At 62.1% G+C, this 57671-nt stretch carries 46 protein-coding genes; 25 read left to right on the top strand and 21 right to left on the bottom strand.

The features are described 5' to 3' along the window. Positions 1 to 136: 136 nt before the first annotated feature. Positions 137 to 577 (bottom strand): hotdog fold domain-containing protein, encoded by a 441-nt coding sequence (locus tag HX815_RS10640; RefSeq protein WP_008435232.1) that lies wholly within the window; start codon positions 575 to 577, stop codon positions 137 to 139. Between the two features lie 145 nt (positions 578 to 722). On the opposite strand from HX815_RS10640, the gene HX815_RS10645 reads away from it, so the two are divergent. Next, the gene (locus tag HX815_RS10645) at positions 723 to 1340 is read left to right on the top strand and encodes a TetR/AcrR family transcriptional regulator (RefSeq protein WP_087692405.1); all 618 of its coding nucleotides are present in this window, start codon (positions 723 to 725) and stop codon (positions 1338 to 1340) included. Between the two features lie 13 nt (positions 1341 to 1353). On the opposite strand, the gene HX815_RS10650 is transcribed toward HX815_RS10645, so the two are convergent. Then, the gene (locus tag HX815_RS10650; protein WP_087692404.1) at positions 1354 to 1803 is read right to left on the bottom strand and encodes an Rrf2 family transcriptional regulator; all 450 of its coding nucleotides are present in this window, start codon (positions 1801 to 1803) and stop codon (positions 1354 to 1356) included. Positions 1804 to 1947: 144 nt separating this feature from the next. On the opposite strand from HX815_RS10650, the gene HX815_RS10655 reads away from it, so the two are divergent. Next, entirely contained in the window at positions 1948 to 2835 is an 888-nt protein-coding gene (locus HX815_RS10655; protein WP_177028177.1) for an NAD(P)/FAD-dependent oxidoreductase, read from the top strand. Between the two features lie 2 nt (positions 2836 to 2837). Here the strand turns inward: HX815_RS10655 and gudD are convergent, their stop codons facing one another. After that, positions 2838 to 4187 carry a glucarate dehydratase gene (gene gudD / locus HX815_RS10660; RefSeq protein WP_003207434.1) on the bottom strand — a complete coding sequence of 450 codons (1350 nt, stop codon included), beginning with the start codon at positions 4185 to 4187 and terminating at the stop codon, positions 2838 to 2840. Between the two features lie 10 nt (positions 4188 to 4197). Next, positions 4198 to 5547, bottom strand: coding sequence for an MFS transporter (locus tag HX815_RS10665; protein ID WP_008435222.1), 1350 nt, complete (start codon positions 5545 to 5547; stop codon positions 4198 to 4200). A gap of 288 nt (positions 5548 to 5835) precedes the next feature. Between HX815_RS10665 and HX815_RS10670 the strand changes: the two genes are divergently transcribed. Beyond that, a complete protein-coding gene (locus tag HX815_RS10670) occupies positions 5836 to 6546 on the top strand; it encodes a FadR/GntR family transcriptional regulator (RefSeq protein WP_003207438.1) in 711 nt (236 codons plus the stop codon). Positions 6547 to 6552: 6 nt separating this feature from the next. Here the strand turns inward: HX815_RS10670 and HX815_RS10675 are convergent, their stop codons facing one another. Then, positions 6553 to 7395 carry an alpha/beta fold hydrolase gene (locus HX815_RS10675; protein ID WP_003207440.1) on the bottom strand — a complete coding sequence of 281 codons (843 nt, stop codon included), beginning with the start codon at positions 7393 to 7395 and terminating at the stop codon, positions 6553 to 6555. 288 nt (positions 7396 to 7683) lie between these two features. On the opposite strand from HX815_RS10675, the gene HX815_RS10680 reads away from it, so the two are divergent. Then, complete coding sequence (locus HX815_RS10680; protein ID WP_003207442.1) at positions 7684 to 8271, top strand: LysE family translocator; 588 nt, start codon at positions 7684 to 7686, stop codon at positions 8269 to 8271. A gap of 1 nt (position 8272) precedes the next feature. On the opposite strand, the gene HX815_RS10685 is transcribed toward HX815_RS10680, so the two are convergent. The 6 genes from HX815_RS10685 to HX815_RS10710 all read right to left on the bottom strand — a co-directional run bounded on the left by HX815_RS10685 (position 8273) and on the right by HX815_RS10710 (position 17820). Then, positions 8273 to 9097, bottom strand: coding sequence for an AraC family transcriptional regulator (locus HX815_RS10685; protein ID WP_177028290.1), 825 nt, complete (start codon positions 9095 to 9097; stop codon positions 8273 to 8275). Positions 9098 to 9160: 63 nt separating this feature from the next. Next, entirely contained in the window at positions 9161 to 12604 is a 3444-nt protein-coding gene (locus HX815_RS10690; RefSeq protein WP_177028178.1) for a hypothetical protein, read from the bottom strand. Between the two features lie 156 nt (positions 12605 to 12760). Then, positions 12761 to 15229 carry a TonB-dependent siderophore receptor gene (locus tag HX815_RS10695; RefSeq protein WP_371135991.1) on the bottom strand — a complete coding sequence of 823 codons (2469 nt, stop codon included), beginning with the start codon at positions 15227 to 15229 and terminating at the stop codon, positions 12761 to 12763. Positions 15230 to 15325: 96 nt separating this feature from the next. Next, the gene (locus HX815_RS10700; RefSeq protein WP_177028180.1) at positions 15326 to 16285 is read right to left on the bottom strand and encodes a FecR domain-containing protein; all 960 of its coding nucleotides are present in this window, start codon (positions 16283 to 16285) and stop codon (positions 15326 to 15328) included. After that, positions 16282 to 16812: a sigma-70 family RNA polymerase sigma factor gene (locus tag HX815_RS10705; protein ID WP_177008577.1), complete on the bottom strand. Its 531-nt coding sequence runs from the start codon at positions 16810 to 16812 to the stop codon at positions 16282 to 16284. The genes HX815_RS10700 and HX815_RS10705 overlap by 4 nt, the downstream gene beginning before the upstream one ends. 96 nt (positions 16813 to 16908) lie before the next feature. Next, on the bottom strand, positions 16909 to 17820 hold the full coding sequence (locus HX815_RS10710; RefSeq protein ID WP_003207454.1) for a LysR family transcriptional regulator: 912 nt from the start codon (positions 17818 to 17820) through the stop codon (positions 16909 to 16911). Between the two features lie 110 nt (positions 17821 to 17930). Between HX815_RS10710 and HX815_RS10715 the strand changes: the two genes are divergently transcribed. After that, positions 17931 to 18776, top strand: coding sequence for an oxidoreductase (locus HX815_RS10715; RefSeq protein ID WP_008435212.1), 846 nt, complete (start codon positions 17931 to 17933; stop codon positions 18774 to 18776). Between the two features lie 38 nt (positions 18777 to 18814). On the opposite strand, the gene HX815_RS10720 is transcribed toward HX815_RS10715, so the two are convergent. The 7 genes from HX815_RS10720 to gloB all read right to left on the bottom strand — a co-directional run bounded on the left by HX815_RS10720 (position 18815) and on the right by gloB (position 28628). Then, complete coding sequence (locus tag HX815_RS10720) at positions 18815 to 20419, bottom strand: ABC transporter ATP-binding protein (protein ID WP_087692395.1); 1605 nt, start codon at positions 20417 to 20419, stop codon at positions 18815 to 18817. Position 20420: 1 nt separating this feature from the next. Further along, positions 20421 to 21440, bottom strand: a complete 1020-nt coding sequence (locus HX815_RS10725) for an ABC transporter permease (protein WP_008435209.1) — start codon at positions 21438 to 21440, stop codon at positions 20421 to 20423. Position 21441: 1 nt separating this feature from the next. Beyond that, positions 21442 to 22515, bottom strand: a complete 1074-nt coding sequence (locus tag HX815_RS10730; RefSeq protein ID WP_008435207.1) for a microcin C ABC transporter permease YejB — start codon at positions 22513 to 22515, stop codon at positions 21442 to 21444. A gap of 1 nt (position 22516) precedes the next feature. Further along, entirely contained in the window at positions 22517 to 24355 is a 1839-nt protein-coding gene (locus tag HX815_RS10735; protein ID WP_134326414.1) for an extracellular solute-binding protein, read from the bottom strand. Then, positions 24352 to 26181 carry an extracellular solute-binding protein gene (locus HX815_RS10740; protein WP_008435204.1) on the bottom strand — a complete coding sequence of 610 codons (1830 nt, stop codon included), beginning with the start codon at positions 26179 to 26181 and terminating at the stop codon, positions 24352 to 24354. Before HX815_RS10740 ends, HX815_RS10735 begins: the two co-directional genes overlap by 4 nt. A gap of 168 nt (positions 26182 to 26349) precedes the next feature. After that, entirely contained in the window at positions 26350 to 27762 is a 1413-nt protein-coding gene (locus HX815_RS10745) for a lytic transglycosylase domain-containing protein (RefSeq protein WP_008435202.1), read from the bottom strand. Between the two features lie 98 nt (positions 27763 to 27860). Further along, on the bottom strand, positions 27861 to 28628 hold the full coding sequence (gene gloB, locus HX815_RS10750; protein ID WP_177019987.1) for a hydroxyacylglutathione hydrolase: 768 nt from the start codon (positions 28626 to 28628) through the stop codon (positions 27861 to 27863). Positions 28629 to 28693: 65 nt separating this feature from the next. Between gloB and HX815_RS10755 the strand changes: the two genes are divergently transcribed. The 3 genes from HX815_RS10755 (at position 28694) to dnaQ (ending at position 30817) form a co-directional block, all read left to right on the top strand. Beyond that, the gene (locus HX815_RS10755) at positions 28694 to 29452 is read left to right on the top strand and encodes a class I SAM-dependent methyltransferase (protein ID WP_003207473.1); all 759 of its coding nucleotides are present in this window, start codon (positions 28694 to 28696) and stop codon (positions 29450 to 29452) included. A gap of 101 nt (positions 29453 to 29553) precedes the next feature. After that, the gene (rnhA, locus tag HX815_RS10760) at positions 29554 to 30006 is read left to right on the top strand and encodes a ribonuclease HI (protein WP_003207474.1); all 453 of its coding nucleotides are present in this window, start codon (positions 29554 to 29556) and stop codon (positions 30004 to 30006) included. A gap of 70 nt (positions 30007 to 30076) precedes the next feature. Further along, positions 30077 to 30817 (top strand): DNA polymerase III subunit epsilon, encoded by a 741-nt coding sequence (dnaQ, locus tag HX815_RS10765; RefSeq protein ID WP_162835175.1) that lies wholly within the window; start codon positions 30077 to 30079, stop codon positions 30815 to 30817. A gap of 3 nt (positions 30818 to 30820) precedes the next feature. Here the strand turns inward: dnaQ and HX815_RS10770 are convergent, their stop codons facing one another. Continuing rightward, positions 30821 to 31681, bottom strand: a complete 861-nt coding sequence (locus tag HX815_RS10770; protein WP_003207477.1) for a LysR substrate-binding domain-containing protein — start codon at positions 31679 to 31681, stop codon at positions 30821 to 30823. A 239-nt stretch (positions 31682 to 31920) separates the two neighbouring features. Here HX815_RS10770 and HX815_RS10775 point away from each other — a divergent pair, with 239 nt between their 5' ends. The 17 genes from HX815_RS10775 (at position 31921) to HX815_RS10855 (ending at position 55564) form a co-directional block, all read left to right on the top strand. After that, positions 31921 to 32757 carry a transporter substrate-binding domain-containing protein gene (locus HX815_RS10775; protein ID WP_177028181.1) on the top strand — a complete coding sequence of 279 codons (837 nt, stop codon included), beginning with the start codon at positions 31921 to 31923 and terminating at the stop codon, positions 32755 to 32757. Positions 32758 to 32760: 3 nt separating this feature from the next. Further along, positions 32761 to 33567, top strand: a complete 807-nt coding sequence (locus HX815_RS10780; RefSeq protein WP_177028182.1) for a transporter substrate-binding domain-containing protein — start codon at positions 32761 to 32763, stop codon at positions 33565 to 33567. Then, positions 33560 to 34981 carry an FAD-binding oxidoreductase gene (locus HX815_RS10785; RefSeq protein WP_177021967.1) on the top strand — a complete coding sequence of 474 codons (1422 nt, stop codon included), beginning with the start codon at positions 33560 to 33562 and terminating at the stop codon, positions 34979 to 34981. The genes HX815_RS10780 and HX815_RS10785 overlap by 8 nt, the downstream gene beginning before the upstream one ends. Next, positions 34978 to 36189: an aminotransferase class I/II-fold pyridoxal phosphate-dependent enzyme gene (locus HX815_RS10790; RefSeq protein ID WP_177028183.1), complete on the top strand. Its 1212-nt coding sequence runs from the start codon at positions 34978 to 34980 to the stop codon at positions 36187 to 36189. Before HX815_RS10785 ends, HX815_RS10790 begins: the two co-directional genes overlap by 4 nt. Then, the gene (locus HX815_RS10795) at positions 36186 to 36920 is read left to right on the top strand and encodes an amino acid ABC transporter permease (protein ID WP_003207485.1); all 735 of its coding nucleotides are present in this window, start codon (positions 36186 to 36188) and stop codon (positions 36918 to 36920) included. Before HX815_RS10790 ends, HX815_RS10795 begins: the two co-directional genes overlap by 4 nt. Beyond that, positions 36910 to 37602, top strand: coding sequence for an amino acid ABC transporter permease (locus HX815_RS10800; protein WP_003207487.1), 693 nt, complete (start codon positions 36910 to 36912; stop codon positions 37600 to 37602). Before HX815_RS10795 ends, HX815_RS10800 begins: the two co-directional genes overlap by 11 nt. After that, a complete protein-coding gene (locus HX815_RS10805) occupies positions 37589 to 38413 on the top strand; it encodes an amino acid ABC transporter ATP-binding protein (RefSeq protein WP_003207489.1) in 825 nt (274 codons plus the stop codon). The genes HX815_RS10800 and HX815_RS10805 overlap by 14 nt, the downstream gene beginning before the upstream one ends. Before the next feature lie 16 nt (positions 38414 to 38429). Then, positions 38430 to 39026, top strand: coding sequence for a cysteine dioxygenase (locus tag HX815_RS10810; protein WP_008435185.1), 597 nt, complete (start codon positions 38430 to 38432; stop codon positions 39024 to 39026). A gap of 136 nt (positions 39027 to 39162) precedes the next feature. Then, positions 39163 to 39810, top strand: a complete 648-nt coding sequence (locus HX815_RS10815) for a glutathione S-transferase family protein (protein ID WP_167665003.1) — start codon at positions 39163 to 39165, stop codon at positions 39808 to 39810. A 25-nt stretch (positions 39811 to 39835) separates the two neighbouring features. Beyond that, positions 39836 to 42550 (top strand): cystathionine beta-lyase, encoded by a 2715-nt coding sequence (metC, locus tag HX815_RS10820; protein ID WP_177028184.1) that lies wholly within the window; start codon positions 39836 to 39838, stop codon positions 42548 to 42550. Positions 42551 to 42658: 108 nt separating this feature from the next. Continuing rightward, the gene (gene tpx / locus HX815_RS10825) at positions 42659 to 43159 is read left to right on the top strand and encodes a thiol peroxidase (RefSeq protein WP_134326424.1); all 501 of its coding nucleotides are present in this window, start codon (positions 42659 to 42661) and stop codon (positions 43157 to 43159) included. A 230-nt stretch (positions 43160 to 43389) separates the two neighbouring features. Continuing rightward, on the top strand, positions 43390 to 44700 hold the full coding sequence (locus tag HX815_RS10830; RefSeq protein WP_003207498.1) for an MdtA/MuxA family multidrug efflux RND transporter periplasmic adaptor subunit: 1311 nt from the start codon (positions 43390 to 43392) through the stop codon (positions 44698 to 44700). Further along, the gene (locus tag HX815_RS10835) at positions 44697 to 47798 is read left to right on the top strand and encodes an MdtB/MuxB family multidrug efflux RND transporter permease subunit (protein WP_177028185.1); all 3102 of its coding nucleotides are present in this window, start codon (positions 44697 to 44699) and stop codon (positions 47796 to 47798) included. Before HX815_RS10830 ends, HX815_RS10835 begins: the two co-directional genes overlap by 4 nt. Beyond that, complete coding sequence (locus HX815_RS10840; protein WP_003207502.1) at positions 47795 to 50902, top strand: efflux RND transporter permease subunit; 3108 nt, start codon at positions 47795 to 47797, stop codon at positions 50900 to 50902. Before HX815_RS10835 ends, HX815_RS10840 begins: the two co-directional genes overlap by 4 nt. Next, the gene (locus HX815_RS10845) at positions 50899 to 52377 is read left to right on the top strand and encodes an efflux transporter outer membrane subunit (RefSeq protein ID WP_003207503.1); all 1479 of its coding nucleotides are present in this window, start codon (positions 50899 to 50901) and stop codon (positions 52375 to 52377) included. The genes HX815_RS10840 and HX815_RS10845 overlap by 4 nt, the downstream gene beginning before the upstream one ends. A gap of 274 nt (positions 52378 to 52651) precedes the next feature. Continuing rightward, a complete protein-coding gene (locus HX815_RS10850; protein ID WP_003207505.1) occupies positions 52652 to 54745 on the top strand; it encodes a bifunctional diguanylate cyclase/phosphodiesterase in 2094 nt (697 codons plus the stop codon). Positions 54746 to 54817: 72 nt separating this feature from the next. Beyond that, positions 54818 to 55564, top strand: a complete 747-nt coding sequence (locus HX815_RS10855) for an SDR family oxidoreductase (protein WP_008435175.1) — start codon at positions 54818 to 54820, stop codon at positions 55562 to 55564. 49 nt (positions 55565 to 55613) lie between these two features. Here the strand turns inward: HX815_RS10855 and HX815_RS10860 are convergent, their stop codons facing one another. Both HX815_RS10860 and mapR read right to left on the bottom strand, forming a co-directional pair. Further along, entirely contained in the window at positions 55614 to 55985 is a 372-nt protein-coding gene (locus HX815_RS10860; RefSeq protein ID WP_177028186.1) for a hypothetical protein, read from the bottom strand. Between the two features lie 188 nt (positions 55986 to 56173). Continuing rightward, complete coding sequence (mapR, locus tag HX815_RS10865; RefSeq protein ID WP_003207510.1) at positions 56174 to 57583, bottom strand: GntR family transcriptional regulator MpaR; 1410 nt, start codon at positions 57581 to 57583, stop codon at positions 56174 to 56176. Between the last annotated feature and the right edge of the window lie 88 nt (positions 57584 to 57671).

Genomic DNA, 57671 nt, shown 5'->3' on the forward strand with positions numbered 1-57671 from the left:
CCCGCTCCCACATTTGGACCGTGTCCGCCTTTGATTTTGCGGTTGCTTCACCCCACTCAAGCCAGCTGGTAGGCCGCTGTGAGAGCGCAACCCAATAGCGGCCATAACCGCAGCAACGGATATGCCCCCAACCCCATCACCCCAATTTCACATTCATGATAATCCGCGCGGTAAACACCAATTTCCCCTCCGCATCCAGCATCTCCACCGGTACCACCTTGTCACCCGCCGTTTGCCAGTCGATACCTTCGCCATTGGCCGTCGCCGTCACGCTGCTCTTGGCCTTGGCCAGATACTCCACCGTCATCCCCTTGGGAATCCACCGCGCACCCGCCGGCACGGAAACGTCCGTCATGGTACCCGCCGCCAACTCCGCAGCGTTGCACATGGCAATGGCGTGCACCGTGCCCAGGTGGTTGGTGATGGCCTTGCTGAACGGCACTTCCACCGAGGCAAACCCCGGACGCAACTGGGTCATCAACGGATTGATGGTGCTGAAGTAGGGCGCCATCTGGCACGCCAGTTTGCTGAACGCTTCGGGGCCAACGCTGTTGAACATGCTCAGGGCCTGACTCATGGTGCTGCCTCGCTGATTAAATGAATTTTACGGAATATTGTTCCGTTACAGAATAAAGCTCTGTAACGGAACAGTATTCTGCCCATGGGAAATCTGTCAAGCTGCCCGGGCTTGTTCTTCTTCACTGACTGAGTTCCTGTTCAGCATGCAAACCCCGGATCTGCTTCAGCGTTGCTTCCCTGGCCGAAGGGCCGAATTGAAGCGCGATATCTTCAAGGCAGCCCTGGACCTGTTCAACGAGCAGGGCCTTGAAGCCACCACCATCGAGATGATCCGCGCGCGCTGCGATACCAGCGTCGGCGCCATTTATCATCACTTCGGCAACAAGGAAGGCCTGGTCGCCGCGCTGTTTTTTACCGCGCTGGAGGATCAGGCCGAATTGCGTGGGCGCTACCTTGAATCGGCCAAAACGGCGAAGGAGGGGGTGTACGCACTGGTCCACAGCTATGTCGATTGGGTGGACAGCGAACCGCAGTGGGCGCGCTTCCAGTACCACGCGCATTTCGCGGTGACCAAGGGCCCGTTCGCCGCTGAACTGGAAAGCCGCAATCAGGCGCGCAACGCGATGCTGAAGGAGTGGATGGTGCTGCCTGGACGGGGTGATCAGCTCAGCCAGGTGCCCGCCGAACTCTTGCCATCACTGATCATCGGCCAGGCCGACAGCTACTGCCGTGCCTGGCTGGCCGGGCGCTCGGCCAGCAGCCCTCGGGTGTACCGGGAAACCCTGGCCGAGGCAGCGTGGCGCTCGGTGGGCGGCGCCTAGGGCGTCGCGTGCATCACGCACAGGGTGCGGGCGTTATCCCCACCCGATAGCGCTCGTCAAAATCATCCGCCAACTGTGCCAGCGTCACCTCTCCCAAACGCTGCAGCAGCAACGCCTGGGCATCGTCAAACGCCTGGTTCAGCGCCGCATTGACGGCCTGTTCCACCAGGCATTGCGGATGATCGGTGGACAGGCCGACGGCAAAGATCGACGACGTGCCAAGGGCATTGTGGATGTCCAGCAGGGTGATTTCACTCAGCGGCTTGCCCAGCATCCAGCCGCCCTGATGGCCTTTTTCCGAACGCACATAACCTTTCTCCTTGAGCAGGCCCAGGGTGCGGCGTACCACCACCGCGTTGGTACCAAGCATCTGCGCGATGGTCTCCGAGGTGGCGCGTTCCTCGTGGCGGCCCATGTGGATCAGCACATGGAGCATGCGCGAAAGCCGGGTGTCGTTTCTCATCTGCAAGCCTCTGGAGTTCCTGCCCGAAAGTATCGTTCGTAACGATTGGAGTTGCGAGACACTTGACGAGGTATTTTTATGTAACTTATGGTGTGTCGTGAGTGCCCGGCAACCGATGCAAGGGCCACCAGAGAGGTCATCTTCATGGTTTACGACGTTATTATCGTCGGCGGCAGCTACGCCGGAATGTCTGCCGGGCTGCAACTGGCGCGGGCTCGGCGCAAGGTGCTGGTGGTTGACGCCGGGCAGCGGCGCAACCGGTTTGCGGCCACGTCCCACGGTTTCCTCAGCCAGGATGGCCAGCCGCCGGAGCTGATCGCTGCCGAAGGGCGAGGGCAGTTGATGGAATATCCGACGGTGACCTGGGTGCAGGACACCGCCGTTGAAGCGACTCGAAACCAGGATGGCTTCGTGGTGCGAACCCGTTGCAAGGGTGAGTTCAACGCTAAACGCTTGATTCTCGCTACCGGCGTGGTGGATGAGTTACCCGAGGTCGAGGGGTTGAAGGAGCGCTGGGGCAAGCATGTGTTCCATTGCCCGTATTGCCACGGCTATGAACTGGATCAAGGCCGCATCGGCGTGCTGGCGACGTCGCCGCTGGCCATGCATCACGCGATGCTGCTGCCGGACTGGGGCACCACCACGCTGTTTACCAACGGCGCATTTGTGCCGGATGCCGAGCAGCAGGCGCAACTGGATCGGCGTGGGGTCAGCGTCGAAAGCTCTGCGGTGCGGCGGATTGTCGGTGAGCGGGCGGATGTGGAATTGACAGACGGGCGGATGATCGCGCTGGACGGTATTTTCACCCTGTCCCGTACGCGCATGGCCAGCCCATTGGCTGAGCAGTTGGGCTGTGAGTTTGTCGAAGGGCCGACCGGGCCCTACCTGCTGACCAACGAGACGCGCCAGACCACCGTGCCCGGTGTGTTTGCCTGCGGCGATGCCAACCTGGCCGGCGGCTCGGTGGCGCTGGCGGTCGGCGAGGGTGTGCGCGCCGGGGTGGGCGCGCACTTTTCGATGATCTTCAACTGAGGTCAGCGCACCAGGCACGGCCGCTTGTTATCGAACGTCCAGCCCGGAATCATGAACTGCATCGCCACGCTGTCATTGCGCGCACCCAGGCCCATGCCTTTGTACAGTTCATGGGCGTGGGCCACGGCGTCCATGTCGATGTCCACGCCCAGGCCCGGTTTGGCCGGCACCTTGATGTGGCCGTCGACAATCTTCAGCGGAGCCTTGGTCAACCGCTGGCCGTCCTGCCAGATCCAGTGGGTGTCGATGGCCGTGATTTCCCCCGGCGCGGCGGCGGCCACCTGGGTGAACATCGCCAGGGAAATGTCGAAGTGATTATTGGAGTGCGAGCCCCAGGTCAGGCCCCATTCGTGGCACATCTGCGCCACGCGCACCGAGCCCTGCATGGTCCAGAAGTGCGGGTCGGCCAGGGGAATATCCACGGATTGCAACTGGATCGCATGCCCCATTTCACGCCAGTCGGTGGCGATCATGTTGGTGGCGGTGGGCAGCCCGGTGGCACGGCGGAATTCGGCCATGACTTCGCGCCCGGAGTAACCGTTTTCCGCGCCGCAAGGGTCTTCAGCATAGGCCAGCACATGATGCTGGTCGCGGCACAGGGCGATGGCTTCTTTCAGTGACCAGGCGCCGTTGGGGTCCAGGGTGATGCGCGCATCGGGGAAGCGTTCGGCCAGTGCAGTCACCGCCTCGATTTCGTCGCCGCCGCGCAGTACGCCGCCTTTGAGCTTGAAGTCATTGAAGCCGTATTGCGCCTTGGCCGCCTCTGCCAGACGCACGATGGCTTCGGGCGTCATGGCCTGTTCATGACGCAGGCGGAACCAGTCTTCGGCATCGTCTTCACTGCGATAGGCCAGGTCGGTTTGCTGGCGATCACCGATGTAGAACAGGTAGCCGAGCATCTTCACCGCGTCGCGCTGCTGGCCTTCGCCGAGAAGGGCCGCCACCGGGACTTCGAGGAATTGGCCGAGCAAATCCAGGAGTGCCGCTTCCATCGCCGTGACGGCATGGATGGTGATGCGCAGGTCAAACGTCTGCAAACCCCGGCCCGCCGAATCCCGCGCGGCGAAGGTCTGGCGCATGGCATTGAGAATGCTCTGGTACTGGCCGATGGGCTTACCGATCACCAGGCTGCGGGCGTCTTCCAGGGTCTCGCGGATGCGTTCGCCGCCGGGTACCTCACCGACGCCGGTACGGCCGGCGCTGTCGGTAAGGATCACGATATTGCGCGTAAAAAATGGCCCGTGGGCGCCGCTGAGGTTGAGCAGCATGCTGTCGTGGCCGGCCACCGGGATGACTTGCAGGCCGGTAACGACCGGGGCGCTGTTGGCGTGGTGCTGGTGTTCTGTGTTCATCGTGTAGTCCTTATTTGCTCAAGACGGGTGCGGGTTGCAGCACGCTGCTGGTGGTCGGGCCGGGCAGTGTCCTGGCGAAAAACACCAGGATGGCCGCAAGGATCGAAGTGCCCGCCAGGCCATACAAACCGCCCTGGATCGAGCCGGTGGTCTGTTCCAGGAAACCAAAGGTGGTGGGCGCGACAAACCCGCCGAGGTTGCCGATGGAGTTGATCAATGCGATCACCGCCGCGGCGATGCGTGCATCCAGGTAACCCTGGGGAATCGGCCAGAACAGCGAGGACGCCGACTTGAAGCCGATCGCCGCGAAGCAGATGGCGATAAAGGCAAAGATCGGCCCGCCGGTAGTGGAGAGGAACATGCCGACGGCGGCGATCAACAGCGCCGCAGCGACCCATGCTTGCTGGAACTTGAATTTGCCCGCCAGTGCCGCGAAGGCGTACATCGCGATGATCGAGATCAACCACGGGATGGAGTTGTAGAAACCCACCTGGATGTCGCTCAGGTCGCCCATCTTTTTAATGATGCTCGGCAACCAGAAAGTGGCGGCATAGATCGTCAGTTGGATGCAGAAATACAGGGCGCAGAACAGCATGATCTGACGGTCCTTGAGCAGCTTGCCCAGGGTCGGCTTGACCGTGGTGGCGGCGTCACGCTCGCGCTGTTCGCGGTCGATCTCGCCCACCAGTGCATCTTTTTCTTCAAGGCTGAGCCACTTGGCGTCGTGGGGTTTGGAGTCCAGCCAGAACCACACGAAAAAGCACAGCAGCACCGACGCCATGCCTTCGATGATGTACATCCACTGCCAGCCATGCAGGCCCAGCCCGGTGATTTGCAGCAGCACGCCGGACAAGGGGCCGGAGATCAGCGAGGCGAGGGCCGAGCCGCTGAGGAAGATTGCAATCGCCTTGCCGCGTTCGACGCCGGGCAACCAGCGAGTGAAGTAGTAGATCACCCCGGGAAAGAAGCCCGCTTCGGCCACGCCCAGCAGGAAGCGCAGGATGTAGAAGTGGGTTTCGTTCTGGATGAAGGCCATCAATGTGGCGGTGATGCCCCAGGTGAACATGATGCGGGTCAGCCAGATGCGCGCGCCGACTTTTTGCAGGAGCATGTTGGACGGCACTTCGAACAGCGCGTAGCCGATGAAAAACAATCCGGCACCGAAGCCATAGGCGGCCGCACCGATGCCCAGGTCGTGCTCCATATGGGTACGCACAAAGCCGATGTTGACGCGGTCGATGTAGTTGACGATGAACATGATCACGAACAGTGGGAGCACATGGCTCTTCACCTTCTTGATCGCGCGGGCCAGGACCGGGTCGGTGGCAGGCGCAGCTGTCGCAGGGCTGGAAGGGGTCACGAGGTCAAACTCCCACTGATTATTGTTGTGCGGGGACGTATTTGGGTTGCCAGAGATGTCAGACAACTTGATAGACATCATACAACTGCATTTTCAAAGATGGCAACCCTCTGTAGGAGCGAGCTTGCTCGCGAAAATCGTCAACGATTGCGCGGTTTTGTGCAATGTTTGCGCTGCGACGGGGTTTTTCGCGGGCAGGTTCGCTCCTACAGGTATTTGTTTGTTGTCATACAAGTTGGCTCGTCTAAGAATGCTAGTATTGCCAGGCGCCCCAGAACGGAATTCCTGATGCAAAACCCCAGCTCGGCACCTCATCGCAAGCGCTCCCCGGGCCTTGCCCACGACATCGTCACCGCATTGACCCAGCAAATTCTCCTGGGACAGATGGCGCCGGGTGAGAAGCTGCCATCCGAGTCCGCTATCGTGGGCGAGTACGGCGTCAGTCGCACGGTGGTGCGCGAAGCGCTTTCCAAATTGCAGGCCGCCGGGCTGGTCGAAACCCGCCACGGTGTCGGCACCTTTGTGCTGGAGCGCGACGAGCGCCACGGCCTGCACCTGACCCACGACACCGCGGCCAGCGTGCGCGGCATTCTTGAACTGCGCATGGGCCTGGAAACCCAGGCAGCCGCCCTGGCAGCCTTGCGCCGTACCGATGAACAACTGCAGCAGATGCGCCAGGCACTGGATGATTACCAGGATTCACTCGCCAATAACGACAGTGCCGTTGAGCCTGACGTGCGCTTCCATCGCCTGATCGCCCAGGCCACCGGCAACACCTATTTCACCGACGTGATTTATCACCTGGGCCACTCGGTAATCCCACGCACCCGGATCAATGCCGAGGAACGCGGCGACGCGGACCTGATGGCGCTGGGGCGCCTGGCGAACCTTGAGCACGAGGCGATCCTGAAAGCCATCCGCCGCCAGGACCCGGACGCGGCCCGGGCCGCCATGCTGTTGCACTTGAGCAACAGCCTGGAGCGGATGACAGGAGAGTAGGCGGGGCTATTTGCTGTCCAGGAAGTCCAGCAGCGCGGCATTGAACAGCGTCGGGTCCTGCAGGAATGCGAAGTGGCTGGTGTTCGGCAGAATCAGCAGGCCCGCTCCCGGAATGGTCGCCGCGATGTATTCGGTGTGTTCTCGCTTGATCGCCTCATCGTGGTCGCCGTCGACAATCAGGATCGGAGTCTTGATGGACGCCAGTTGCGCGTCGGTCCAGTTGGGTTGGCTGGCCCACATATGGCTGATCTGCTCGACGAAGGCGTCGTACTCTTTTGGCGTCGGCGAGTGCCTGGCGTACTCCTTGCCGGCGCGCTCGATGAAGGCGGCGAAGGTCGGATTTTTCTCTACGCCATCCTTGACCCCGGAGGTCTGGGTGTTGGCGGCAAAGGCAAACACCTTGCCGATACGGTCGGGATGGCGCAGGGCAAGATCGATACCGATGATTGCGCCGTCGCTCCAGCCGACGATATCGGCGCGGGGGATTTTCAGGCTGTCGAGTACGGCGACCACGTCATCGGCCATCAAGTCGTAACCGAAGGGGTTCTCGTCCCGGGAACTGCGCCCGTGGCCACGGCTGTCGAGGCTGATGACCGTGTGTTTGGCGGCCAGCGCCTTGACCTGGTTGCCCCAGTAATCGGAATTGGACAGGCCACCGTGCAGCAGGATGACCGGCGAACCATGCCCGGTCTTGGTGTAGTAGACCTTGATGCCATTGACGGCGGCATAGCCGGTCTTGGCCCCCGCAATCGGCGCCGGGGTGGGCGGAAGGGTTTCCCAGCGTTCCGCGGCCTGAACCCCGGAGAGGGACAGCAACAGGCAGGCAGCTGCCAATAAGCGACGTGACATGGCGATTCCTTTTTTGTGAGCAGGTTGAGGTCATCCGGCCAGATGTGCGCTCGACTCTAGCACCGTGCCTACCTTGGGAAACACGCATTTTTTCCTATCAAAAACGCCCTTTGGAAAGAGAAAAATACAGTTATATCAATGGAATAAATTTGTCTTTTGCAGCGGGTGGGCTAAGGGTTTCAACTGATGGTTTTTTCGGTCATTCCCGGCAGGGGCATTTTCTTCAATACCGCGATCCATCTTCTCCTTAAGGTTCAGCTCATACCCGCACAACAAAAAGGAATTGCAATGAGCTTGATCATTTCCATGGCCGCTTTCGCTTTGGCCACTTCCATCACGCCGGGACCGGTGAATGTGGTGGCCATCAGTTCGGGGGCGCGCTTTGGGTTTGCCGCCAGTCAAAAGCACGTGGCTGGAGCCGCGTTGGGATTCACCTTGCTGCTGGTGTTGATCGGCCTGGGGCTGCATGAGGTGCTGGTGCGCTGGCCGCTGCTGACCCAACTGATTCAATGGGGCGGGGTGGCGTTCCTGTTATACATGGCCTGGAAGCTGGCAGTGGACGATGGGCGCCTGGACGCTGAAGGCACGGCCGCGGCGCCGTCGATGCTCTATGGGGCGATCATGCAATGGCTCAACCCCAAGGCCTGGCTGGCGTGTGTGGCAGGCATGGGGCTGTTTGTCGCCGATGGCGATGCGCAGCAAGTCTGGCTGTTTGCGACGATCTACTTGGTGATTTGCTACTTGTCGGTGGCGTGCTGGGCGTACGCCGGGACGTTCCTGCGCCGCTACCTGAGCAATCCCCAGGGCATGCGCCTGTTCAATCGCTCGATGGCCGCCTTGTTGGTGGCCAGCGTGGGGTATCTGCTGCTGGCCTGATTCAGCCGCGATATTGCCCGGGCGTCGCCGCCAGGTGCTGTTTGAACGTGCGCTGGAAATGCGCCTGATCAGAAAAGCCGGCCGCCAGTGCGACGTCGGCGATCAACTGGCCGCTGCGCAACTGGGTGCGGGCAAACTGAATACGGCGATTGACCAGGAATGCGTGGGGCGTCATGCCGTAATACTGCTTGAACGCACGAATCAGGTACGACGGCGACAGTTCAGCCGCCTGGCAAATGTCTTCGAGCTTCAGGGCCTCGGTGCAATGTTCGCGGATATAGTCGGCGGCGCGCTCAAGCTTGTGATTGACCTCGCGCACCGGGGTCTCCGACGGGTTGAGGCGTTGTTGCACCTCGGTGAAAAAACTCACCACCGCACTCTGCTTGTGCAGGTGTTCGGCGTGGTTGTCCACCAGCACCTCATACAGCTCGTTCAGCCCGCGGTACAGCGCGACATCCGTGGTTTGGGTGGCGGTGAACGGACGAAAGTCCTGGTCCTTGCTGAAACCCAACTGATGCTGCAGGTCGGTCAGCCAGGCCGTATCGATATACAGCATGTGATAGGACCAGGGCAGATCATCAATGGGGTTGCAGGCGTGGACATCCCCGGGATTCATCAAGACCACGGTGCCGGTGCTGATCTTGAAGGTCGATGCCCCATGGATGTACAGGCTCTGCCCGGCCGTGATCGCGCCGATGGAAAAGTGCTCGTGGGCGTGGCGGGTGTAGCAGACCTTCCGCCCGTCGGCGATGGTGCGAGCCTCAATGAACGGCAGGCGTTCGTCGCGCCAGAAGGACGGGGCAGTCGGTTCGAGGGGCGATCGCATCACTACAAGTCTCACCGGGAAACAATGCAGTGAATGATTACACAGAAACCGGCCTGCAACGTTTCATTTCATGGTTTCGGGTTCCATTCTGCGCAGGAAACCGATCCGCGGATCTACGCCGTTGATGGCGTCTGCCAGGGAAAGGGGTTGCTTCGCCGCCGCTCGCGCCTCATCGGCGCCTACCAGCAAGTGCTGGTCAATCACGATGCTGGCAATGGCCAGGCTGCGTGGCGAGGTGAAGGTGTTGGGTACCACAGGGCCCGGCCCATAGACGGCAGGCAGCTCGGCAAAACGTTGGGCAATGACCGTCGCGTGTTGCTGCCCGTTGGGAATGGTGCCGCGCGCGTACGCTGACCAATCGATCGGCAGCGGGCTGCCTTGGGTATTGCCGGTGCGCAGGGCCTGTTCGAATATTTGCAGGGTCAGGCCCGGTAATGGGGCAACCTTCAGTTGCTTTGGGAGAAATTCGTAGAAGCGCTTGTCGCCGGCGTACCTGCACAACACCAGCACCCCGAATCTCCCGATGCCCGATGTCTGCCCGCCAGCACTGGTGCGTGACGTTTGCAGGCGATGGAATTCCAGGCTGCCATATTCCATGCCTTTACGGCTAAGCAGGGGCAGTTGTGACATCCAATACACGATCGACTGTAGCAGCGCGGCGCGCACCGCCGTGTAGCGCTTCTCGAACTCGGCCGCGAAAGTGGAATGGATTGACCCCAACTCATCGAACCGTGACGCCATGCTGGCGAAATCAACGTCCTTGAGGGTCGAGCGCCATTGCGTTGTGCCTTTGGTCAGCTTGCCTGCCATGTGCAACTGAACCAGGGAAACGGCGGTATTGGCGGCGATATCCGGCTCCGAGCGGTTACCAGGCCTGGCCTGCCATTGTATGACCATTCGCTCCAGATCGGTGCTACCGGCAAACACCCGCTGAAGATCCTGCAAGGCTATCTCATACAGGCTGGTATGCCCGTTCTTCTTCAACTCGGAACTGATCTGCAACTGGTTGAGCTGCTCGTTCAACGCGGCAATGGCGCGATTCTTCTGCGTGGTACTGTGCCCATCAACGTTTTTGGCCAGTACTCCGTTGGCCACGGCCCAGTCGACGATCGGCAGACTGCCTCGGCGAACCCGGCGGGAGGGCATGATGAAGTAGATCACCGCCATGAAGTCGGTGAAGCGCATGGCCCGTGATGCACCCGGTGTTTCAGCTTCGATCAGGTCCACGTATTGCTTGAAATGTACCCAGGTATGGGAACTCATGTACGACACCTCATCAGGGATGTCCCGCACCAGGAATTCCGGGGCGATGCCCGCCAGCAACAGGTGCGCGGCCATGGGTACGGCGCTGGTGCGCAGGACCTTGAACTGGACCATGGCTTCTACGGCGTTACGGACTTCATGGAAGGTCAGGCCCCAGTTGTAGGAATCGGTCAGGTCATAGCCGGCGACAGTGGCCCGCTGCTTACCAGCATTCGCGTCCAGGCTGAGAATCAGTGCGGCAAACAACAGTGCGTTTCTGCTGGCACGGGTGTTTGCAGCGCTGGCGTGTTCACCGTACCAGCCCACGGTTTCCGATAGCCGCGCGGCCAGTGCCTGGGCCGGGGGCGATGCCAATAGTTGGTGCAGCAGCAGATCAGCCTCGGCGCGCACCTGGTCACGGTTTTTTTCGCCGACGATTGTTTCGCTCAGGTAGTCGAACAGTTTTACGTCCTGGTTGGGCAGGAAGGCGGCGACGGTCTGCAGCACCTGTTTGCGTTGCGCCGCCAGCAGTGGCATCACCTGCAATGCCCGCCAGTAGTTGCCGTGGCGTGGCTGTTTGGTTGTCGGGATGCGCAGGATGCGTGCCGTGGCATGGGCTTCGTCACGGGTAGCCGGTAGCGCCATCTGGTAGAGGTTGAGTAACTGGCGCAAGCTGACCTGGCCATTGGTGCTGATGCGCCCGCCGGATTGGCGGGCCAGTTCCAACAGGGGTTCGGCCATCGAGGTCAGGCTTGAAAGCGGTGTGTCCGCACGGGTGAGTACCTTGGGCGCATCGTCCAGCGCGTAACCACTGAGTTCGCCGTCCGCGTTCAGTACATACACCCGGGCAAGGTTGAATTGGCGGGTGGCGCTCACGCGTTGAAAGGCCGATTCCTGGCGCAAACCTGCGAGCAGTTGCGCCCCTTTGTCCACCAGCATGGCAAAGGGCGAGTCAGCCGCCAGGTTGAACGTCATGTCCAGGGTGCTAGTGAGCTGCGTATCGAGGGTGATCGACTTGAGTGCTGCTTGCATGGTGTAACGGTCATTGAGGACTGCGATATGGCGCATGTGTTTGCTGACGGCCACCAACGAGTGGGCGGCCGAGCTGACATAGGGAAACGTCGCTGCGCTGGTGGCGCGCAGTTGTTCCACCAGGACCTGAACGTCCCCTGCACTGGCAGGACGGGGTAGCCGATACACCGTCATCAGCGCGGCCAGGCTGAGGCTGGCGTCCGGCAATATGTCGGTATGGGCGAGATTGGCCAGGCGCTCCAGCTCATCCCATTGCTGATTCAGCGCTGAGTTGTTGGAGCGATCCAGAGGTGAGGTATTGGCCTCGCGGCCGTCGGTCACGGCGATCACTACTTTTTGGTCGACGGAATAGCGGTAAGTGGGGGCAGCGCCTTGACTGGCAGGGTTGAGGCTCGCGAACTCTTCGCCCTGCGTCACGGCGTAAAGCAGCTGTGCCGCGTACTTTAAGGTGCTCGACAACATTGAGTCCGAGTCCAGCGTGCATCGTTGCAGGTAGAGCTGCAGCCAATCGAAAGGCGGGCTGCCGTTTGTACTTTGTTCCAGGAGCGTCTGCAGCGCATCGGCCAGTTGTTGGTAATCCCGCTGCTCTTCGGTCAAGCGCTTGCGCAGGGTGGATTTGAGCCGCCCGCTTTCATCGACACCGGGCAGCGTGTCGAGGGTATGGATCTCTTCGAGAATCACCTGAGCCTGCAAATGATTGGTCGGTAACGGGTAGCCATAGAAGGGCAATACCAGGTTCAGAGGCAGTGTCCTCGAATGAGGTTCGACGAGGTTTTCCATGAATGGCAAGCCGGCGTTGACCGTATCGATAATCTGCACCACCTCCAGGATCGGATTCGCGACGCGCCACCAATCAGAGTCTTTGTCCAGGGTGAAGGTGTACGGTGTTTTGACCGTGCCTTCCAGGATCGTGGCCTGCAGATCGCCGCCCCGAAACACCAGGCTCGCCAGTTCCAGGTCATGGCGTGAGGCCCACTCACGGAAGGCCGGGCGGCCGATGGCGTCACAGAAGAGCCGCACCCAGCGACCGAGCATGGTATTTTCCGGCACGCTGATCAAGATGGGTTCGGTTGCCGGGGTGGTGCCTTGGGCAACCAGTCTGATCAAACCGGCGATCAGTTCGGCGATCAGCACTTGATCGTCCTTGAGGCGCAATGCCTGGTGCTTGATCAGGTCCAGGGCGGAGGGAGAAATATTCTTCAACAGGTGGGACAGAAAGGGTAAGTCATCCATGGCGTTCAGGCTCTGTGCAAGGTCGCCCACGTGCTATGGGCGACCGGAGCCTGCATCGTCGGATGGGCCGGGCCAGAACAAAAGACGTACCTTCCTGATGGGATGTAGCCCGAGTCGACTGCCGTTGCAAGCGCTACGGCAGTCTGGCGTTTGGGCTCAAAAATCCCAGCGAGTCGCCAATTGCAGGCTGCGCGGCTCGCCGTAGAAGCCAGTGCCGAAGTTGCCCAGGCCGGTGTAGTACTTTTTGTCGAACAGGTTCTTCACGTTCAACGTGGTGCTCAAGTGCTCGTTGAAGCGGTAGCGCGCCATCACGTCCACCAGGAAGTAGCTGTCCTGGGTAATGCGTGAGTTGTGGCCGAAATTCACCGAGTCGTTGGGATCGGGCTGGAACACATTGCCGAAGAACTCGCTCTGCCAATTCACGCCGCCACCCACGGTCAGGTTCTCCAGGGCGCCGGGCAGGCGATAGGTGTTGAACAACCGCACCACTTGCTGGGGCGTGGTGGTTTGCAGCACAGAGCCGTAGACGTAATCGCCGTTGGCGTCACGGCTGTGCTGGTAGGTGTAGCCCGCCGAGACGTTCCAGCCGTCCAGCACTTCACCGGCCAGTTCGACTTCAAAGCCCTTGGTGGTGGCGCCGGCAATCGGTCGATACACCGAGTCGGTCTCAAACCCGGAAACGTACTGCGCAACGTTGTCCTGTTCGATGCGGAATGCGGCAAAGCTGGCGTTCAGGCGGCCGTCGAAAAATGCTGCCTTGAGCCCGGCTTCGTAGGTGTCGCCTTCAATCGGATCGAGCAGTTTGCGGTCGGCGTCCTTGCTGTTTTGCGGTTTGTAGATCTTGGTGTAGCTGGTGTACACCGACCAGATGTCATTCAGGTCGTAGACGATACCGGCATAGGGCGTGACGACGCCGGTCTGGCGGTAGGTGAAACGGTTGTCGGCCTTGGTCGGGTCGTAGAAATCGGTGTTGTCGGTGCCGCTGAAGTTGCTGACGCGGGTGCCCAGGATCACCGACAGGTCATCGGTGGGTTTCAAGCGCGTGGCCAGGTACGCGCCGGCCTGGCGTTGCACGATGTCGTTCTGGCCGCTGCGGGGAATGTCAGGCTTCGGGTATTCGCCGCGCCAGTCATAAATGCTGCCGCCCACGGGCGGGTAGACCGAGCCGTACACCGGCACGTCCTGTTTCGAGCGGGTCGCCATGAAGCCCATGATCAGCTCATGCTCGCGCCCGAACAGGCTGAAGGGGCCATTGAGGTTGATGTCCAGGGTGTTTTGCACCTGGTCACCCTTGTATTTGCCCATGAACATGTACATCCCGTTGCCCGTGACCGGGTCCGGGTTGCCGCCGCTGGCGGAGGCGAGCAGGGTGTCGTGCTGGCTGCGCTTGCGGTCAAGGCTGACTTTCAGCGACCAGTCGTTCGCGAGCTTTTGTTGCACCGAGGCAAACAGGGTCTGGTTCTGGAAGTCGCGGCGGCTCCAGTCGGCGGCCGGGTTGAAGGACCGCGAGAAGTCGGTGCGTGAACCGTTGCTGAAGTACATCGGGAAACCGGTCCAGCTGGCGCCACGGGAGCGGGTGTCCTGCTGGTCGATGCCGAAGGTCAGCAGGGTGTCCGGCGTCAGGTCGGCTTCGAGGATGCCGTAGGCAATGTCCTTGGTGTTCTGGTAGTGGTCCAGGTACGACTGACGATCCTGATACACGCCGACGAAGCGCCCGCGCACGTTGCCGGAGTCGGTCAAAGACCCGGAAATATCGCCTTCGGTGCGGTAGTTGTCCCACGAGCCGAAGGTCTGCGTGACCGACGCCTTGAAATCCCGGGTGGGCTTTTTGCGAATCAGGTTGACCGTGGCCGAAGGATCGCCGGAGCCGGACATCAGGCCGGCTGAACCCTTGATGATTTCCAGGCGGTCATACACCGCCATGTCGGTGCTGGTGGTGCCATAGTCATACACGCCGTCGTAGGTGGAGTTGACCCCGTCGTACTGGAAATTGGTGATCGGCAGGCCGCGGCTGGAAAACTCCCAGCGCTCGCTGTCGTAGTTCTGCACGCTCACACCGGGCGCACGGCGCAGGGTGTCGGCGATGCTGGTGGAGCCCTGGTCGTCCATTTGCTGGCGGGTGATCACTGTTACCGACTGCGGCGTCTCGCGCATCGACAACGCCAGGCCGGTGGCCGAGGCCATGGCGCCGGTAGTGTACGAGTGCGTGTCTTCGGTGGTGGCGCCCAGGCCTTCGCCGGAGATGGTGGTGGCGCCCAGTTCCAGGGCGCCGGTGTTGGCCGGGACCAACTCCAGCACGTAGCCGTTGTTGCCCTGGGGCACGGCCTGCAAGCCGCTGCCTTGCAACAGCCGTTGCAAACCGCTGGCTGGGGTGTAGCTGCCGTTGAGGCCCGGGCTGGTTTTGCCGCTGGCCAGGCTGTTGTGGCCGGCGAAAAAGATCCCGGACTGCTCGGCGAAGCTGTTCAGCACGTTGACCAACGAACCCGCGGCGATGGTGTAGTGGCGGGCCGTTTCCTGCGTCGACGGTGACTCGGCGGCTTGCGCGTCGAGCGCGCCCAGGCACAACAGGGTAGCAGTAACGGCCAGCGCCAGCGGGCGCAAAGTGAAGCGAACGGGTTGCGACATGAACATTCCCTTTGGATCAAATCGATCGGCGAATTGAAAGCATCTGCAGGGTTAACCGAACGAGTTTTGGAAAAGGGAACTGACGGCTGAAAGTTTTTATGTGCCTGGGTGTTTGGGCCTGACCGTGACCCACCACGGCATGAGCGTGTCGACCTGAATCGGCAGCGCGGCCTGTAGCAGGCGCAGTGCGTGGTCGCTGTCTTTGAGGGGGAACGAACCCATCACCGGCAATTGCGCCACGGCTGGATCACAACCCAGGTGGCCGGGGCGAAAACGATTGAGTTCGGCGACCAGTTGGCCAAGCGGCAGGTTGTCGGCCAGCAGTACGCCACGGCTCCAGGCCTCACGGGTGGCGGATGCGGGTGAATGGAGATTGAACCCATCGCGGGTGAAGGCCACTTGTTGCCCGGCCTCGATGATTCGTTGTTGCCGGCTGGCGGCGGTGCGCACTTCAACCCTGCCTTCAAACACATTGAGCAAAGTGCTGTCGCCGTCCTGCAACACGCTGAAGCGGGTGCCGAGTGCCCGCAGGCGACCCTGCTCAGTCTCCACCAGAAACGGGCGGTTCGGGTCCTTTGCGGTCTCGATCAGCACTTCGCCGAAACGCAGGTGCAGCAAGCGCTGGACCCGGTCAAAACGTACATCCAGGGCGCTCAAGGCGTTCAGCCACAGGCGGCTGCCATCGTCCAGCAGCGCTTCGCGGGTTTCACCGCCGGAGGTTGCGTAATCCGCACTCCAGCCTCCCACCAACCGGGGCAGGGCGGTGTTGCGCCAGGTGCCCCAGGCCAGCGTTGAACCGGCACACAGCACCAGCAGGGTCTTGAGCGTCTGGCGCCGAGAGCTGCGCAACGCACGGCTGGCGCTGTGGGATTGCTCGGCCAACGGCGCAAAGCGTTGGCTGACCCGCTCTACATAGCCCCAGGCGGCCTGGTGTTCCGGACTTTGCCCGAGCCATGCCTGCCAGTGCTGGGCAGCCTCTGGCTGATCCTGCAGGCGTACGTACCATTGGGCCGCTTGCTCAAGGCTGGCATGGCTGAGCTTTCCGGGGCTGTTCACTCCACGAGCATCCCGTCCAGTTCGGCTTCCAGCACCGCACAATGCAGCAGCGCCTGGGCCAGGTATTTTTTCACCATCCGTTCGCCTACCCCGAGCTGTTCGCCGATCAGCTTGTAGGGCAGGCCGTGCAACTGCGCCAGCAGGAATGCCTCGCGGACTTTGTGGGGCAGCCGCGCGAGCATGGCGTCCACTTCGTACAGGGTTTCGACAATGATTGCCCGCTGCTCCGGCGACGGTTGCAGGGCTTGGGGCCGGTCCGCGAGGCTTTGCAGCCACGCTTGTTCCAGTTGGCGCCGGCGCCAGTGATCAATGCACAACCCCCGGGCGATGGTGGCCAGGTAGGAGCGCTCCCGCGTCTCATCGGCATCGGCCGGCGGACGCTTGAGTACCCGGATGAAGGTGTCATGGGCCAGGTCCGCCGCATCCCAGCGATTGCTCAGGCGCCGGCGCAGCAGCCCCAGCAGCCAGGAATGGTGATTGCCGTAGAGGTCGCTGAACGAGGTGGACGGGGTCGACACAGTATCCATGTGGCGCAGAAGCCTTGGCGTAAATAAGAATTGGTCGCGATTAAACCAAAGGGCCGGGCACTGCGCAAATGATATTGGTTTGCTTTTGCGGCGTTGTCAGCGCCCACGCTTTTCGGCAATCCATGCGGTGGCCAGGTCGATAAAGGCCCGCAGTTTCGGTTGGCTCTGGGTTCGGGCGGGGAAATACAGGTACAGCCCGCTGCTTGGCGGTACGAAAGATTGCAGCACGGGCTCCAGTGCGCCTGAAGCCAGGTCCTCCATGACCTCGAAATCACTCACGTACGCCAGGCCCTGGCCGGCCCGCGCGGCGGCGATCATCAGGTTGCGGTCATTGACGATCAACCCGCCTTGAACGCCGACCGTAAACTCCCGGCCCGCCCGCTCGAATTCCCAGCGGTGTGCCATGCCCGAGGTCAGGAAGCGATAACCGATGGTTTGATGGGCCGTGAGCGCTTCCGGCGTTGTCGGCTTGCCGGCCTTGGCAAAGTAGGCGGGAGAGCCCACCACCGACCAGTTCAGGTCCGGGGTCAGGCGCACGGCAACCATGTCTTTGTCGATGGATTCCCCCAGGCGAATACCGGCGTCGAAGCCCTCGGTCACCAGGTCCACCGTGGCATCGTCGAGGGAAATATCCAGCACCACATCGGGAAAGGCCTCGCGAAAACGCGGGATCAACGGCTCGATCAGCAACTTGCCCGACAACCTTGGTACCGTCAGCCGCAGGGTGCCCATGGGCCGGTCGCGGTAGCCACTGAGGGCCGCCAGCGCTTCGTCAATCTCCCCGGCGGCGGGGCGCAGGCGGCTGTAAAGCGTCATGCCGGCCTCGGTCAGCGCTACCCGGCGCGTGGTGCGCTGGAACAGCACCACACCCGTGCGCTTCTCCAGGGTCTTCACCGCATGGCTGACCGCGGTCGGTGTTACGCCGAGGCGTGCAGCGGCCTGGGTGAAGCTCTTCAGTTCGGCCACGGCGAGAAATTCGGTCAAGCCATTGAAGGGATCAAGGTTCATCGGTCAGCCATTATGAAATTCTGTTTCAGAGTGCTTGTAGCACGAGACGGTTTTTCAGGCTAATGCCTCAGCGTACCTTGGCTCCACATTCACTCCATCAGGTACGGATCATGACAACGGCACATTCCTTCAAGCGTGTTTGGCTGGTAACCGGGGCTTCCCGGGGCATCGGCGCGAAAATCGTCGCGGCAGCTCTGGCCCACGGTGATGCGGTGGTGGCGACGGCCCGCAACGCCCATACCGTTACCGAACGCTTCGGTGAGCAACCCGGGCTGCTGGCGGTGCAACTGGACGTGACCGACGAATCCCAGGCTGCCGACGTTGCCCGTGCCGCCATTGAGCACTTCGGGCGCATTGATGTGTTGGTCAACAATGCCGGTTTTGGCCTGCTGGGCGCGGTGGAGGAGGCGTCTGCCGATGAGGTTCGCCGCTTGTATGAAACCAATGTGTTCGGGCTGCTCAATGTCACTCGCGGTGTATTGCCGTTCATGCGCCAGGCGCGCAGCGGGCATGTGATCAATATTTCGTCGGTGGGCGGTTTCCGTTCCGGGGCGGGGTTCGGCACGTACTGCTCGACCAAGTTTGCCGTTGAAGGGTTGAGCGAGGCGCTGCACGCAGAGCTGGCACCCTTGGGCGTCAAGGTGACGGTGGTGGAGCCGGGTTATTTCCGTACCGACTTCCTGGATGGCAACTCCCTGGTGGAGTCGCCCTTGATCATCGACGACTACGCCGCCACGTCCGGCGAGGTGCGCAAGCTGGCCAAGGTCTACAACCAGCAGCAACCGGGTAACCCGGAGCTGCTGGCAGTGGCCATGATCAAGCTGGTGGAAGCGCCGCATCCGCCGATGCGCCTGGCCCTGGGCACCGACACGTTGCAGGCGATTGAGGACAAGCTGGCCTACGTCAAGGAAGAGACCGCTGCCTGGCGTGAATTGTCGGCCTCAACCGATTTCTGACACCCAATGGCTCGACAGCTGCTACGGTGGTTCTACTGCTAGGGGCCGGGCACCAAAAACGCCGCCTCCAGCAGTTGCCGGGTGTAGGCATGCTGGGGGTTGGCGAAGATCGCGGGTGCATCTCCCTGTTCAACCGCCTGCCCGTGTTTTACTACCATCAGTTGGTGACTCAAGGCCTTGACCACCGCCAGGTCGTGGCTGATGAACAGGTAGGTCAGGTTGTACTTGGCCTGCAGGTTGCGCAGCAGATCCACCACCTGGCGCTGCACGGTACGGTCGAGGGCCGAGGTCGGCTCGTCCAGCAGAATCAGCCGGGGCTTGAGCACCAGGGCGCGGGCAATAGCGATGCGCTGGCGTTGGCCGCCGGAAAATTCGTGGGGGTAGCGATTGCGGGTTTCCGGGTCCAGGCCCACTTCCTTCAGCGCGGCGATAATCGCCGCTTCCTGCTCGGCGGCAGTGCCCATCTTGTGGATACGCAGGCCTTCGCCGACGATCTCGCTCACGCACATGCGCGGGCTCAGGCTGCCGAACGGATCCTGGAACACCACCTGCATTTCCCGGCGCAGTGGGCGCACCTGTTGCTGGCTGAGCTTGTCCATCTGATGGCCTTCGAAGCGAATGCCACCCTTGCTCGCAATCAGCCGCAAAATTGCCAGGCCCAGGGTGGATTTGCCCGAGCCGCTTTCACCGACGATGCCCAGCGTCTGGCCCTGGGGCAGGCTGAAGTTGATGCCATCCACCGCCTTGACGTAATCGACGGTATTGCGCAGGAAGCCTTTCTTGATCGGGAACCAGACCTTCAGGTCATCGACTTCCAGCAACGGTGGGCCGACTTCATTGGTGGCGGGGCCGCCGCTGGGTTCCGCTGCCAGCAGCTCCTGGGTGTAAGGGTGCTGCGGCGCCTGGAACAGGCTTTCGCATTCGGCCTGCTCGACGATGCAGCCTTTTTGCATCACACATACCCGGTGGGCAATGCGCCTGACCAGGTTCAGGTCGTGGCTGATCAACAGCAAGGCCATGCCCAGGCGCGCCTGCAATTCCTTGAGCAGCTCCAGGATCTTCAACTGCACGGTGACGTCGAGTGCCGTGGTCGGCTCGTCCGCAATCAGCAACTCCGGCTCATTCGCCAGGGCCATGGCGATCATCACCCGCTGGCGTTGGCCGCCGGACAGCTCATGGGGCAGGGCCTTGAGGCGTTTGTGGGGCTCGGGGATGCCTACCAGTTCCAGCAGCTCCAGGGTGCGTTTGGTGGCCACCTTGCCGGTAAGCCCCTTGTGCAGGCCGAGCACTTCGTTGATCTGCTTCTCGATGGAGTGCAGCGGGTTCAACGAGGTCATCGGCTCCTGGAAAATCATCGCAATCCGGTTGCCGCGGATATGCCGGATGGTCTTTTCCTTCAGGGTCAGCAAATCGTGGTTGGCGTACTGGATCGTGCCCGACGGGTGACGTGCCAGCGGGTAAGGCAGCAGGCGCAAAATCGAGTGCGCCGTGACCGACTTGCCCGAGCCGCTTTCGCCCACCAGTGCCAAAGTTTCGCCGCGCTTGATATCGAAGCTGACGTTGTTCACCACCCGCTGGTGGCTGTTGCCTACGACGAACTCGACGGAGAGGTCGCGGACTTCGATCAGATTGTCCTGATTCATCTCATTTCCTCGGGTCGAATGCATCGCGAGCGGACTCGCCGATAAACACCAGCAGACTCAACATGATCGCCAGCACGGCAAACGCACTCATGCCCAGCCACGGCGCCTGCAGGTTGGATTTGCCCTGGGCCACCAGTTCACCCAGGGACGGCGAGCCGGCCGGCAGGCCGAAACCCAGGAAGTCCAGCGCGGTGAGGGTGCCGATCGCCCCGGTCAGGATGAACGGCATGAAGGTCATGGTGGAGACCATGGCGTTGGGCAGGATATGGCGGAACATGATCGCGCCGTTCTGCATCCCCAGCGCCCGGGCCGCCCGCACATATTCCAGGTTACGCCCGCGCAGGAACTCGGCGCGCACCACGTCCACCAGGCTCATCCAGGAAAACAGCAGCATGATCCCCAGCAGCCACCAGAAGTTGGGTTGCACGAAGCTGGCGAGGATGATCAACAGGTACAGCACCGGCAAGCCGGACCAGATCTCCAGGAAACGCTGGCCGGCCAGGTCGACCCAGCCACCGTAGAAGCCCTGCAACGCGCCGGCGATCACGCCGATGATCGAGCTGAGCACGGTGAGCGTCAGGGCAAACAGCACGGAAATCCTGAACCCGTAGATCACCCGCGCCAGCACATCGCGGCCCTGGTCATCGGTGCCCAGCAGGTTGTCCCGTGACGGCGGGGCGGGGGCCGGAACTTTCAGGTCGTAGTTGATGCTCTGGTAGCTGTACGGAATCGGCGCCCACAACGTCCACGCGTCCTTGGCCTTGAGCAGCTCCTGGATATACGGGCTCTTGTAGTTGGCTTCCAGCGGGAATTCGCCGCCGAAGGTGGTCTCGGGGTAGCGCTTGAGCGCCGGGAAATACCAGTCGCCGTCGTAGTGCACCGCCAGCGGCTTGTCGTTGGCGATCAGCTCGGCGCCCAGGCTCAGGCCGAACAGGATCAAAAACAGCCACAGCGACCACCAGCCACGCTTGTTGGCCTTGAAACGCTCGAACCGGCGACGATTGAGGGGGGATAGATTCATCTCAATGCTCCCGGCTGGCGAAGTCGATGCGCGGATCGACCAGGGTGTAGGTGAGGTCGCCGATCAGCTTCACCACCAATCCCAGCAGGGTGAAGATAAACAGGGTGCCGAACACCACCGGGTAGTCACGGTTGATCGCCGCTTCAAAGCTCATCAGGCCCAGGCCGTCGAGGGAGAAGATCACTTCCACCAGCAACGAGCCGGTGAAGAAAATGCCGATGAAGGCCGACGGGAAGCCGGCAATCACCAGCAGCATCGCGTTGCGAAACACATGGCCGTACAGCACGCGGTGGTTGGTCAGGCCCTTGGCCTTGGCGGTGACCACGTACTGCTTGTTGATCTCGTCGAGGAAGCTGTTTTTGGTGAGCAGGGTCATGGTGGCGAAGTTGCCGATCACCAGGGCGGTCACCGGCAGGGCAAGGTGCCAGAAGTAATCGAGGACCTTGCCGCCCCAGCTCAACTCATCAAAGTTGTTGGACGTGAGCCCGCGTAACGGAAACCAGTCGAAGTAACTGCCGCCGGCGAACACCACGATCAGCAGGATCGCAAACAGGAACGCCGGGATCGCGTAGCCGACGATGATCGCCGAGCTGGTCCAGACGTCGAAGTGGCTGCCGTGCCGCGTAGCCTTAGCGATCCCCAGGGGGATCGACACCAGGTACATGATCAGGGTGCTCCATAATCCGAGGGAGATGGACACCGGCATCTTTTCCTTGATCAGGTCGATGACCTTCGCATCGCGAAAGAAGCTGTCGCCAAAATCCAGCCGGGCGTAGTTCTTGACCATGATCCACAAGCGTTCCGGCGCCGACTTGTCAAAGCCGTACATCTTCTCGATTTCCTTCACCAGCGCCGGGTCCAGGCCCTGGGCGCCGCGGTAGCTGGAACCGGCCACCGAGACTTCGGCACCGCCCCCGGCAATCCGGCTGGTGGCGCCTTCAAAGCCTTCGAGCTTGGCGATCATCTGCTCCACCGGGCCACCCGGGGCGGCCTGGATGATCACAAAGTTGATCAGCAAAATGCCGAACAGGGTCGGGATGATCAGCAGCAGTCGACGAAAAATATAGGCCAGCATCTCAGTCGCCCCCGCTCGCCGGATCGGCGCTCTGGTTGGTGTCCACGGTTATCGCAGGTTTCACGTCGGGTTTGCTCCACCAGGTGGCGGTGCCGACGTCATACCGTGGCGAGACCTTCGGATGGCCGAGGTGGTCCCAATACGCCACGCGGAAGGTCTTGATGTGCCAGTTGGGGATCACGTAGTAGCCGAACTGCAGCACGCGGTCCAGGGCCTTGGCGTGGGCCACCAGGCTCTTGCGCGAGTCGGAGTCGATGAGTTCTTCCACCAACTGGTCGATGGCCGGGTCTTTCAGGCCGATGTAGTTGCGGCTGCCGGGCTTGTCGGCGCTGGATGACTTCCAGTACTCGCGCTGCTCGTTGCCCGGCGATGAGGATTGCGGGAAGCTGCCCACCACCATGTCGAAGTCCCGCGAACGGATGCGGTTGATGTACTGCGAGATGTCGACCCGGCGAATCACCAGGTCGATCCCCAGGTCTGCCAGGTTGCGCTTGAACGGCAACAGGATGCGTTCGAACTCGGTCTGTGCCAGCAGGAACTCGATGGTCACTGGCTTGCCGGTGGTGTCGACCATCTTGTCGTCGACGATCTTCCAGCCGGCCTCTTGCAGCAGTTGATAGGCCTCGCGCTGCTGGGTGCGGATCATGCCGCTGGCGTCGGTCTTCGATGGCTCGAAGGCTTCGGTAAACACCTGGGGCGGGATCTTGTCCCGCAGCGGTTCAAGAATCGCCAGCTCATCCGGGCCGGGCAGGCCGGTGGCGGCCATCTCGGAGTTTTCGAAATAACTGCGGCTGCGGGTGTAGGCGCCGTTGAACAGTTGCTTGTTGCTCCATTCAAAGTCCAGCAACAGGCTGATGGCCTTGCGCACCCGCACATCCTGGAACATCGGTTTGCGGGTGTTGAACACGAAGCCCTGCATGCCGGTGGGGTTGCCGTTGGGGATTTCTTCCTTTATCAGGCGGCCCTGGGTGACGGCGGGGGTGTTGTAGGCATTGGCCCAGTTTTTCGCGCTGATTTCCAGCCAGTAATCGAACTGCCCGGCCTTGAGGGCTTCGAGGGCCACGGTGTTGTCGCGGTAGTAATCGGTGACCCGGTTATCGAAGTTGTAGAAGCCCTTGTTGATCGGCAGGTCCTTGGCCCAGTAGTCCTTGACCCGCTCATAGCGGATCGAGCGCCCGGCCTTGACCTCGGCCACCTTGTACGGGCCGCTGCCCAGCGGAATCTCCAGGTTGCCCTTGGAGAAGTCGCGGCCCTCCCAGTAATGCTTGGGCAACACTGTCAGTTGCCCAAGGATCAGCGGCAGTTCGCGGTTGTTGGTGCGCTTGAACTTGAACAGCACCCGCAGCGGGTCTTCGGCGATCACTTCGTCGACATCCGCGTAGTAGGTCTTGAAGATCGGCGAGCCGTCCTTCATCAGCGTCTGGAAGCTGAACACCACGTCTTCGGCACGGATCGGGTGGCCGTCGTGGAAGCGCGCTTCGGGGCGGATGTAGAAGCGCACCCAGCTGTTGTCCGGGGCCTTTTCGATCTTGCCGGCCACCAGCCCGTATTCGGTGATGGGTTCGTCCAGGCTTTGCTGGGCGAGGGTGTCGTAGATCAGGCCGATATCATCTGCCGGCACGCCCTTGCTGATGAATGGGTTGAGGCTGTCGAAGCTGCCCATGCTGGATACGCGGAAGGTACCACCCTTGGGGGCATCCGGATTTACGTAGTCGACGTGTTTGAAATCGGCGGGGTACTTGGGCGGTTCGTTGTAGAGGGTCAGGGCATGTTGCGGGGCCGCATTGGCCGCGGCGCAAAACAGCAGGCTGCCAAGGATCGCAGTACGCAAAGGTATCATTGGGCTTTCTCCGAAGCTTTCAGCCACCATGCGCTCAGGCCCAGGCTGTAGGGCGGCGTGGTGACGAAGGCGAACCGGTTGCGGTACGCCAGGCGATGATAGTTGAGGTACCAGTTGGGAATACTGTAGTGCTGCCACAGCAGGACGCGGTCCAGCGCCCGGCCGGCGGCCAACTGTTCTTCACGGGTTTGCGCGGCCAGCAGTTGGTCCAGCAGGTGGTCGACCACCGGGTTGGCGATGCCTGCGTAATTCTTGCTGCCCTTGATCCCCGCCTGGCTGGAGTGGAAATACTGCCACTGCTCAAGGCCGGGGCTGAGGGTCTGGTTGAGGGTCATCAGAATCATGTCGAAGTCGAACTGATCGAGGCGTTGTTTGTACTGTGCGCGGTCTACCGTGCGCAAGCGGGCATCGACGCCGATGCTTGTCAGATTCTCGACATAGGGCTGCAGGATGCGCTCCAGGTTCGGGTTCACCAGCAGAATCTCCAGCCTCAGCGGCTGCCCGTCACTGTTGAGCAAGCGTTGCCCGGACAGCTTCCAGCCGGCGTCCGCCAACAATGCGAGGGCGCGGCGCATCGTGTCGCGAGGAATGCCACGACCGTCGGTCTGGGGCAGGCTGAATGGCTGGGTAAACAGGTTGGCCGGCAGTTGGTCGCGATAGGGCGACAGCATCAGCCACTCATGACCGGTCGGCACGCCGGTGGCGGAGAATTCGCTGTTGGGGTAATAGCTGAGGCTGCGTTTATAGGCGCCGCTGAACAGGGTGCGGTTGGTCCACTCGAAATCGAACATCAGCCCCAACGCTTCGCGGACCTTGGCCTGGCTGAAGGCCGGGCGCCGGCTGTTCATGAACAGGCCCTGGCTCTGGGTCGGTATCTGGTGGGCGATCTGCGCCTTGATCACATCGCCGCGGTTGACCGCCGGGAAGTTGTAGCCGTTGGCCCAGTTCTTCGCCTGGTGCTCGATATAGATATCGAACTCGCCGGCCTTGAACGCTTCGAAGGCCACGTCGCTGTCGCGGTAGAACTCCACCTCGACCTTGTCGTAGTTATACAAACCACGGTTGACCGCCAGGTCCTTGCCCCAGTAATCCTTGACCCGCTCGAACACCAGTTGTCGCCCGGGGCTGACCTTGCTGATGCGGTAAGGCCCACTGCCCAGCGGCGGCTCGAAGGTGGTGGCCTTGAAATCGCGGTTTTTCCAGTAATGCTGGGGCAATACCGGTAGCTCGCCCAGGCGCAGGATCAGCAACGGGTTGCCGGCGCGCTTGAACACAAAACGAATGCGATGCCGGTTAAGAATGTCGACCCGGGCCACTTCCTGCAGGTTGGTGCGGTACTGCGGGTGACCTTCGGTCAGCAGCGTGCGATAGGAAAACGCCACGTCGTAGGCGGTGATCGGCTTGCCATCGTGGAAGCGTGCTTCAGGGCGCAGGTTGAACACCACCCAGCTGCGGTCCTCGCTGTATTCCACCGATTGGGCAATCAGGCCGTAGCTGGAAGTCGGTTCATCGCCGGACGGGGCATATTGGCCGGTGCCGACCATCAACGGCTCATTGAGCTCGTTGACGCCATATTGCAGGAAATTGGCGGTGGAAACCGGGCTGGAACCCTTGAAGGTATAAGGGTTGAGGGTGTCGAACGTGCCAAACGCCATGACCCGCAAGGTGCCGCCCTTGGGCGCTGCGGGGTTTACCCAGTCGAAGTGGGTGAATTTGGCCGGGTACTTGAGCGTGCCGAACTGCGCATAACCGTGGCTCTCGGTAATGGTCGCGTTCGCGGAAAAGCTCAAGGCCAGACTTATTAGTAGAAGGAGGGGACGCTTCAAGTCAGGGATCCGATCCAGGCGGCTTGGGCTTTATGAACCGTACAGTAACAGCTTGTTCCGATTGGAAAAAGGCTGGCGCCGCAGGAGGGAGACTACAGGCTTGGATGGGGGTTGGCAGGGTGAAGAACAAAGGGGGAGCTGTTGCCAGTTCCCCCTCGTGTTTGCTGCTTAGCGCGGCCCGGAAACCACCAGCATCTGCCCAGGTTTCAGGGCCTGGCCAGTGCGTGGGTTCCAGCGCTTGAGATGTTGCATCTCGACGTTGAAGCGCTTGGCGACGATGTACAGCGAATCGCCTTTCTTGACCTTGTACTGCACCGGCTTCTTGCTGTCGGCCTTGGCCACCAGCTTGCGGGTGTCCTGCATCACCAGGGTCTGGCCGACCTTGAGCGCCTGCCCGTTGAGCTTGTTCCAGCGCTGCAGGTCATGTACATCGACCTTGTTGGCCTTGGCGATCAGCGTCAGGTTGTCGCCGCTGCGCACCTTGTAGTTGCGGGTGCGACCGGCAATGGCCTTGTGCTCAACGTCGTCGAACACCGGCTTTTTCGGGCGCATGCTCAGCAATTCTTCGGGCTTCATCGCCGAAAGGCTGCTGGCCAGCAACTGCGCCTTGGACGTCGGCACCAGCAAATGCTGCGGGCCGTCCAGGGTGGTGCGCTGTTTCAAGGCAGGGTTGAGCTGGAACAGTTCGTCTTCGTCAATCTCGGCCAGCGCGGCGACCCGTGACAGGTCCATGCTGGTTTTGATTTCTACCACTTCGAAGTACGGCGTGTTGGCGATCGGGTTCAGGTTGACGCCATACGCCTCGGGGGCCAGCACCACCTGGGACAGCGCCAGGAACTTGGGCACGTAGTCCTTGGTTTCCTGGGGCAGTGGCAGGTTCCAGTAGTCCGTCGGCAAGCCGAGCTTCTCGTTACGCTCGATGGCCCGGCTGACCGTGCCCTCACCGGCGTTGTAAGCCGCCAGGGCCAGCAACCAGTCGCCGTTGAACATGTCATGCAGGCGAGTCAGGTAGTCCAGGGCTGCGGTGGTGGAGGCGGTGATGTCGCGGCGGCCGTCGTAGGCGCGGGTCTGGCGCAGGTTGAAATAGCGCCCGGTGGCGGGAACGAACTGCCACAGGCCGACCGCATCGCTGCGGGAATAGGCCATTGGGTTGTAGGCACTTTCAATCACTGGCAGCAGCGCCAGCTCCAGGGGCATGTTGCGTTCTTCAAGGCGTTCGACGATGTAATGAATATAGAGGCTGCCGCGTTCGCCGGCGTTCTCGAGGAAGGATGGGTTGCTGGCAAACCACAATCGTTGCTGTTCAATGCGCGGGTTGACGCCTAACCCGTCCTGCAATTGAAAGCCCCGGCGCATGCGTTCCCAGACATCCTGGGGCACTTCCGGGCTTGGCTTCTCTGATAGCCAAAGGGGTTTTTGCTTGATCTTGGCGGTAAGGTTTGGCTTGGGTTGCACGGTGGATTGTGCGGCAAAATGGGTCGATTGGCAGCCCGCCAGAGTAGCGGACACAGCCACCGCCACGGCTTGAGCCAGGCGGGTCAATGCGTCTGAATGGTTGGTTTTACGAATAGATGACGACATTGGCTGGAAGTAAGTTCCGGGCAAAAATGTCGGGCGATTCTAGAAAGCGCGTGGGTTGCGGTCAACCATTCAGAAATTACGTACTAAATTCCACGCGCTTAGAACGTATCTTTCCACGACCTCAAGCTAGCAAACACCTCACTCCCGGCCCGGTTATCGAGGCCATTCCGTTCGTCCGCTTTTTCTTTAACGGATGTTTCAGAGGTCCGCAGAAAAGGGTTGGTGCGTTTTTCCAGGGCCAAAGTCGAAGGCAATGTTATCTGGCCGTTCGCCCGCAGTTGCCGCACGTTCTCCACCCGTTCGGCGATATCCGCGTTATGCGGTTCCACGGCCTGGGCGAATTTCAGGTTACTTTGTGTGTATTCGTGGGTGCAGTACACCAGCGTGTTGGCCGGCAAGGCCGCCAGGCGCTCCAGTGAGGTGTGCATTTGCTGCGGGGTGCCTTCGAACAGGCGGCCACAACCGGCGGCGAAGAGGGTGTCGCCACAGAACAGCACGCCCTCGTGATAAAAGGCGATGTGCCCCAGGGTATGGCCGGGTACGGCAAACACCTCGAAGTCCCAACCCAGCACGTTGATGCGGTCGTTATCCTGGAGTGCCACGTCCCGCGCCGGGATCTTTTCATTTGCCGGGCCGTAGACCGTGGCGCCTGAAACACTTTTAAGTTGCTCGACGCCGCCGACATGATCATGGTGATGGTGCGTCACCAGGATGTCGCTGAGGGTCCACTCGGGATGCTGCTGGAGCCAGGCCAGCACGGGCGCGGCATCACCGGGATCGACCACCGCGCAGCGCTTGTTCGGCTGATCCTGTAACAACCAGATGTAGTTATCGGTGAAGGCGGGCAGGGCACTGATCTGTATCATTCTTTGATTCGCCAAGCTGAACACATTGGTGCATCTTAGAGCTTCTTGGCGCGTTGGAGAATGCAATGACTGATAAAGCGTTCGCCCAGGCCGATCCCGAGTGGCTGGCACTGATCAGTGCCGCCCGTGAATGGCTGTCCGGGCCTGTCGGGCAATTTTTACTGGATGAAGAACGGCGCATGCTCGAAGACGAGCTGGGTCGGTTCTTTGGTGGTTACCTGGTGCATTACGGGCCGTCGGCACAAACCCCGCCGTCGGCACCCCAGGTGCAACGCAATGTGCGCCTGGGGGCGCCGCTGCCGGGGGTTGAAATCGTCTGCGAGGAGCAGGCCTGGCCGTTGAGCGAGCATGCGGCCGATGTGGTGGTGATGCAGCATGGCCTGGATTTCTGCCTGTCGCCCCACGGTTTGCTGCGCGAAGCTGCCAGCAGCGTGCGCCCTGGTGGCCATTTGCTGATCATTGGCATCAACCCCTGGAGCAGTTGGGGCTTGCGCCATGTGTTCGCCCATGACGGGCTGCGCCAGGCGCGCTGCATCTCGCCGTCGCGAGTCGGCGACTGGTTGAACCTGCTGGGCTTTGCGCTGGAGAAACGCCGCTTCGGGTGCTATCGTCCGCCGCTTGCGTCTGCCAAGTGGCAAGGCCGGCTGGCCGGCTGGGAACGCAGGGCCGGTGCCTGGCAATTGTCCGGCGGGGGTTTCTACCTGTTGGTGGCGCGCAAGATCGTCGTTGGCCTGCGCCCGGTGCGCCAGGTGCGTCGCGAGCCAATGGGCAAGCTGGTGCCGATGCCGATGGCCAAGGTCAATCGCAAGCAGAGCGAACAGTAAACATACCTTTTTGATTTCAGGTCGAGCCTCTCGACCTCGGGCACTTGTCGGTCGATTATCGGCAACCCGCTTTGATGGATCCCGCTTTAATGGACAGTGAAATGACCGATACCGTAGAACTCTTCACCGATGGCGCCTGCAAGGGCAACCCCGGCCCCGGCGGATGGGGCGCCTTGCTGGTGTGCAAGGGCGTGGAGAAGGAACTGTGGGGCGGCGAAGCCAACACCACCAACAACCGTATGGAACTGATGGGCGCGATCCGTGGCCTGGAAGAGCTCAAGCGCCGTTGCGACGTATTGCTGGTGACCGACTCCCAGTACGTGATGAAGGGCATCAACGAGTGGATGGTCAACTGGAAGAAGCGCGGCTGGAAGACTGCGGCCAAGGAGCCGGTGAAAAACGCCGACCTGTGGCAATTGCTCGATGAGCAATGCAATCGCCACAACATCACCTGGAAATGGGTGCGCGGGCACATCGGCCATCCCGGCAACGAGCGGGCCGACCAACTGGCCAACCGCGGTGTGGATGAAGTGCGCGGCTACAAACAGAGCTGATGCCGGTTGACGTGTTAAGATCCCGCCCTTTGAAATGTACCAAACCGTTGAGAGCTGAACCCTGATGGCCATCCGATCTGTTGTACTCGATACCGAAACCACCGGCATGCCGGTGACCGACGGCCACCGGATCATTGAAATCGGCTGTGTCGAACTGATGGGCCGCCGCCTCACCGGCCGGCACTTTCACGTCTACCTGCAACCGGACCGGGAAAGTGACGAAGGCGCCATCGGCGTCCACGGCATCACCAACGAATTCCTGGTGGGCAAGCCACGGTTTGCCGAAGTGGCGGATGAGTTCTTTGAGTTCATCAACGGCGCGCAACTGATCATCCATAACGCGGCGTTCGACGTTGGCTTCATCAACAACGAATTCGCGCTGATGGGGCAGACCGACCGGGCTGATATCACCCGGCACTGCTCGATCCTCGACACCTTGATGATGGCGCGTGAGCGTCACCCGGGCCAGCGCAACAGCCTCGATGCGTTGTGCAAACGCTATGGCGTCGACAACTCCGGCCGTGAACTCCACGGCGCGTTGCTCGACTCCGAGATTCTCGCCGACGTCTACCTGACCATGACCGGTGGCCAGACCAGCCTGTCCCTGGCCGGTAATGCCTCGGACGGCAATGGTTCGGCGGAAGGCTCGGGCAATCGTCCTTCGGAAATCCGCCGCCTGCCAGCGGATCGCCAGCCCACCACGATCATTCGTGCCAGCGAGCAGGACATGGCCGAGCATGCAGCGCGCCTCGAGGCGATCGCCAAGTCTGCCGGCGCACCCGCGTTGTGGACCCAATTGACCCAGCAATAACCGTCACCCCAGCGCCAGCCCCTGGCTGGCCCTGATCAGGTCATATGCCTTGCGTGCAATCGGGTTCGCCGTGTTCGGACGGATCCACAGGTAGTACGTGACCTCCGGCATCCTCGGCAATCCATCGTTTTCCCCCAATACCCGCATATCCGGCCCGAGCATCTCCATGCTCCGTGGGGTCACGCCGAGCCCTGCGCGGGTTGCCGCCTTGATACCGATCAGGTTCGATGCCAGGTACGCCTGGCGCCACGGGATATTCGCCCGTTCCAGCGCCTCAAGGGCGTAGCGCCGATAAATGCTCGGCTCATCCACCAGAATCAATGGCAGCGGCTCGCTTGGCGAGTGAATGTATTGCGCCGAACAAATCCACCACACCGGCGAGGTGCGCAGCGCAAAACCCTCCAGGTTGGCATCGGCGCGGGTGGAAATCACCATGTCGACCTTGCCCCGGTGCAGGTCATCCATCAGGAACGGGCTGCGCCCGACGTCGATCTCCAGGCGCAGGCGCGGTGCCGAGCGGGCGATGTGGCTGAGGATCGGCGGCAGGATGGTGTCGGCGATGTCGTGGGGCGAGCCGATACGCAGTACGCCGCTCAGGCTGCTTTCCCGCAAGGAATTGAGTGCATCGTCATTCAGCGAGAGCATCTGCCGCGCATGCCGCAACAGCTGCATCCCGGGTTCTGTCAGTTGTTTTTGCCGGCCACGTTTTTCAAACAGGCTGACGCCCACTTGTTGTTCCAGACGCTGCATATGCTGGGTGACGGAAGATTGTGTGCGTGCCAGGTGAGTGCCGGCTTCGGCAAAGCTGTGGTGGTCGACCACGGCGATAAAGGTGCGGAGCAGTTCAAGATCGAGGGTCGACATGGCCATTCCAGGGCGTTTTTATATCAAGGGTGCGAAGATAAACATTACAGATGTTTATGTTTTGTCGCGCCGGGTTTTTACGAGGGCTAATGAATTCGAGTATATGGCCAAAAGTCAGCGCGTCCATATACGGGAAGTTATAACGATATTAGATATTTGAATTTCCGTTAGCCCGGCACTCTCCCTAGCATGCCCCCACATCAGGTCGGGGTACGCCGATCGCTAATGAGGGGAGTTCCATGGGGTTTTTGCGCGCGGCGGTAAAACGAAGGTTGCCTGTGGTCCTGGGCGCGTTGATCGCCCTGGGCGGCAGCGCAGTGGCTCAGGCCGATGCGACCCTGGACAAGATCCAGCAGCGCCATGTGCTGGTGGTCGGCGTGCTGCTGTCTGGCGGGCCGTTTGGCGGCATCGACCCCACCACCCAGAAGCCCAGGGGCTTGAACGTCGACCTGGCCAACGAGCTGGGCCGTCAGTTGGGCGCCGAGGTGCAGCTGGTGCCGGTATTGCCGGCCAACCGTGTGCAGTTCCTGCAACAGGGCAAGGTCGACCTGCTGATCGCCAATATGGAATGGACCGCCGAGCGTGGCGAGATCCTCGGGTTCGTGCCGACGCCGTTCTACAAGATCGGCGGCACTGCTGTCGTACTCAAGGACAGCAAGATCACCCGCTGGGAAGATCTCAAGGACCAGCCGGTGTGCACCTCCCAGGGCAGCAGCTACGTCAAGCCGCTGACCGAACTGGGCGCGCAGATCAAGGCCTTCAAGAGCTCGTCGGAATCCCTGCTGGCCCTGCGCGGCAACAACTGCGTCGCTGCGGTGCATGACTCCACCCTGGTCAACCCGCTGATCAACGACAGCGCCGAATGGAAGGATTATCGCACCCTCAGTCCCGAGTTGAACCCTGCGCCATCGGTGATCTGGACCCGCCGTGGCGAGAGCGACACCCAGGCCAAACTCGACCCCATCGTCAAGGAACTGCACCGCAGCGGCTGGCTGATCGAAGCCCAGACCCGCAACCACATCACCCCGGCGTCCCCGGCGCTGGTGGAGTTGCAGAAACAGTTCAAGGGCGCCTGACACATGACATTGAGAACCCTGACTGCCTTGGGCCTGGCACTGTGCGCCAGCCTGGTCCACGCCGACGCCACCCTCGACAAGATCCAGCAACGCCACGCCATCAGCGTCGGCGTGATCCTCAGCGGTCCGCCGTTCGGCACCATCGACCCCAAGACCGGCGAACACCTGGGCTACAACGTCGAACTGGCCAAGGGCCTGGGCCAGGCGCTGGGTGTGGAGACCAGGACCGTTTCGGTACTGGCGCCCAACCGCGTGCAGTTCCTGCAACAGGGCAAGGTCGACGTGCTGATCGCCAACATGCAGTACACCGACGAACGCGCCGAGATTCTCGACTACGTGCCCACGCCCTATGAAGAGGTCGGCGGCGCGGCGTTGATCCGCAAAGGCGCCGGCATCACCCAGTGGGCCGACCTCAAGGACAAGCCGGTGTGCGTGTCCCAGGGCAGCAACTTCATCAAGCCGTTGCAGGAAACCTACGGCGCGCAGATCAAGGCGTTCCGCAGCCAGTCCGAATCCCTGCTGTCGTTGCGCGGCAATGGCTGCGTGGCGGCGGTGCACGTCAGCCCGACCATGCATGCGCTGCTGGAGGATGCCGAATGGTCCGGCTACGAGATCCCGTTGCCGGGGGATTTGATCCCGTCCAAATCCGTGATCTGGATCCGCAAAGGCGAACACGACACCCAGGCCAGGCTCGACGCCATCGTGCGCGACTGGCATCGCAGCGGCTGGTTGATCGCCCTCGGCGAACGTACCGGCATGGCTCCGTCCCAAGCCCTGCGTGATCTGCACGAGCAGTACAGCCATGAGTGAAGCGCTATTCGCCACCCTGCAACAACTGCTCGGCGCCGCCCATGTGCAGCGCAGCGAAGACGCCGCTCAGTACCTGACCGACAAACAGGGCCGCTACACCGGCCAGGTAATCGCCGTGGTGCACCCGGCCAACACCGAGGAAGTGGCCGCCGTGGTGCGTGCGTGTGTCGCCCTGGAAGCGCCCATCGTGGTCCAGGGCGGCAACACCGGCCTGATGGCGGGTGCCACACCGGATGCCAGCGGCCGCGCGGTATTGTTGCTGCTCGACCGCATGAACCGGGTGCGCGTGATCGATACCGACAACGACACCCTGACCGTCGAAGCCGGCTGCATCCTGCAAAACATCCAGGACGTGGCCCGTGAAGCCGGTCGCCTGTTTCCATTGAGTCTGGGCGCCGAAGGCAGTTGCACCATCGGCGGCAACCTTGGCACCAATGCAGGCGGCACCGCCGTGCTGCGTTATGGCAACACCCGCGAGTTGACCCTGGGCCTGGAAGTGGTGACCGCCGAAGGCGAAATCTGGAATGGCCTGCGAGGGTTGCGCAAGGACAACACCGGCTACGACCTGCGGGATTTGTACGTGGGCAGCGAAGGTACCCTCGGGATTATCACCGCCGCGACCCTGAAGCTGTTCCCGCTGCCCAAGGCCCAGGCGACAGCGCTGCTGGCGTTTGACGAGTTGGCCCAGGCGGTGGCGTTCCTGTCCCATGCCCGCGCCGGTTTTGGTGCAAACCTCACTGCATTCGAATTGCTCAGCGCCGATTGCCTGGCGTTGCTGCGCGAGCAATTTCCCGAGGGCCCGCAACCGTTTTTCAACGCCAGCCAACCCTGGTTTGCCTTGCTGGAGCTGTCGGATAACCACGGTGAAACCCACGCCCGCGAAGCCTTCGAAACGGTCCTCGGTGAAGCCTTCGAACAGTCACTGCTGGCCGACGCACTGATCGCCGAAAGCCTGGCGCAAAGCGAAGCGCTATGGCTGCTGCGGGAGAACATGAGCGAAGCGCAGAAGCGTGCCGGACGCAATATGAAGCACGATATCTCGGTGCCCATTTCGCAAATCGTCGCCTTCGTCGCCCATACCGATGCGCTGTTGCAGACGCATTTCCCCGGTGTTCGCAACTTCACGTTCGGGCACCTGGGGGACGGCAACCTGCATTACAACGTCGCCCATCCGCTGGATTCAACGGTTGACGAGCACATGCGCAACTACGCCGAATTGAGCTTGCTGGTACACGACAGCGCCCACGCCCACGGCGGCTCCATCAGCGCCGAACACGGGATTGGCCAGCGCAAGGTCGGCCTGCTGGGCCGCTACAAAAGCCCGGTGGAACTGGACCTGATGCGCCGCATCAAGCGGGCCCTCGACCCGAAAAACCTGCTCAATCCCGGCAAAGTCCTGGAGGTACAGCCATGACCGTTCACCTGTCCAAGCGGGTGCAGCGCGTGTCGCTGTCGGCCAATGCGGCGGCCAAATCCCGCGCCACGGAACTGCGTGACGCCGGGCGCGACATCCTGGACCTGACCACCGGCGAGCCGGATTTCGATACCCCGGAGCACATCAAGCAAGCCGCCTGCGCAGCCATTGCTGCGGGCGCCACCAAGTACACGCCGACACCCGGGGTAAAAGCCTTGCGCGTGGCCGTGCAGCGAAAACTGGCCGAAGAAAACCATCTGGACTATTCGCTGCCGAATATCGTGATCGCCAACGGCGCGAAACAAATCATCTTCAACGCCTTCGCCGCAACCCTCGACGAAGGCGATCAAGTGCTGGTGCCGACGCCTTACTGGCCGTCGTTCCCCGACAGCGTGCGCTTCAACGGTGGCGAGCCGGTTTTTATCGAGTGCGGGCTGGAGCAGGGTTGCAAACTGCTGCCCGCCCAGCTGGAGCAACACATCAATCAACGCACGCGCTGGCTGATCCTTAACGGCCCGGGCAACCCGAGCGGTGCGGTGTATGGCGAGGCTGAACTGCATGCGCTGGCCGAGGTGCTGCGTCGCCATCCCCAGGTGCTGGTGCTGCTGGATGAACTCTACGAACACATCCGCTTCGACGGCCGCCCGGCCCAGAGCCTGCTGAACGTCGCGCCGGATTTGCAGGACCGTTGCCTGCTGGTGGGCGGCGTGTCCAAGACCTACGCCATGACGGGCTGGCGCATCGGTTTCGGCGCCGGGCCGCAGGCCTTGACCCATGCAATGGCGGTTGTTCAGTCGCAATCCACCTCCGGTGCTTCCTCCGTGGGCCAGGCTGCTGCATTGGCGGCATTCACCGGCGGACTGGGCTTTTTGGCCGAGCAGGTAGCGGCCTATCAGCTGCGCCGGGACCTGTTGATGATGGCCCTCGGCACCGTCGAGGGCCTGGAAGTACTCGAACCTCAGGGCGGCTTTTTCGTGTTCGTGCGTTGCGCCGGGTTGCTTGGTCGCTATCGCCCGGACGGTCAGCGCCTGGACGATGATGGCGATGTCGTCGCGTACTTGCTGGAGGAGGGCGTCGCCGGAGTAGCGGGCAGTGCCTACGGCCTGTCGCCGTGGTTTCGCCTGTCCATCGCCACCGCGACCGACAGCGTGGCCGAGGCCGGCCGCCGTATCGCTGTCGCCTGCGGCAAGCTGCGGGGCGTCGAATGAGTCATTGGCTGGAGCTTTTTGTGCACTGGGCCGCCGGTATCGGCCTCAACTACAGCTTCCTGCTGGATGCCTATCAGCGCGGCACCCTGGAGCAGGGCGCGCTGACCACGGTGCTGTTGTGCCTGTTCACCATCGTCGGCAGCCTGCTGGCCGGGATCAGCCTGGCAGCGCTGCTGACTTCCGGCAACCCGTGGCTGGCCAAACCGGCGCGGGTGTTTATCGAAGTCACCCGCAACACGCCGACCCTGGTGCAGCTGTACTGCGCATTCCTGGTGTTGAACATGCTGCTGACCCAGGCCGTCGGCGCGGCCAACCCGCTGACGCCGTTTGCCTGGGTGGTGATCGTGATTTCGCTGCACAAGGGCGCGTTCCACGCCGAAGCCCTGCGCGCCGGCATCGAGGCGGTGCCCGCCGTGACCCTGGAAGCCGCCAGCTCCCTGGCCTTCAGCAGCCGGCAATTGCTGTGGAATGTGCAGTTGCCGTTGGCCCTGCGTTTCGCGCTGCCGTCGCTGATCAACAACCTGATCGACCTGGTGAAAATGACCGCCGTGGCCTCGGCCATCGCCGTGGGCGATATCACCTACGCCTCGATCATGATCTGGACCCAGAGCGACAACGTGCTGGAGCTGATGATTCTGATCCTGAGCTTTTTCGGCTTGCTGAGTTTTACCGTCAATTGTGTGGGGCGCTGGCTGGAAGCGCGCCTGAGGATGCCCGGCTATGGCCATTGATTCATTCCCGGTGCTGTCGGCGTTGCTGCAATGGTCGCCGGCGCTGGTGACTGGTTTCGGCCAGAACATCCTGATCAGCCTGGTGGCGATTGGTCTCGGCTCGCTGCTGGGCCTGATGGTGGGCGCGTTGGCCCTGTCGCCGTTGCGCCTGCTGCGGTTGCCCGCGCGGATCTGGGTGCAGGTTTTCCGCAATGCACCGTGGCTGGTGCTGATCTATTTCACCACCTACGTGTTCCCGTTCGAGATCCATATCGGCAGCAGCTACGTGTCGTTCCCGGACTGGGTCAAGGTGACGATTGGCCTGGCATTGCCGGCCAGCGCCAACGTGGCGGAGATCTTTCGCGGCGCCATCGGCTCGATCCCCAGCACCCAATGGGAAGCGGCGCGCTCGCTGGCATTTACCCGCGGCCAGATATTCAGCTCGATCATTCTGCCCCAGTGCTTCAAGCGCATGTTGCCGCCGTGGATGAACCTCTACGCGGTGGTCACCATGGGCACCGCCCTGGCGTCGCTGGTGGGCGTGCACGACGTGATCGATACCGCACAGATCGCCAGCAACACCGTGAACATGACCGGCTTTACCGTGGTGATCTACCTCAGCCTGTTGGTCCTGTTCTTCGCCTACTGCTACCCGATTTCCCGTTTGACCCAACGCCTGGAGCGCCGTTATGCCTTCTATTGAACCCCTGGTCAGCCTGCGGGATTTGCAGCTGTCGTTCGGTGACAACCGGGTGCTCAAGGGCATCGACCTCGACGTGCATCGCGGCCAGGCGGTGTCGATCATCGGCCCGTCGGGCTCGGGCAAGTCGACCATCCTGCGTTGCATCACCGGCCTGTTGCAGCCTCAGCGCGGCACCATTCGCGTGGGCGAAACCCGGGTCGATACGCTGACCCAGGAAGCCCAGCGCATCGAGTTGCGCAAGCGTGTGGGTTTTGTATTCCAGCAATACAACCTGTTCCCGCATTTGTCCGTGCTGGAAAACCTGGTGATCGCCCCGCGCAAGGTGCTCGGTCGCAACCGTGCCGATGCCGAGAAAGATGCCCGGGCGCTGTTGGCCAAGGTGCGCATGGAGCACAAGGCCGATGCCTATCCGGGCCAATTGTCCGGCGGCCAACAGCAGCGGGTGGCGATTGCCCGGGCGTTGGCGATGCGCCCCGAGCTGATCCTGTTCGATGAAGTGACCTCGGCCCTGGACCCGGAAACCGTCGGTGAAGTACTGACGGTGATTCGCGAGCTGACCGAAGAAGGCATGACCTGCGTGCTGGTGACCCACGAAATGCGCTTTGCCGAAGAGATCAGCGACATCGTCTATTTCACCGAAAACGGCGTGATCGTCGAGCACGGCAGCGCCGAGCAGATCTTCCAGCGCCCCACCAGTGAACGGACCCAGGAATTCCTGCGCCATGCCTTGGGCGATCCCGGCCGTCGGCCGCCGATCGCCAACGATCCGTACCTGTTGACCAACCTGAGCCGCTACACCCTGTCCGTCTAACAAGAGGAACCTCGTCATGAGTACCGCAAACCGTGCCGCCGTTATCGAAGACTTCCTGCAGCAGATCCGCGTCATCAACCAGCGTGGCGTAGACCGCGCGGCCCTGGTGGAAATCGTCGGGCTGCTGGAAACCCTGGCCGAGCGCCGGGACCTGTTCAACTTCAGCGAATTCCCCGCGCCGGTGCCGGGCCAGGGCAGTACCGCGTTCCGCTATCGCCTGAACGACGACGGCGACACGCCCACCCTGTACCTGAACTCGTTGCTGCCGGGCAAAAGCACCCTCCCGCACAACCACGAAACCTGGGCGATCATCAGTGCCGTTGAAGGCCAGGAAATCAACTACGTGTATGGCCGCAACGATGAAGGGCGTGAGGAAGGCTTCACCACCCTGACCCTTGAGAAAGAAGTCGTCGTGCAGCCGGGCACCTCTATCTCGTTCCTCGGTGAAGACCTGCACGGGATTCGCGTTGAGGGTGAGCAGGCGACCTTGCATTTCCACCTGTACGGCTTGCCGCTGGAATCCCTCAATGGCCGTTATGGCGTTGAAGCAGACGGCCGGATCCTCAACTACAACGCCTCGCAGATGGCGCCTTCAATCCGGGCCTATTCCTGAGCACAACACACATAAAAATGTGGGAGCGGGCTTGATCGCGAATGCGGGGGGTCAGTAACGCATTTATTGGCTGACACACCGCATTCGCGAGCAAGCCCGCTCCCACAATTGGATCAGCGTTCATCCAGGGTTTTTTATGATTGATCTGTATTACTGGCCTACGGGCAATGGCCTGAAAGTCGGTATCCTGCTGGAAGAGCTGGAGGCGGAGTACCGCCTGATTCCGGTCAACATCCGCGAAGGCGCGCAGAAGCAGGAAAGCTTCCAGCGCATCAGTGCGAATGGGCGGATTCCGGCGATTGTCGACCACAGCCTTGAAGCACCCCTGAGCCTGTTCGAGTCCGGGGCGATCCTGAACTACCTGGCGGACAAGGCCGGGCGCTTCCTGCCGCCCGCCGGTACCGCCGAGCGCCAGAAGGTCCAGGAATGGCTGTTCTGGCAGGTAGGGCATATCACCCCGTACCTGAGCCAGTTGCAGCTGTTCAAGGAGAAGGCCCCGGAACCGATTCCCTTTGCCCTGGACCTGCTGAACGCCGAAGCCACGCGCCTGTATCGGGTGCTGGAGCAGCGCCTGGCCGAGGTGCCGTATGTGGCGGGCGAATATTCGGTGGCCGACATGGCGATTTTCCCGTGGATCCAGCCCCTGCGCCAAGGCCAGGACCTGGCGGACTATCCGAACATCCAGGCCTGGCGTCTGCGCATCAAGGCGCGCCCGGCAGTCCAGCGGGCCTATGCCAAGGGCCGTGAAGTGGCCGCCGGCGAGCGTTCGCTGGCCTTGCAGTAACCCATCTATTTTTTGCGGGACTTCCATGAGCCAGACCATCACACCCGGGCAATTGCAACAATGGCTGTTTGACGGCCAGGAAATCGCCCTGTTCGACGTACGCGAGCACGGCCAATACGGCGAGGCCCACCTGTTTCACGGGGTGAACCTGCCCTATAGCCGCCTGGAACTGGAGGTGCAGCGCCTGGCACCGAATCCCCGGGTGCGCCTGGTGATCTACGACCAGGACGGCGGCGATGTGGCTGCGCGCACGGCACTGCGTTTGCAAGCGCTGGGCTACCGCCATGTGCATGTACTGGAAGGTGGTGCGAACGCTTGGCAGGCGGCGGGTTTGCAGTTGTTCGCCGGGGTGCATGTGCCGTCGAAAGCCTTTGGCGAATTGGTGGAAGAGGCCAGCCACACACCCCACGTCACCGCGCAGCAACTGGCGGACTGGCAGGCCACGGGCGAGCCGTTGGTGGTGCTGGACGGTCGGCCGTTCGATGAATACCGCAAGATGACCATTCCCGGTTCGATCTGCTGCCCCAATGGTGAGCTGGGCTACCGCGTGCACGACCTGGTGCCGGATGAAACCACGCCGATCGTGGTCAACTGCGCCGGGCGTACCCGCAGCATTATCGGCGCCCAGACGTTGATCAACCTCGGGGTGAAGAACCCGGTTTATGCCCTGGAAAACGGTACCCAGGGTTGGTACCTGGCGGACTTCAAGCTGGAGCATGGCAGCACTCGGCGTTATGCCGACCAGGTCTCGACGGATCTGGGCCAGCAGCGCGAGGCTGCCCGGCAGTTGGCGGAGCGGGCAGGGGTGGTCAGTGTCAAGGCGGAGCAGGTCCGGCAATGGGCGGCGGACCCGGCCCGTAGCCTGTTCCTGTGCGATGTGCGTACCGCTGAAGAATTTGCCGCCGGCAGTTTGCCGGGGGCGCAACACACGCCGGGCGGGCAGTTGATCCAGTCCACTGACCTGTACATCGGCGTGCGTCAGGCGCGGGTGGTGCTGTTGGACAGTGATGGTGTGCGTGCGCCGATTGTCGCCAGTTGGCTGCGGCAGTTGGGGCATGAGGCGTATGTGCTGGAGGGTGGCGTCCACAGTGGATTGGCGCTGGAGGTCAAGGAGGCCGTGCCCTTTGACGCGCTGCCGCTGATCTCGGTGCAGGCGCTGGCCGAGGCGCTGAAGGACGACACCGTGGACCTGGTGGACCTGCGCCCGAGCATGATCCATCGCAAGGGCCGGATTGTCGGTTCGCGCTGGTCGATTCGTTCGCGGTTGACCGCGGGTGGGCGTCCACTGGTGCTGCTGGCTGATGATCCGGCACTGGCCGCTTTTGCTGCGTTGGGCTTGGGCGGCGATGTGCGTTTGCTCGACGGCGGCTATGCCGCGTGGGTTGCGGCCGGTTTGCCGGTGATCGAGGATGCGCAAACGCCTCCGGACAACCAGTGCATCGACTTCCTGTTCTTCACCCACGACCGCCACAGCGGCAACAAGGACGCTGCCCGCCAATATCTCGCCTGGGAAATTGGCCTGTTGGCACAGATGAGCGAAGCGGAAATCGCCAGTCTCAAGCCGTTGTTGCCCGCGTCACGGGTGCGCACCCGGCTGATTCACGCGGCGCGAACCGAAGGCGGCAATGGTGGTCGGGCGGTGAACGTACCGATCACCCGCCTGAGCACCGTGCTGTTCGACAACCTGGCCCAGATGCGTGACGCCCGCTCCCGACGCGACAGTGAGCGGGTCCTGAGTTACGGCGCACGCGGCAATCCCACTGCTTTTGCCCTTGAAGACCTGGTCACCGAACTTGAGGGTGGCTATCGCACACGGCTGTATGGCACCGGGCTCGCCGCCGCGGCGCAGACGTTCCTGGCCTACCTGCGGCCCGGCGACCATGTGTTGATCACCGACGCCGTCTATTCGCCGGTGCGCAAACTGGCCCGGGAGTTCCTCCAGCCATTCGGCATCGAAGTCAGCTATTTCGCCCCGGACGGCAGCGGCCTGGAAGCGCAACTGCAGGCCAACACCAAAATGGTCTACGCCGAAGTGCCGGGTTCGCTGCTGTATGAGCTGTGTGACCTGCCCGCGCTAGCCGCACTGTGCAAGCCGCGGGGCATTCTGTTGGCGGTGGACAACACCTGGGGCTCGGCGTACCTGTACCGCCCGCTGGCGCTGGGTGCCGACATCTCGATCATGGCCTTGACCAAGTACCTTGGCGGCCACAGTGACGTGATGATGGGCAGCGTCTGCACCACCGAAGCGGCATGGCCGGCCCTGGCGAAAATGAGCGATACCTTTGGCAATGCAGTGAGTGCCGACGATGCCTACCTGATCCTGCGTGGCGCACGCACCCTGGCTTCCCGGCTGGACGTGCACGAGCGCCAGGCGTTGAAGATTGCCCAGTGGTTGCAGGCGCAGCCGCAGGTCAGGCGGGTGTTTCATCCGGCACTGGCGGAGCATCCTGGCCACGCGCTGTGGAAGCGTGACTTCAGCGGGAGCAACGGTTTGCTGTCCTTCGAACTCGACCGCGCGGATGCCGGCTACGTCGAACGGTTTATCGACGGCCTGCAGCTGTTTGGCCTGGGCGCATCCTGGGGCGGCTTTGAAAGCCTGGTGACCCTGGCCGATACACAGGATCGCCAGAGCGCCGCCGACCGTGGATTGAACCCGGTGGTGCGCCTGCATGTGGGGCTGGAGGATGTGGAGGCGTTGATCGAGGATCTGCAGCGCGGGTTCGTGGCGGCGGGGCGTTGAGCCTCGCACCATGACAATTTGCGTCCGCCCATAGGTGCCAATCGAACTTTGTGTTTAACTTCGGCACCTGAAATTCGTTTCACTACCACCACTAGAAGGATTCCGTTCATGGCTCAAGTTACCCTCCGAGGCAACCCTGTCCAGGTCGAAGGCGATTTGCCGAAAGTCGGCGCCAAGGCGCCAGACTTCACCCTGACTGCCGGCGACCTGTCTGACGCGACCCTGGCGACTTTCGCCGGCAAGCGCAAAGTGCTGAACATTTTCCCAAGCGTTGATACCCCGACCTGCGCCACTTCGGTTCGCAAGTTCAACGCTCAGGTCAACGACGTGAACAACACCGTAGTGTTGTGCATCTCCACCGACCTGCCATTTGCCCAGGCGCGTTTCTGCGGTGCCGAAGGCCTGGAAAACGTGAAGAACCTGTCGGACTTCCGTGAGGCAGCCTTTGCTGTCGACTACGGTGTAGCGCTTGCTGATGGCCCGCTCCGCGGCCTGACCGCCCGTGCCGTCGTGGTACTGGACGAGAACGACAACGTACTGCACAGCGAACTGGTCAGCGAAATTGGCCAAGAGCCGAACTACGAGGCAGCCCTGGCTGTTTTGAAGTAACTGTTACTACGCATTACTGTCGTTTTGCAGTAACACGCGTGATGCAGTATTACGGCCTGGCCTAGTCCAGGCCGTTTTTATTTGTGCTTCAGAGGCTTAGCCAGATAGCGAATGGACTAAGCACAGAAGTTAAAAGTTGTAATCCAAGGTAAATAGCCGGTAAAGGCGCTTTTCTTAACGCGCCCCAGTGCTTATCTTTCAGCCTCCCGAAGAAGAAGCTCTCGCACCCAATGGTTGATCACTCCATGCAATCCACCCCTCGTCACTCCCGCCGCTGGCTGTTCGGCCTGCTCGTGCTGCTGGTCATTGCCGGCCTGTGCTGGAAGTTCTGGCCTGGCACCAGCCACAAGGACAGCGCCGAGAAGAAGCCCGCCGGGCATGCCGGCAAGTCGGGGATGATGCGCCCGGGCTTTGGGGGTTCTACTGGCCCGGTGCCGGTGCGTGTGGCGCCGGCGGTGCTGGGCGAGTTCCCGGTGTACTACAAGGCGCTGGGTACGGTGACGGCACTCAACACCATCAATGTGCGCAGCCGGGTTGGCGGAGAACTGGTCAAGATCGCCTTTGAAGAGGGGCAGATGGTCAAGGCCGGTGACCTGCTGGCGGAAATCGACCCGCGCAGTTACCAGAATGCCTTGCTCCAGGCCCAGGGCACGTTGCTGCAGAACCAGGCCCAGCTGAAAAACGCCCAGGTCGACGTGCAGCGTTATCGCGACCTGTATGCCCAGGACAGTATCGCCAAGCAGACCCTGGACACCGCCGAAGCGCTGGTGTTGCAGTACCAGGGCACGGTCAAGACCAACCAGGGCGCGGTGGATGACGCCAAGCTCAACCTCGAATTCACCAAGATCCGCGCACCGATTACCGGGCGTGTCGGCCTGCGCCAGGTGGACGTGGGCAACCTCGTCGCCGCCAACGACACCACCTTCCTGGCGGTGATCACCCAGACCCAACCCATCAGCGTGGTCTTCACGTTGCCGGAAAACACCCTGGAAACCGTGCTGGCGCGTTATCACGCCGGCAACAAGCTGCCGGTGGAAGCCTGGGACCGTGGCGATGTCGCGGTGAAAGCCACGGGCGTGCTGCAGAGCCTCGATAACCAGATCGACGTCACCACCGGCACCCTGAAATTCAAGGCGCGGTTCGATAACAAGGACCAGGCGCTGTTCCCCAACCAGTTCGTGAACGTGCACTTGCTGGCCGACACCCTGCACAACGTGGTGCTGGCGCCGTCGGCAGCGATTCAGTTCGGCAATACCGGCACCTTCGTCTACGTGCTCGATGGCGACAAGAAGGTCAAGGTGCGTCCGCTGGTGATCGGTGATTCCGACGGCGACAACACCGTGGTCAAGCAAGGCCTGGCCGCCGGCGACCGCGTGGTGCTGGAAGGCACCGACCGCCTGAAGGACGGCAGTGACATTGAAGTGGTCAACGACAGCACTGAGGTGCCGACCACGCCGACCGAACACCTCCAGGGTCAACCGGCAGCCAAGACGCAACAAGGCCCGGCTGATGCCGCCAAGGCGCAAAAGGGCGGCGCATGAACCTCTCGCGGCTGTTCATCCTTCGCCCGGTAGCCACTACCCTGAGCATGCTGGCCATTGTCCTGGCTGGCGTGATCGCTTATCGCCTGCTGCCGGTCTCGGCCTTGCCCCAGGTGGATTACCCGACCATCCGGGTGATGACCCTGTACCCCGGCGCCAGTCCGGACGTAATGACCAGCGCGGTCACGGCGCCCCTTGAGCGTCAGTTCGGGCAGATGCCCGGCCTGACCCAAATGGCGTCCACCAGCTCCGGCGGCGCCTCGGTGCTGACCTTGCGTTTCAACCTCGACATCAACATGGATGTCGCCGAGCAACAGGTGCAGGCCGCGATCAACGCCGCCACCAACCTGCTGCCCAAGGACCTGCCGGCGCCGCCGGTGTACAACAAGGTCAACCCGGCGGATACCCCGGTGCTGACCCTGGCCATCACCTCCAAGACCATGTTGCTGCCCAAGCTCAATGACCTGGTCGACACGCGCATGGCGCAGAAGATCGCGCAGATCAGCGGCGTCGGCATGGTCAGCATCGCCGGCGGCCAGCGCCAGGCGGTGCGGATCAAGGTCAACCCCGAGGCCCTGGCGGCCAACGGCCTGAACCTGTCGGACGTGCGCACCCTGATCGCCGCCTCCAACGTCAACCAGCCCAAGGGTAACTTTGACGGCCCCACGCGGGTGTCGATGCTCGACGCCAACGACCAGTTGGTCTCGCCCAAGGAATACGCCGAACTGATCCTTGCCTACAACAACGGCGCGCCGTTGCGGCTCAAGGATGTGGCGCAGATCGTCGACGGCGCCGAGAACGAACGCCTCGCGGCCTGGGCCAACGAAAACCAGGCGGTCCTGCTGAACATCCAACGCCAGCCCGGGGCCAACGTCATCGAGGTGGTGGACCGGATCAAGGCGCTGTTGCCAAGCATCACCGACAACCTGCCGGCGGGCCTGGACGTGACGGTGCTTACCGACCGTACCCAGACCATCCGGGCCTCGGTCAAGGATGTACAACACGAATTGCTGATCGCCATTGCCCTGGTGGTGATGGTGACGTTCCTGTTCCTGCGCCGCTTCAGCGCGACCATTATTCCGTCCATCGCCGTGCCGCTGTCCCTGGTGGGCACCTTCGGCGTGATGTACCTCGCCGGTTTCTCCATCAACAACCTGACGCTGATGGCGCTGACCATCGCCACCGGTTTTGTGGTGGACGACGCCATCGTGATGCTGGAGAACATTTCCCGCTACATCGAGGAAGGCGATACACCGCTCAATGCGGCGCTCAAGGGCGCCAAGCAGATCGGCTTCACCCTGATTTCCCTGACCCTGTCGCTGATCGCGGTATTGATCCCGCTGCTGTTCATGGCGGACGTGGTGGGGCGGCTGTTCCGTGAATTCGCGATCACCCTGGCGGTGGCGATCCTGATTTCCCTGGTGGTGTCCCTGACCCTGACGCCGATGATGTGCGCGCGGTTGCTCAAGCGTGAGCCGAAAGAGGACGAGCAGGGCCGTTTCTACAAGGCCAGCGGCGCCTGGATCGACTGGCTGATCGAGGCCTACGGGCGCAAGTTGCAGTGGGTGCTCAAGCATCAGCCGCTGACCCTGCTGGTGGCCATCGCCACCCTGGGCCTGACCGTGGTGTTGTACATGGTGGTGCCCAAGGGCTTCTTCCCGGTGCAGGACACCGGCGTGATCCAGGGCATTTCCGAAGCGCCACAGTCGATTTCCTTTGCGGCGATGAGCCAGCGCCAGCAGGAACTGGCGAAGATCATCCTCGAAGACCCGGCGGTGGAGAGCCTGTCGTCCTATATCGGGGTAGACGGTGATAACGCCACCCTCAACAGTGGTCGCCTGCTGATCAACCTCAAGCCCCACGGCGAACGGGACCTGAGCGCGGCACAGATCATCACGCGCCTGCAGCCGCAACTGGACAAGCTGGTGGGGATTCGCCTGTTCATGCAGCCGGTGCAGGACCTGACCATCGAAGACCGCGTCAGCCGTACCCAGTACCAGTTCAGCATGTCCTCGCCGGACGCCGAGCTGCTGGCCTTGTGGAGTGAAAAGCTGGTACACGCCCTCAGCCAGTTGCCGGAACTCTCCGACGTCGCCAGCGACCTGCAGGACAAGGGCCTGCAGGTGTACCTGGTGATCGACCGTGACGCCGCATCGCGCCTTGGTGTGTCGGTGTCGACCATCACCGACGCGCTGTACGACGCGTTCGGCCAGCGGCAGATATCCACCATCTACACCCAGGCCAGCCAGTACCGCGTGGTATTGCAGGCCCAGTCCGGTGAAACCCTCGGCCCGGACGCCCTGAACCAGATCCATGTGAAAACCACCGACGGCGGCCAGGTGCGGCTGTCGAGCCTGGCCCATGTGGAACAGCGCCAGGCCCAGTTGGCAATCGCGCATATCGGTCAGTTCCCGGCGGTGATGATGTCGTTCAACCTGGCCCCTGGCGTGGCGCTGGGCAAGGGCGTCGAACTGATCAACCAGACCCAGAAAGACATCGGCATGCCGGTGGGCGTGCAGACCCAGTTCCAGGGCGCGGCCCAGGCATTCGAGGCTTCGCTGTCGAGCACCTTGCTGCTGATCCTGGCGGCGGTGGTGACCATGTACATCGTGCTCGGGGTGCTCTACGAGAGCTATATCCACCCGATCACCATCCTCTCGACCCTGCCGTCGGCAGCGGTGGGCGCCTTGCTGGCCTTGCTGCTCAGTGGCAACGACCTGGGGATGATCGCGATCATCGGCATCATCCTGCTGATCGGCATCGTGAAGAAGAACGCGATCATGATGATCGACTTTGCCCTCGACGCTGAGCGCAACCAGGGCCTGGACCCGCAAACCGCGATCTACCAGGCGGCGCTGTTGCGCTTCCGGCCGATCCTGATGACCACCCTGGCGGCGCTGTTCGGTGCCGTGCCGTTGATGCTCGCCACCGGCTCCGGCGCCGAGTTGCGCCAGCCGCTTGGCCTGGTGATGGTGGGCGGGTTGCTGGTGAGCCAGGTGTTGACCCTGTTTACCACCCCGGTGATCTACCTGTATTTCGACCGCCTCGGCCGTCGCTGGCGCAAAGAGCCGGTGCGCCTGGAGCCGGTTGAGTCATGAACCTGTCCGGACCTTTCATTCGCCGGCCGGTAGCCACCATGCTGCTGAGCCTGGCGATCATGCTGCTGGGCGGCGTCAGCTTCAACCTGTTGCCGGTGTCGCCATTGCCGCAGATCGATTTCCCGGTGATCGTGGTGTCGGCCAGCTTGCCGGGGGCCAGCCCCGAGGTGATGGCGTCTACGGTGGCCACGCCGCTGGAGCGCTCCTTCGGCGCGATTGCCGGCATTACCACCATGAGCAGTTCGTCGAGCCAGGGTTCGACCCGGGTGATCCTGGCGTTCGACTCCAATCGCGACATCAACGGCGCGGCGCGGGAAGTGCAGGCGGCGATCAACGCCTCGCGTAACCTGCTGCCCAGTGGCATGCGCAGCATGCCCACCTACAAGAAGATCAACCCGTCCCAGGCGCCCATCATGGTGCTGTCCCTGACCTCGGACGTGTTGCCCAAGGGCCAGCTGTACGACCTGGCCTCGACCATCCTGTCCCAGAGCCTGTCCCAGGTGCCGGGCGTGGGTGAAGTGCAGATCGGCGGCAGCTCCTTGCCCGCCGTGCGTATCGAACTGGAACCCAAGGCCCTCGACCAGTACGGCGTGGCCCTGGACGATGTGCGTAATACCATCGCCAATGCCAACGTGCGCCGGCCCAAGGGTTCGCTGGAGGACAGCCAGCGCAACTGGCAGATCCAGGCCAACGACCAACTGGAAAAGGCCAAGGACTATGAACCGCTGCTGATCCGCTACCAGAATGGCGCGGCCTTGCGCCTGGGGGATGTGGCGAAGATCAGCGACGGCGTCGAGGACCGCTACAACAGCGGCTTCTTCAACAATGACTCGGCGGTGCTGCTGGTGATCAACCGCCAGTCCGGCGCCAACATCATCGAGACGGTGAAGCAGATCAAGGCACAACTGCCGGCCTTGCAGGCGGTGTTGCCGTCCAGCGTCAAGCTGAACCTGGCCATGGACCGTTCGCCGGTGATCACCGCCACCTTGCACGAAGCCGAGATGACCCTGCTGATTGCCGTGGCCCTGGTGATCCTGGTGGTGTACCTGTTCCTCGGCAACTTCCGCGCCTCGCTGATTCCCACCCTGGCGGTGCCGGTGTCGCTGGTGGGTACGTTTGCAGTGATGTACCTGTTCGGCTTTTCCCTGAACAACCTGTCGCTGATGGCGCTGATCCTCGCCACCGGCCTGGTGGTGGACGATGCCATCGTGGTGCTGGAGAACATTTCCCGGCACATCGACGAGGGTGTGCCGCCGATGAAGGCGGCGTACCTGGGGGCCCAGGAAGTCGGCTTCACCTTGCTGTCGATGAACGTCTCGCTGGTGGCGGTGTTCCTCTCGATCCTGTTCATGGGCGGTATCGTTACCAGCCTGTTCCGCGAGTTTTCCATCACCCTCGCAGCGGCGATCATCGTCTCGCTGGTGGTGTCGCTGACCCTGACCCCGATGCTCTGCGCCCGCTGGCTCAAGCCCCATGTCAAAGGCCAGGAAACAGGCTTGCAGCGCTGGAGCCAGAAGATCAACGACCGCATGGTGGCAGGCTATGCCCGCAGCTTGGACTGGGTGCTGCGCCACAAGCGCCTGACGCTGCTCAGCCTGTTGGTGACCATCGGGGTCAACGTCGCGCTGTATGTGGTGGTGCCGAAAACCTTCATGCCCCAGCAGGACACCGGGCAACTGATCGGCTTTGTGCGTGGCGACGACGGGCTGTCATTCAGTGTGATGCAGCCGAAGATGGAAATTTTCCGCAAGGCCGTCCTGCAGGACCCCGCGGTGTTGAGCGTGGCAGGTTTTATCGGCGGCAACAGCGGCACCAACAACGCGGTGATGCTGGTGCGGCTCAAGCCCATCAGCGAACGCAAGATTTCTGCCCAGGCGGTGATCGAGCGCATGCGCAAGAATGTGCCACTGGTGCCCGGCGGGCGCCTGATGCTGATGGCTGACCAGGACCTGCAATTCGGCGGCGGCCGCGACCAGACCACCTCGCAGTATTCCTACATCCTGCAAAGCGGCGACCTGGCGGCCTTGCGCCTGTGGTACCCGAAAGTGGTTGCCGCGTTGCGTGAGCTGCCGGAGCTGACCGCCATCGATGCCCGTGAAGGGCGCGGCGCGGCCCAGGTGACGCTGATTGTCGACCGCGACCAGGCCAAGCGCCTGGGCATTGACATGGACATGGTCACTGCCGTGCTCAACAACGCCTACAGCCAGCGGCAGATTTCCACCATCTACGACAGCCTCAACCAGTACCAGGTGGTGATGGAGGTCAATCCGAAGTACGCCCAGGACCCGATCACCCTCAATCAGATGCAGGTGATCACGTCCACCGGTGCGCGCGTGCCGCTGTCGGCCATCGCTCACTATGAGAACAGCCTGGCGGACGACCGGGTCAGCCATGAAGGCCAGTTCGCCTCGGAAAACATTGCCTTTGATATGTCGCCCGGCGTCACGGTGGAGCAGGGCACGGCCGCCATTGAGCGGGCGATTGCCAAGGTCGGCCTGCCGGAAGAGGTGATCGCGAAGATGGCCGGTACGGCCGACGCCTTCGCCGCCACCCAGAAAGGCCAGCCGTTCATGATCCTCGGTGCACTAGTAGCGGTGTACCTGGTATTGGGGATTCTGTATGAGAGCTATATCCACCCGCTGACCATTCTGTCGACCTTGCCGTCGGCGGGGGTGGGCGCCTTGCTTTCGATTTACCTGCTGGGGGGCGAGTTCAGCCTGATCTCGCTGCTGGGGCTGTTCCTGCTGATCGGGGTGGTGAAGAAAAACGCGATCCTGATGATCGACCTTGCGCTGCAACTGGAACGCAAGGACGGCATGAGCCCGCTGGAATCGATCCGCGCCGCCTGCCTGGTGCGGCTGCGCCCGATCCTGATGACCACGCTGGCGGCGATTCTTGGCGCCGTGCCGCTGCTGCTCAGCACGGCCGAAGGCGCGGAAATGCGCCAGCCCCTGGGCCTGACGATTATCGGCGGGCTGGTGTTCAGCCAGATCCTGACCCTCTACACCACGCCTGTGGTTTACCTTTATCTCGACCGCCTGCGCCACCGTTTCAACGGTTGGCGCGGAGTGCGTACCGATGCTGCCCTGGACACTGCGCTATGACCGATTCAACGTTTCCCACCGTGCAACGTCTGGCGATGACTCGCGGCTCAAAGCTGCTGAGCCTGGCCCTGTGCGGCGTGATGCTCAGCGCCTGCGCCGTCGGCCCGGACTACAAACGCCCCGAATTGACCGAGCCTGCCCAGTACAAAGAGGCCCAGGGCTGGCGCCAGGCCGCGCCCAGCGACTCGCTGGCCCGGGGCGCCTGGTGGGAGCTGTACGGCGACAAACAACTCAATGAGCTGGTAGAAAAACTCAACAGCTCCAACCAGACCGTGGCCCAGGCCGAGGCGCGTTATCGCCAGGCCGCCTCGCAGGTGCGCAGTGCCCGTGGGGCGTTCTTCCCCACGGTTGACCTGAGTGCCTCGAAAAGCCGGGCCAGCCAGGGTACCGGCAGCAGTAACGCCAGCCTCAGCAGCTCCAGCAGCGGTATTCGCGACACCCTCAACACCCAGTTGGGCGTGAGCTGGGAAGCCGATATCTGGGGCAAACTGCGCCGGGGCCTGGAAGCCAATGAAGCCAGCGCCGAAGCCAGCGCGGCGGATCTTGCGGCGATGCGCCTGAGCCAGCAATCGGAACTGGTGCAGGATTACCTGCAACTGCGGGTCATGGACGAACAGACCCGTTTGCTGCAGGCCACGGTGGACACCTACCAGCGCTCCCTGCAGATGACCCAGAACCAATACCGCGCCGGTGTCTCGGGCAAGGACGCCATCGCCCAGGCCCAGACCCAGCTGAAAAGCACCCAGGCCAGCATGATCGACCTGATCTGGCAGCGGGCGCAGCTGGAAAACGCAATTGCCGTGCTGATCGGTGTGCCGCCGGCCAACTTCAACCTGGCGGTGAGCAAGGACATTCCGGCGCTGCCGCAGATTCCGGTGAGCCTGCCGTCGCAACTGCTGGAGCGCCGCCCGGATATCGCCCAGGCGGAGCGCTCGGTGATCGCGGCCAATGCCAACATCGGCGTGGCCAAGACCGCTTACTACCCGGACCTGACCCTGAGCCTGGCCGGCGGCTATTCCAGCAGCACCTACGCCGACTGGATCAGCCTGCCGAACCGCTTCTGGTCGGTGGGGCCGAAACTCGCCATGACCCTGTTCGACGGGGGCCAGCGTTCGGCCGAAGTTGACCGCGCCGAGGCGTCCTACGATGAAACCGTGGCCAAGTACCGCCAGACCGTACTCGATGGGTTCCGTGAGGTGGAAAACTACATGGTCCAGCTCAAGGTCCTGGAAGACGAGGCGGTCGTGAGTAACGAGGCCCTCGAAGCGGCCCGGGAATCCCTGCGCCTGACCCAGAACCAGTACAAGGCCGGGTTGATCGCCTATCTCGATGTGGTCACCGTGCAAGCCACCGCCCTGAGCAACGAGCGTACGGTGCTGACCCTGCTGCAAACCCGGCTGGTTGCCAGTGTGCAACTGATCGCTGCACTGGGCGGTGGCTGGGATGGCCAAATGCAGCTGAGCGACAAGAAGTAAACCTCGCTCTGGCTTGTGTACGGGCTTGTGTGGGAGCGGGCTTGCTCGCGAAAGCGGTGGGGCAGTCAACTGTGTATCAACTGACCCGCCGCTTTCGCGAGCAAGCCCGCTCCCACAAGGGTTCTGCGGTGTTTTTGAGCCAGCGGATTGGCGTCAAATTTTGAATGATGGCTATACGACAATATTTCAGGTGTACAAGATTTATTCTCGCTACAATCCCTGACTTTTCAGCCCGGCACGGATGCCGTTCGGCCCATAGGTCACGAGAAGTCCCATGCTCACCGGTAGTTATTCCCCCGCCCTGGTCCTGATTTCCCTGTTCGTCGCGATCCTCGCATCCTATACGGCGTTGGACCTGACCGGCCGCATCGCCACTGCCAGGGGCCGCGCGGTGTACCTGTGGATGGGCGGCGGCGCGCTGGCGATGGGCGTGGGCATCTGGTCGATGCACTTTATCGGCATGCTCGCCTTCCGCCTGCCCATCAGCCTCGGCTATGACGTCGGCATCACGGCGCTGTCGTTGTTGATCGCGATCCTGTCCAGCGGTTTTGCCTTGTGGCTGGTGAGCCAGCCGCGTTTGCCGGCGTGGCAACTGGCATTTGGCGCATTGATCATGGGCGCCGGCATCAGCGCCATGCACTACACCGGCATGGCCGCCATGCGCATGACCCCCGGCATCGACTACGACCCCACGCTGTTCACCGCCTCGTTGCTGATTGCCGTGGGTGCGTCGGCGGCGGCGTTGTGGATTGCCTTCAACCTGCGGCGCAACACGCCGTATGTGCGGTTGGCCCGAGGCGGGGCGGCGATGGTGATGGGCGTGGCGATTGTCGGCATGCACTACACCGGCATGGCCGCCGCGCGTTTCGCCGATGGCAGCTTCTGCGGCGCGGCCCTGGACGGCTTGAGTGGCAAGGGCCTGGATAACCTGGTGCTGGTTACCACCCTGGCAGTGTTGATCATCGCGCTGCTGACCTCCCTGGCCGATGCCCGCCTGGAAGCCCGCACCGCGGTGTTGGCCGACTCCCTGACCCAGGCCAACCAGGAACTCACCCACCTGGCCCTGCACGACATGCTCACCGGCTTGCCCAATCGCACCCTGCTCGCCGACCGGATCCAGCAGGCGATACAGCGGGTGAACGAAGAGGGCGGCTGCTTCGCGCTGATGTTTATCGACCTGGACGGCTTCAAGCCGGTGAATGACGCTTTTGGTCACCACATGGGCGACCAGCTGTTGCAGCAAGTCGGCCTGCGCCTGCGCGAAGACTTGCGCAGCCAGGACACCCTGGCCCGCATCGGCGGTGACGAGTTTGTATTGCTGGTGCAATTGGGCCAGCCCGACGATGCGTTGCGCCTGGCCGAGCGCCAGGTGGGCATGATCAACCAGGCCTTCCACGTCGCCGAGCATGAGCTGAAAATCTCCGCCAGCATCGGCATCGCACTGTTCCCCGGCAACGGCGCCACGCCCCAGGAACTGCTGATGAACGCCGACGCGGCGATGTATCACGCCAAGGGCATGGGCAAGAACGGCTACAGCTTTTTCGACGTGTCGATGAACACCAATGCGCGCAAGCAACTGCAACTGCTGCAGGACTTGCGCAATGCCGTGGAGCACGAGCAGTTCCGGCTTTATTACCAGCCCAAGTTCGACGCCATCAGCGGCCGCCCGGTCGGTGCCGAGGCGCTGCTGCGCTGGGAACACCCGCAACAAGGCCTGTTGTTGCCGGACAAGTTTATCGAGCTGGCGGAAAAGACCGGGCTGATCATCCCCATCGGCGAATGGGTACTCAACGAAGCCTGCCGCCAGATGCAGGTGTGGTATGCCCAGGGCTATCACGACTGGCGCATTGCCGTGAACCTGTCGGCGTTGCAGTTCTGCCACGCCGGGCTGGTCAAGAGTGTCGCCGCTGCCCTGGAACGCCACCGCTTGCCAGCCAACAGCCTGACCCTGGAAATCACCGAAACCACCGCCATGAGCGATGCCGACGCGAGCATGACGGTGTTGCAGAAGCTTTCGGACATGGGCGTCGACCTGTCCATCGACGACTTCGGTACCGGCTATTCGAGCCTGATGTACCTCAAGCGCCTGCCGGCCAATGAGCTGAAGATCGACCGGGGATTTGTGCGTGACCTGGAGCACGACAGCGACGACGCCGCTATCGTCTCGGCCATCGTCGCCCTCGGTCAGGCCCTGGGCCTGCGCATTGTGGCCGAGGGTGTAGAGACCGACTCACAGCAGAGCTTCCTCACCCGGCTGGGCTGCGATTCGCTTCAGGGGTATTTGCTGGGGCATCCGTTGCCGGCCGAGGGTTTCATGGCCGACATCCAGCGCGCCGAGCAGGTGGTGAGTGTGCATTCGGTGATGTGAGCCCATGCAAAACCTGCAGGGCGCAGGTAGTATTGGATCCATCAGCTCACGTTGAACCAGGAGACCTTACACATGGACAAAGTCGTCGTCATCACCGGTGGCAGTCGTGGGATCGGCGCCGCCACGGCGCTGCTGGCCGCCGCCCAGGGCTATCGCATCTGTATCAATTACCAGGCCGATGAAGACGCCGCCCACCGCGTACTTGAGCAAGTGCGTGCCCTCGGCGCCCAGGCGATTGCCGTGCGGGCTGATGTCAGCATCGAAGACGAAGTGATTGGCCTGTTCCACCGGGTCGATACCGAACTGGGCCGGGTGACGGCACTGGTCAACAACGCAGGTACCGTCGGGCACAAGTCGCGGGTCGATGAGATGTCCGAGTTCCGCATTCTGAAGACCCTCAGGACCAATGTGTTGGGGCCGATCCTGTGTGCCAAGCATGCGCTGCTGCGCATGTCGCCCAAGCATGGCGGGCAGGGCGGCAGCATCGTCAACGTTTCATCGGCCGCCGCGCGGTTGGGCTCGCCGGGGGAGTATGTGGATTACGCCGCGTCCAAGGGCGCGCTGGATACCTTCACTCTCGGGCTCTCCAAGGAAGTGGCGGGCGAGGGGATCCGGGTCAATGGCGTGCGTCCCGGGTTTATTTTCACCGACTTCCACGCCCTGAGCGGCGACCCGGATCGGGTCAGCAAGCTTGAGCCGGGCATCCCCATGGCCCGTGGCGGGCGTGCAGAGGAAGTCGCGGAAGGGATTATCTGGCTGCTCTCGGACAAGGCGTCCTATGCGACGGGAACCTTTCTTGACCTGGCGGGCGGTCGTTAGTTTTGTACCGCCTGTGGCGAGGGGCACGCCGCTCGCCACAGCCCAGGTATCAGGCGCCGCGCAGCGCTTCATAGCCCCTGAGGGAAAACGCCTTGAGCAGGCTGGCCTCCGAGTCTGGATGAATGGTGTAGCCGTGATTCGAAAAACCTTCCAGGACACCGTTGCGGCTATGGCTGGCGCTTAATTTGAGATCGTCCACGTTGTCGATAAATCGCAGTACCTTATCCAGGTTGTAGGTGGCGTCGGCGCGAGAGTCCGGGTCTTGGTTGGCCGCGCTCCAGTCACCCACCTGGCGCTTCAGGTCATCGCTCACTTCGTAGTGGTCGCGGTTATCCAGGAAGTTCTTCAGCACAGGGCTTTGTTCAGTAATCTGGTCACTTGATCGATGATCTCCCGCGAGGCGCCCGGTAGCGCCTGTCATTTCGCGCACCTGTTGCTGCTCTGCGGCACGCATATAGTGGGGAGGAACGGGAAGGGGTCGCAGGCCGGCAGCTGAAGAAATAGTCATAAGGCATCTCTGATGTGAACCAAGTGAATGCGCTCTTTCTATCGTAAGAAATAGCGCACTCCTGTGTGGTTCTTAGCCCGGCTACGGTTCCCATCCGTAGGTTAAAACGACCGCACAATCTTCCCCAGCGTCTCCATCGCCTTCTCACACGACTCATCCCACGGGCTGCCGTAGTTCAAGCGAATGCAGTTCCTGAAGCGCTGTGTCGGCGAGAAGATCGGTCCCGGTGCGATGCTGATGCCCTGGGCCAGCGCCATCTGGAACAACTTCAACGAGTCGGTTTGTTCCGGCAATTCCAGCCACAGGAAGTAGCCGCCGGCAGGCTGGCTGACCCGTGTCTGCGCCGGGAAATAGCGCGCGATGGCGGCGAGCATGGCGCTTTGCTGTTCTTCCAGCGCGTAACGCAATTTACGCAGGTGCCGGTCGTACCCGCCGTGTTGCAGGTAATCGGCAATCGCCGCCTGGGCGGGCATCGAGGCACACAGCGACGTCATCAATTTCAGCCGCTCGATCTTCTGCGCATAACGTCCGGCGGCGACCCAGCCGATGCGGTAGCCCGGAGCCAGGCTCTTGGCGAACGAGCCGCAATGCATCACCAGGCCTTCTGTGTCGAACGCCTTCGCCGGTTTGGGCGCCTGTTGACCGTAGTACAACTCGGCGTACACGTCGTCTTCGATCAGCGGCACCTGGTGGCTGCGCAGTAACTCCACCAGTTCCTGTTTCCGGGCCTCGGGCATGGTTGCGCCCATCGGGTTCTGGAAACTGGTCATGCACCAGCAGGCCTTGATCGGGTAGCGCTCCAGGCTTTGCGCCAGCACCTTGAGGTCGATGCCATCGCGCGGGTGTACGGGGATTTCCACCGCCTTGAGTTTCAGGCGCTCGAGGATTTGCAGGCTGGCGTAGAACGCCGGTGCTTCGATGGCCACCAGGTCGCCCGGCTCGGTCACGGCTTGCAGGCACAGGTTCAGTGCTTCAAGGGCGCCGTTGGTGATCAACAGTTCTTCCATGGGCAGCATCAGCCCGCCCACCATGTAGCGCAAGGCAATTTGCCGGCGCAGTTGCGGGTTGCCCGGCGACATGTCGGTGACCACCATGCGCGGGTCCATTTCCCGGCTGGCGCTGGCCAGGGAACGGGCCAGGCGTTGCAGCGGGAACAGCGTCGGGCTGGGGAAGGCCGAGCCGAAGGGCACGGTTTGCGGGTCCTTGATGGAATCGAGCACCGAGAACACCAATTCGCTGACGTCCACCTCGGTGGACTCGTGCACATGGGCACTCACCACCGGCTCGGAAAACGGGCTGGGCGCATGGGTGTTGACGAAGTACCCGGAGCGCGGCCGGGCGCGGATCAGCCCGCGTCGCTCCAGCAGGTAGTAGGCCTGGAACACCGTGGACGGGCTGACACCGTAGGTCTGGCTGGCATAACGCACCGAAGGCACGCGCTGGCCGGGCCCGAGCACGCCGGAGCGGATCAGTTCTGCGATGTCGTCGGCGAATTTTTCGTAGCGTTTCATTGGGGCTCAGTGCTTTGAACAGATTTTGCTGATTGAACACAGATCAAACGGTGGGAGCGGGCTTGCTCGCGAAAGCAATCTTTCAGTT

Origin of the sequence: Pseudomonas sp. E6002 (assembly GCF_013385565.1) — a bacterium.
Lineage (GTDB): Bacteria > Pseudomonadota > Gammaproteobacteria > Pseudomonadales > Pseudomonadaceae > Aquipseudomonas.

Coding starts and splice junctions, on each gene's coding strand:
- rnhA (WP_003207474.1), top strand. CDS start 29,554: ATGACCGATACCGTAGAACTCTTCACCGATGGCGCCTGCAAGGGCAAC.
- HX815_RS10840 (WP_003207502.1), top strand. CDS start 47,795: ATGAACCTGTCCGGACCTTTCATTCGCCGGCCGGTAGCCACCATGCTG.
- HX815_RS10735 (WP_134326414.1), bottom strand. CDS start 24,355: ATGATACCTTTGCGTACTGCGATCCTTGGCAGCCTGCTGTTTTGCGCC.
- HX815_RS10845 (WP_003207503.1), top strand. CDS start 50,899: ATGACCGATTCAACGTTTCCCACCGTGCAACGTCTGGCGATGACTCGC.
- HX815_RS10795 (WP_003207485.1), top strand. CDS start 36,186: ATGAGTCATTGGCTGGAGCTTTTTGTGCACTGGGCCGCCGGTATCGGC.
- gloB (WP_177019987.1), bottom strand. CDS start 28,628: ATGATACAGATCAGTGCCCTGCCCGCCTTCACCGATAACTACATCTGG.
- HX815_RS10730 (WP_008435207.1), bottom strand. CDS start 22,515: ATGCTGGCCTATATTTTTCGTCGACTGCTGCTGATCATCCCGACCCTG.
- HX815_RS10690 (WP_177028178.1), bottom strand. CDS start 12,604: ATGGATGACTTACCCTTTCTGTCCCACCTGTTGAAGAATATTTCTCCC.
- HX815_RS10850 (WP_003207505.1), top strand. CDS start 52,652: ATGCTCACCGGTAGTTATTCCCCCGCCCTGGTCCTGATTTCCCTGTTC.
- HX815_RS10695 (WP_371135991.1), bottom strand. CDS start 15,229: ATGTCGCAACCCGTTCGCTTCACTTTGCGCCCGCTGGCGCTGGCCGTT.
- HX815_RS10710 (WP_003207454.1), bottom strand. CDS start 17,820: ATGAACCTTGATCCCTTCAATGGCTTGACCGAATTTCTCGCCGTGGCC.
- HX815_RS10705 (WP_177008577.1), bottom strand. CDS start 16,812: ATGGATACTGTGTCGACCCCGTCCACCTCGTTCAGCGACCTCTACGGC.
- HX815_RS10680 (WP_003207442.1), top strand. CDS start 7,684: ATGAGCTTGATCATTTCCATGGCCGCTTTCGCTTTGGCCACTTCCATC.
- HX815_RS10805 (WP_003207489.1), top strand. CDS start 37,589: ATGCCTTCTATTGAACCCCTGGTCAGCCTGCGGGATTTGCAGCTGTCG.
- HX815_RS10675 (WP_003207440.1), bottom strand. CDS start 7,395: ATGTCACGTCGCTTATTGGCAGCTGCCTGCCTGTTGCTGTCCCTCTCC.
- metC (WP_177028184.1), top strand. CDS start 39,836: ATGAGCCAGACCATCACACCCGGGCAATTGCAACAATGGCTGTTTGAC.
- HX815_RS10745 (WP_008435202.1), bottom strand. CDS start 27,762: ATGTCGTCATCTATTCGTAAAACCAACCATTCAGACGCATTGACCCGC.
- HX815_RS10790 (WP_177028183.1), top strand. CDS start 34,978: ATGACCGTTCACCTGTCCAAGCGGGTGCAGCGCGTGTCGCTGTCGGCC.
- HX815_RS10715 (WP_008435212.1), top strand. CDS start 17,931: ATGACAACGGCACATTCCTTCAAGCGTGTTTGGCTGGTAACCGGGGCT.
- HX815_RS10640 (WP_008435232.1), bottom strand. CDS start 577: ATGAGTCAGGCCCTGAGCATGTTCAACAGCGTTGGCCCCGAAGCGTTC.
- HX815_RS10860 (WP_177028186.1), bottom strand. CDS start 55,985: ATGACAGGCGCTACCGGGCGCCTCGCGGGAGATCATCGATCAAGTGAC.
- HX815_RS10775 (WP_177028181.1), top strand. CDS start 31,921: ATGGGGTTTTTGCGCGCGGCGGTAAAACGAAGGTTGCCTGTGGTCCTG.
- HX815_RS10780 (WP_177028182.1), top strand. CDS start 32,761: ATGACATTGAGAACCCTGACTGCCTTGGGCCTGGCACTGTGCGCCAGC.
- tpx (WP_134326424.1), top strand. CDS start 42,659: ATGGCTCAAGTTACCCTCCGAGGCAACCCTGTCCAGGTCGAAGGCGAT.
- HX815_RS10770 (WP_003207477.1), bottom strand. CDS start 31,681: ATGTCGACCCTCGATCTTGAACTGCTCCGCACCTTTATCGCCGTGGTC.
- HX815_RS10755 (WP_003207473.1), top strand. CDS start 28,694: ATGACTGATAAAGCGTTCGCCCAGGCCGATCCCGAGTGGCTGGCACTG.
- HX815_RS10785 (WP_177021967.1), top strand. CDS start 33,560: ATGAGTGAAGCGCTATTCGCCACCCTGCAACAACTGCTCGGCGCCGCC.
- HX815_RS10815 (WP_167665003.1), top strand. CDS start 39,163: ATGATTGATCTGTATTACTGGCCTACGGGCAATGGCCTGAAAGTCGGT.
- HX815_RS10655 (WP_177028177.1), top strand. CDS start 1,948: ATGGTTTACGACGTTATTATCGTCGGCGGCAGCTACGCCGGAATGTCT.
- HX815_RS10725 (WP_008435209.1), bottom strand. CDS start 21,440: ATGAATCTATCCCCCCTCAATCGTCGCCGGTTCGAGCGTTTCAAGGCC.
- HX815_RS10685 (WP_177028290.1), bottom strand. CDS start 9,097: ATGCGATCGCCCCTCGAACCGACTGCCCCGTCCTTCTGGCGCGACGAA.
- HX815_RS10800 (WP_003207487.1), top strand. CDS start 36,910: ATGGCCATTGATTCATTCCCGGTGCTGTCGGCGTTGCTGCAATGGTCG.
- gudD (WP_003207434.1), bottom strand. CDS start 4,187: ATGAACACAGAACACCAGCACCACGCCAACAGCGCCCCGGTCGTTACC.
- HX815_RS10830 (WP_003207498.1), top strand. CDS start 43,390: ATGGTTGATCACTCCATGCAATCCACCCCTCGTCACTCCCGCCGCTGG.
- HX815_RS10835 (WP_177028185.1), top strand. CDS start 44,697: ATGAACCTCTCGCGGCTGTTCATCCTTCGCCCGGTAGCCACTACCCTG.
- HX815_RS10855 (WP_008435175.1), top strand. CDS start 54,818: ATGGACAAAGTCGTCGTCATCACCGGTGGCAGTCGTGGGATCGGCGCC.
- mapR (WP_003207510.1), bottom strand. CDS start 57,583: ATGAAACGCTACGAAAAATTCGCCGACGACATCGCAGAACTGATCCGC.
- HX815_RS10810 (WP_008435185.1), top strand. CDS start 38,430: ATGAGTACCGCAAACCGTGCCGCCGTTATCGAAGACTTCCTGCAGCAG.
- HX815_RS10720 (WP_087692395.1), bottom strand. CDS start 20,419: ATGAATCAGGACAATCTGATCGAAGTCCGCGACCTCTCCGTCGAGTTC.
- HX815_RS10645 (WP_087692405.1), top strand. CDS start 723: ATGCAAACCCCGGATCTGCTTCAGCGTTGCTTCCCTGGCCGAAGGGCC.
- HX815_RS10650 (WP_087692404.1), bottom strand. CDS start 1,803: ATGAGAAACGACACCCGGCTTTCGCGCATGCTCCATGTGCTGATCCAC.
- HX815_RS10670 (WP_003207438.1), top strand. CDS start 5,836: ATGCAAAACCCCAGCTCGGCACCTCATCGCAAGCGCTCCCCGGGCCTT.